Below are 45,114 nucleotides of genomic sequence, written 5' to 3'. Positions count from 1 at the left end.
ACGCCTTATATCCCCAGCCCTAAAGGGCGGGGCTTTACGGCGCATTGGGGTAACCGTCGTTGGCAGTGCCGTTCAGATACTTTACGAAGAACTCCTTGGCTGCCTCCAAATCATTCACATACATAGCAACGTGCTCAATCTTCATCATACAGCCCTCCATTATATCATTTCGTAACCTCATGAAGTGAACAGTTCTCTGCGGTATGGCACTATTCCTGTTTGTCTCAAAAAAATTCGGTGGTTTATTGTAAAATGAAATCGAACGCAAAAAAAAGCAGAATATACACTCCCAATCTGGTAAAATATCTTTGATCAAACACCACACAAACCCATCTAAATTTTTGAACATCTCGAAAGGTAAAAATTTTAACATCAGATATGCTATACTATCATCAGCAAGAGAGGATATGAAGCGATTGCCAAACAGCATGGATTATGTTCAGACTTGGGCGACACTTGAAAAAATCGATGCATACTAAAGATGGTTTTAGGCAATAGAGGAGGATATGACCGATATGATTTTTATAGTACAGTGATATTTGTATAGGGCTTTGAGGAAAATCCGATCTTGACTGAAATGAGGGAGAACAATGTTTGAGGAAATGTTCAAAGAGGAAGAAAATACTTCTTCGGACAATGAGATGGACAGAGGAATCCGACTTACCTGTGCGGATGAGAGCGTGTTTTCTGCACTCGCTCACTATTATTCCCGTACAGAGAAGGGGGAATCCCTATGCGGTATGCCCGTGCATCTCTTTTATCCGAACGAGGAACAGGAGCATGAGGCTTCTGCGTCCATCGATGAGGTGGCTTGGCGGAATACCATGCTGATTTCGGACGTGCAGGCAAAAAGCCTGCCGACTGCGGTGCTAAAAGAGCAGGATGTCCTTTGTGTCTACCGCACGGATTCTGAGGAAAACTTTATCGCTTGCGCAGAGCGGTTGGCTGCCTTGCAGGAGGATGACGGTGACCGATGCGCAAGACCTGCTGTTCTTTGTTTTGTGGATGCCGATTCTGCGAAGGCTTATATTTGTGGGTCGGGCTTGTGGGCGCCGCGTCGATCTCAAGTAGTGGGTGCGACATGGGACGATGTTTTACCGCTTCTTGCATCGACAAAGGGGAATCTGCGATGGATCTCGGGAGCAATTCTCCCGTGGGAGGAGATGCCTGTGCGGAACAGCGCAGCGCGGGGCGTACAGCTGATTTTCAGAGGCTCAAAGGACCTTTCCATGTTCGATGTGATGGAAAAATCGGAAGCCATCGCCGGTCGTTTTGCGGATGGGGTCAATGTTCTATGGCAGATTGAGGTACATGATAAGAACGAAATCCTTGTTTTTGTCGCACAGACCATGTCCTAAAAACCACAGCGCCCGAAGAACAGTGAATTGCGCCCTGTTTGTATGCAGGGAATCAACAGAAAATAAGTTATGTTATAAGGAGAGAACGAGATGCAGCTTACGGAACGAATCAACGCGCACCTGCGCGATCTCAGCGATGCAGATCGGTGCATCTGGCGCTGGATCGACAGCAACCGCACGGCGGCAAGCCGTGTCTCCATCCATGAGCTTGCGCGTGCATGCGCCGTCTCAAGCGCGTCCGTCGTGCGCTTTGCGCAGAAGCTCGGCTTTGACGGGTTCGGCGAGATGAAGGCATTCATGCGCATGGAAAGCACGTCGCAGCCCATTCCCGCAAAGGATATAAGGAGCTCGCTCGGCAGCTTCTACGATCAGACATGGCGCGAGCTGATGCGGCGCGACTACACGCGTGCAAGCCGCCTCATCCACGAGGCGCATCGCATCTTTGCATACGCCTCCGGCTATGTGCAGACGAATGTCATGCAGGAGCTGAAGCGCCTCTTCGTCTACGACAACATCTTCATCTACGAGATCGCAGGCCGCGAGGAATTCTACTCCGTCTATCAAGCGGCGGGTCCCGATGACCTCTTTATCTTCGTCTCCCTCTCAGGCGAAAGCGAGCGCGTCGTGGAGTTCGCCGACCGGCTCAGCCTCAAGGGCGTCCCCATCCTCTCCATCACAGAGATGCGGCACAACACGCTCGCCTCCCGCTCAAGCGAAAACCTCTATGTCACGCCCGCCGCGTTCGATTTGCCCGAGAACGAGCAGCGGCTGCAGTTCAAATCCATGCTCGCCTACTTCCTGCTGCTGGAAATATGGTACGTACATTATCGGCTTTATGTGCAGGAGTTGACAGAAAAATGACGAAAAGAGAGCATGATACCCCATACTCACAAAATCTGCCTGTAACATTTTTCATCCCATGTACCACAGTACAGTCTCCGTACATCTCTCCCAAATGCCGCGAAGCTATTGCGTTCGCGGCATTTTTACGCTATCTTATAGACAACGGATTTCATATTAGTTTCAGTTTCATTCTCGGGAAGCATGGGCTTCCCTGCCGCAGGGGTTTGGTTTTTGGGATAAGGAGGAACGCACATGGCACTCAGCAAGGATGTCATCATGCAGAACATGCAGCGGTTTGGCGGCGCGATGTATACGCCCGTCATTCTGTTTGCATTCTTCGGACTTACGGTGGCGGTGTCCATCGTCTGCAAGAACGAGGGGCTGCTCGGCAGCATCGCCGCACAGGGTACACTCTGGTACGATTTCTGGTTCGTCGTCGAACAGGGTGCGTGGACGGTGTTTGCGCAGATGCCCATTCTCTTCGCCATCGCCGTGCCGATCGGCTTTGCAAAAAAGGAACCCGCGCGCTGTGCGATGGAATCATTTGTCATCTATATGCTGTTCAACTACTTCATCTCCGCGTTCCTCACGCTCCACGGCAGCGCATTTGGCGTGGACTACAGCCAACAGGCGGGGCCCGGCACAGGGCTCGCGATGATCGCGAACATCAAGACGCTCGACATGGGTATGCTCGGCGCGATCTTCATCGCCTGCTGCACGGCATTCCTACACAACCACTTCTATGACACGAACATCCCCGACTGGCTCGGCATCTTCAAAGGTCCCGCGTTCGTCGTGGCGATCGGCTTCGTCGTTATGATCCCGATGGCACTTCTCTTCTGCATCGTCTGGCCGGCGGTACAGCACGCCATCGAGCAGTTCCAGTTCTTCCTCAAGACCAGCGGCATCCTCGGCGTCTGGGCATACACGTTCTCGGAGAAAATGCTCCTGCCGGCAGGTCTGCATCACTTCATCTATCTCCCGTTCATGTTCGGTCCTGCGGTTGTCGACGGCGGCATCCAGGCATACTGGCTCGGACACATCAATGACTTCATGGTCAGCGGTCAGTCCCTGCGCGAACTCTTTCCCGAGGGCGGCTTCGCCCTCCACGGCAGCGGCAAGGTCTTCGGTCTGCCCGGCGCGGCACTCGCGATCTATATGTGTGCGAAGCCCGAAAAGCGCAAGAAGACTGCCGCCCTTCTCATCCCCGCGACCATCACGGCGGTTCTCTGCGGCATCACGGAGCCGATCGAGTTTACCTTCCTCTTCGTTGCACCGCTTCTCTATCTCCTGCACGCCATCCTCTCGGCGACGCTTTCTGCAACGCTCTACGCAATCGGGCTCTCGGGCAACTTCGGCGGCGGTCTGATTGACTGCTTCGTGCAGAACTGGATTCCGCTCTTCCCGTATCACTATGCGACGTATCTCATGCAGATCGGTGTGGGACTGTGCTTCACCGCGATTTACTTCTTCGTCTTCCGCTTTGTCATTCAGCTCAAGGACTACAAGACACCCGGCCGCACGGACGACGGCGTAGAGGACAAGCTCTTCACGAAGGCGGACTACAAGGCAAAACAGGCGGGTGCAGCAGGTGCTACGGCAGCCGCTCCCGGCATGAAGCTCGATGAGCGCGATGTCAAGGCGCGCGCCTTCCTCGACGGTCTCGGCGGCGCGGCAAACATCAAGGACGTGACGAACTGCGCAACGCGTCTGCGCGTCACGGTCAACGATCCCGAACTCGTCGCTCCGACGGGTGCATTCACCGAGGCGGGCGCACATGGTCTTGTCCGCAACGGTCATGCATTCCAAGTCATCGTCGGTCTCTCCGTCCCGCAGATCCGCGAGCGCTTCGAGGCGCTCATGACCGCTCCTGCCTCCGATGTGGACGAGGTCGCGGTCGGCACAGAGAAGTCCTTTGCCATTACGGCTGCTACAACGGGTCATATCATCGATATGAGCGAGGTCAAGGACGAGATGTTCTCGCAGAAGATGATGGGCGACGGCGTTGCGGTCGAGCCGACGGAGGGCGTTGTGGTCGCTCCTGCGGATGCCGAGGTCACGATGGTCATGGAGGACAGCCGCCATGCGGTCGGTCTCCGTATGGACAACGGCGCGGAACTCCTCATCCATATCGGCGTGGACACAGTGAAACTCGAGGGCAAGGGCTTTGAACTGCTTGTCAAGATGGGCGATCGTGTCAAGGCGGGTGCGCCGCTCGTGAAGTTCGACCGCGATGTGATTCATGCGGCGGGCTATCAGGACACGGTCATCATGGCGGTCACGAACTCCGCTGAATATCCGCTCATGAAGAAGATGACGGACATGGACGCCAAGGCGGGCGAAACTCTTGTGCTGACGTTCTAAGAAAGGAACACCGATGAAAGCAACGAAATGGTGGCAGAACACCGCTGTCTATCAGATTTATCCAAAGAGCTTCAACGATACGACGGGAAACGGCACGGGCGACCTGCGCGGCATCACCGAGAAGCTCGACTATCTGAAGGATCTCGGCGCGGGTGCACTCTGGCTCACTCCCGTCTATCCATCGCCCATGGTCGACAACGGCTATGACATCAGCGACTACACGGGCATCAATCCCCAGTTCGGCACGCTTGCCGACATGGAGGAACTGATCGCGGAGGCAAAGCGCCGTGACATCCGCATCGTCATGGATCTCGTCTACAACCACAGCTCCGATCAGCATCCGTGGTTTATCGAGTCGAAATCAAGCCGCAATAACGCAAAGAGCGATTGGTACATCTGGCGCGATGCGAAACCGGACGGCAGTGCGCCGACGAACTGGCGCGGCATCTTCGGCGGCTCTGCGTGGACGTACTGCAAAGAGCGCGGGCAGTACTACCTCCACACCTTTGCCGAGGCGCAGCCCGATCTCAACTGGGAGAACCCGGAGGTACGCGCAGCCCTCTTTGCGGCGGCGAACTTCTGGCTCGACAAGGGAGTCGGCGGCTTCCGCATCGACGCGATCACCTACATCAAGAAGCCCGCTGTCTTTGAGGACGGCACGCCCGATGCGGCAGACGGTATGGTGAGCGTCCACACGATGACGGCGAACACGCCCGGCATCCTCGACTTCCTCCACGAGTTCCGCAGGGAGGTCTTTGACGGGCACGACATCTTCACCGTCGGTGAGGCAAACGGTGTCTCGGTCGCAGAGCTCCCCGACTGGGTCGGCGAGAACGGCGTATTCTCGATGCTGTTCGAGTTCGCGCACGTCCTCGTCCCATACGAGGGTGGCGAATGCTGGTCGAAGATGCTCCCGTGGCCGCTCACAAAGCTCAAGGGCGCACTCTCCGCGAGTCAGGCGGGCGTTGCCAAGGAGGGCTGGTACCCGATCTACTTCGAGAACCATGACCGCGCACGCTCCGTCAACTACTTCTTCCCGCACGGCGGGGATACACGGCTCGCCGCAAAGGCACTCGCAACCATTCTCATGACCCTGCGCGGTACGCCCTTCATCTACGAGGGCGAGGAGCTCGGCATGACCAATGTCAAGTGGGATACGATTGAGGCATACGATGACATCTCCTCCCACGGTCAGTACGAGCTTGCGCTCAAAGAAGGCTTCAGTCCCGCCGAGGCTCTGTCCTTTGTCCACTTCAACAGCCGTGACAACGCACGTACGCCGATGCAGTGGGACACGTCGAAAAATGCGGGCTTTACGACGGGCACGCCGTGGCTGCCTGCAAACGAGAACTACCGCACAATCAATGCGGCGGCAGAGCAAGCGGATGCGGATTCTGTTCTCTCCTACTACAAGCAGATCGTCCGTCTGCGCAAGACGAAGCCTGTACTCCTCGACGGCGTGTATGAGGAATTGCTTGCGGACAACGAGCAGATCTATGCGTTCTCACGCACGGCGGGCAATCGCCGCATCGTAACGGCGGTCAACTTCTCTACAGAGGAGGCGCAGCTTCCCGCAGGATTTTTGAAGGGCGTGCGTCTCATCGGCAGCTATGCAGATGCACCAAAGGCTGCGCTCCGTCCGCTCGAAGCGGTTGTCTATGAGGAGGAAGTAAAATGAAGGTAGCGGCAAGCGATTACGACGGCACGCTCCTCCGGGGCGGCAAAATCGACGAGGAGACGAAGGCGGGCATCGCCCGCTGGCGTGCCGCAGGGCATAAGTTCGGCGTCATCTCGGGACGCGACTATGGGATGCTCGTCCCGCAGCTTGAGGCGTATGGTGTGGAGTTCGACTACACCGTCTGCAACAACGGCGGTATCATACGGGGTGCGGATGCAGCCGTCCGATTTCAGGCGGAGATTGATCCTAGTGCGCTCACGGCGATTGCGTCGGAGTCGAGCGCACAGAAATCTTTCCACTTCGCCTTCTCTGCGGCAGATGTGACCTACCTCTGCCACCATTCCGAGGGTTCGTGGATCGAGCGCGAGGCAAAGGACTGGGATTTCCCCATCGTCTACATCGAGGAGAGTGAGATCGGAGGACTGACGGGGATTCAGCAATTCTCGCTTGGCTTCCACGAGCCCGCGCTGTCCGACGAATGCGCGGCGGTGCTGAACGCAAAACTCGGTGACAAGATTCACGCATTCCCCAATGCGTGCAGTCTCGACATCACGCCCGCCGGCATCAGCAAGGATCAGGGCATCCATACCCTCCTCTCTGTCATGGGATGGGACGGCGCAGAGGTGTTCGCCATCGGTGACGAGACGAATGACCTGCCGATGCTGAAGGCATGGGATGGTTACTCTCTCACCACGGCGCGCCCTGAGATTCAGGCACAGGCAAAGCAGGTGTTTCCGAGCGTCGGGGCGATGCTCGATCACTTCCGTTAAAAGGGAATATAGGAAACAGATTTAGGGCAGTACAAGCCCCGCGCGAACACCTCGTTGCGCAAATGGTCGCGTGCTCGTCCGCCTAAATACCGGCGCACTTCTTAAACGCGCTACGCTTGAACGAAAGAAGTACGCCGGGGGCGGGTCGCACGCTTTCCCCGTTTGCTCCACTAGGGTTCGCTTTGGGGCTTCGCACTGCCAAAGACCGTCACACAGAAACTGTTCCAACTGGGAGGAGTTATCATGGGATTTGATCGTGAAAAATTTGACGAGATAAAGGCAGCCTTTACCTTGGACGACGATGCTCTCCGCAAGATCGCCGATGATTTCCGCGCCGATATGTGCGCGGGGCTCGCCGGCAAAGAGGGCGCAACGCTCCGTATGCTCCGCTCCTATGCAGGGCTTCCGAGCGGCAAGGAGCAAGGTTCCTTCCTCGCGCTCGACTTCGGCGGCACGAACGTTCGCGCCCAGCGCATCCTCCTCAAGGGCAGCGGCGAATACGAGGTGCTGAGCAGGGTCGCAAAGCCGCTCACACTCCCCGGTGTCTATGACTACGTGAGCGCGGATGCGACGGCAGAGGAACTGTTTGACTTCCTCGCTTCCATCATCGACGAAGCAATCGACGGGAATCGGGAGACGAAATATCTCCTCGGACATACCTTCTCCTTCCCCTCACAGCAGACCAACCTCAACAACGCGAAGCTAATCGTCTGGACGAAGGAATTCGCCACGCAGGGGGTCGAGGGCAAGGTTGTCAACGACCTCCTCAAGGAGGCACTCGCACGGCGCGGCATGACCAACGTCACACCTGTCGCCGTCATCAACGATACGGTCGCGGTACTGCTCGCGGCGGCGTACAAGCACGAGCACACCTACATCGGATCGATTTACGCCACGGGGCAGAACACCTGCTACTACGAGGAATTCGCGGACGGCAGTGAGCCGTCGACCGTCATCAACATGGAGTCGGGCGGCTTTGGGAAGCTGCCCTTCTCCAAATACGATGAGATCCTCGATAGGGAATCCGAGCAGCCCGGCGCACAGCGTCTGGAAAAGATGGTGTCGGGACGCTACCTCGGAACGCTCTACGGTGCAGCACTTGCCGATCTCCTCAGTGCGGACGGGATCTATCCATTTTCGAGCATCGAGCTCTCCGAGATCATCACCGATGCCTACCTCGACCGCCATGCGGCAGGTGCGGTCATCGAGGCAAAGACGAGCATGACCTTCACCGCCGCCGAACGCGCCCTGCTGCAGGAGCTCGCAACCGCCGTCATCGTCCGTTCCGCACGCATCGTTGGGGCGACTTTCGTCGCGATCATTCAGCACCGCATGGGCGAAAACGAGCTCGAGAACCAATTCGTCGCCGTTGACGGCTCCGTCTATGAGAAAGTCCCGCTCGTCGCACATCACCTGCGTGGTGTGCTCGACACCCTCCTCTTGGACGAGGCAGTCAACGTCAAGATCATCCTAGAAAACGCCGGCTCCGCCCTCGGCGCAGCACTCGCGGCAGCCATGACAGGACGAAATGAAAGCATAAAATGAAGTGGTTCATTGTAAAATGAAACCGGACACATAAAAAATAGGATAAAATGAAGACTGCCATCTGGACGTATCTTTTTTGCCCGCTCAATGCCTCCTTGTTCGGACGAAAAAATCTACGCCAATCTGGCAGTCTTCATTTTGTCAATGGCTCCTTAAATCATCTCTTTTTCCCATAAACGTATGGTGTTGAAGTCGAGCTTGTCTGCCGTGCTCTCGATCAGCGCGATCTCCTCTGTTGTGAGGGTTATCTTCATTGCCTGCACGGCATCTGTGACATGGCTCTTTTTGGTCACACCGATGATGGGCAGCGTGCCCTTGTTGATTGCCCATGCGAGGGGGATCTGCGCGATGCTGACCTTGTACTTGTCTGCGAGCAGTTTGAGCGAAGTGTTCAGCATCTCGATTTTATCCATGATGGGATTGTAGATTGCTGCACGTTCAGAGTTGTTCGGCATAGGATTCAGCGTGCTGTACTGCCCCGAGAGCGCACCCTGCTCGAGCACCATGTACGAGAAGAATCGGATGTCGTTTGCGCGGCAGTAGTCCAAAATCCCCGACTCCTCGGAGGAACGGTTCATGAGACTGTAGTGGTTCTGTACCGCACCGAGTTTTCGCCCGTGCGCGCGAAGGATTTTGTCCGCCTCCTTGATCTCTGTGAGATTGTGGTTTGAGACACCGATCATCGGCGCATCGGCTTTGCCCTCAAAGAACCTCGCTATGCGTTCAATCCAACGCGGAGCTTCTGTTGTGTTATGCAGCCAGTAGATGTCCATGGTCTCCACGCCGAGCATCTTCCGCTGCATTTCCCACATATCCGCCACGGGGGTGTCCGAGGACGGATCCAAGCACTGTGGCGTGAGCTTGTCCGCGATCAGGTAGGAGTCGCGTGCACGTCCTTTGAGGAATGCACCGAGCATCTGCTCCGATGTGCCCATGCCGTATGCGTACGCCGTATCCCAGAGATTCAGCCCGTGAGCCATCGCATCGTCAAAGACGGGGCGCAGCTGCTCCTCTGTGTAGTTTGTGCCGAATGTGCCATCGTTGCCCCATGCCCATGTACCAAGCGCGATCTTTGGCAGATCTGTCATTGTGGATCCCTCCCATTTTGTAGAAACAATTCTCTTGCTACGAGGTATAATTTACTGCATGAGGTATTCGGTGCATCAGAGGTGTTTTCCTTCTGTCGATAGTTTTTTTCTTGCCTTGCATGGAGAAACAGCGTACAATCAAAGCGGAAGTTGGATGTATTATGGTATAGGAGGGAGACCTATGGAGGTCAATGCAAATCTTGCGCAGGATGTGTTCAAGGATGCGGGGGAGAGCGTCATTTTCGTTATGCTCTCACTGAAACGCGAGGATATTGAGAAGGAGCGGGAGATCATCGCCGATATGGCAGATCGGATGGAGGCGATTCAGCGCTCGATGAACATCCGCGTCGCACCGGAGACGGTGAAGCTCTCGTTTGGGTTCAGCAACCGTGCGTGGGAATATCTCTTTCCAACGGCAAAGAAGCCGAAGGAACTTGAGGATTTCAAGGGGGTAAACGGAGTACATCACACAGCACCTACGACACCTGCCGATCTCTTTCTTCATGTGCGCGCGGGTCAGGCGGCAACCAGCTATCTCGTCGTCGATCAGATCATGGGCTTCCTTCGTCCTGTCGTAAACGTTGTAGATGAGACACATGGCTTTCACTATCTTGAGGGACGTGCAATCATTGACTTCATTGACGGAACGGAGAATCCCGTCGGTGAGGAGGCAAAGGAGTGGGCGATCATCGGTGCGGAGGATCCGGAGTTCATCAACGGTTCCTATGCCTTTGCACAGAAATACATTCACGACCTCGACGCATGGAGGGCACTCCCGACCGAGGTGCAGGAGAAGTACGTCGGTCGCAGGAAATACAGCGATCTCGAACTCTCCGACGAGGAGAAGGATCCGCGTGCGCACAACATCATCTCGCAGGACAACCGCGATGGCGAGGAGCACAAGATCGTGCGTATGAACGTCGTCTTTGCGAATCCGGGCGAGGGGGTGCGCGGCACCTATTTCATCGGCTACGCACGTCACTGGGATGTGACACGGCAGATGGTCACCAATATGTTTACGCAGGATGACCGTTTGCTCGAGTATTCGACCGCCGAAAAGGGGCAGCTCTTCTTCATCCCGTCGAAGGAGCTCCTTGGACGTATCGCCGAGGGAGAATTGTTCTGAATATATCGGTATTCCATCGGTATACATTGGGGAATGTGGTATGCGTCAAGAAATTGTGTGGTACAATATTGAGGGTTGAAGGATCATTGATCTGTTTTGAGGGAGGGGAACACGATATGGAAGAAGTATTGAAAAAAGCAGAAGCTGAGGCGGAGCATCTGGAAGAGAAGGCTGTGCAGATTTGGGAGGAAGCTGGAAAAAAACAAGATGAAAATCGTTGGCGTAATTGCCTCCGGTCTGTCCATCTGTATGTACGTTTCCTATATTCCACAGAATCTTGGAAATCTGTCCGGTCATCAGGGAGACTGGATTCAGCCGTTCGTCGCCTTCATCAACTGCACGATGTGGGTCGGATACGGATTTTTCAAAGAGCATCGCGACTGGCCGCTCGTAATCGCCAATTCTCCGGGCATCATCTTTGGTCTGACGGCTGCGATTACCGCCCGTCTATAAATGTGTATACGAAGCAACAAATACAAATAATGTGAATCTCCATGAATGACCAGCCCATCCGTATGGATGGGCTGTTTTCTATGTATGTCGGTTCCATTCGTCATATTCGACGTTGAGGTGGATGTATCATTCGGGTTGCCGGGATTTGAATTGGTGGGGCTTCTCGATACGTCGGTGAAAGAGTCGAAGTTACCGTATTGCGTGCGAACGCAACACGGACCTTTCCCTCTAGTATCATTTTGATAGCGGCAATGAACGACGTAACGTTGATAACGATATAATGTAATGATGAAATAAGGACGACTTAATTTTCAGCCTTGACAATGTTTGCTGCAGTGCATACTATGATAATAGAACAAGGATGAGGAGGATAGCGAAGGGAAGCTCTACAAGGCAGAAGTAGAGGGGGTAAATGCCATGTGCGAACTGATGGAAAAATTTGGAGAGAAGAAATTGGAAGAGGGGCGTATGGAGGGGCGTGCTGAGGGGCGTGCTGAGGGGCGTGAGGAAGGTCGCATTGAAGGACATCGTGAGGGAATGATCGATATGGCACGTTCCTTACTTACGCTGAATGTTCCTGTCGAAGTGATCGAGAAGTCGAGCGGTTTGACGCGTGCGGAGATTTTGGCGTTGTAAGACACACATTCTGAGTAGATTTGAGATCCGTTGCTCTATTTAAAACTCTACCCGAGGGAAATTTCGCCGTTGACATTCGGTCGGCGGAATCCCTCGGGTTTTTTCATGTCTTATTAGGACATGTTGATTAATGTGAAAACAACGAACCACCAAAATAAAAAGCCGACTCCAGTGAATCGGCTAGAAGAGATCGCTATGCGAGCCCGTGCGGGAAGCGGTCAGAATCAGTTTTCCTTTGTCGATGGCATACACAAGTAACCAGTCCGGCATGATGTGGCATTCACGAAAACCAATGTAGTCACCAACCAGAGCATGATCCCGATACCTTTCGGGCAGTTGTTTTTCCACGCAGAGCATTTGCAGAACATCATCTAGCTTTTGCATATCTGCTCCACGTTTACGTAGCTTCCTTAAATCCTTGCGGAACTGCGTGGTGGTGACGAGATCAAGCATGAGCGTCCTCCGCATCCAGATCATCCATCAGTGCGGACAGCGACGGATAATGCTTCGGCTCGATTTTACCATCCATGATGTCGCGTGCTTCCTGCATAGCAAGAAGCGTTTCTCTGTTGTAACGGGGCTGTTTTGGTTGGAAGGGAAAACCTCCCTCCATGATGGATGCATGCAGAAAGATGTTGATGGCGTCGGTCACGGAGATACCGAAACTGGAAAAAACGGTTTCAGCTTGCGCTTTGATTGTCGGTTCGATGCGCATATTGATTGTTGCGGTCTTGGACATGGTGCATAACCTCCTTTTGTTTATTGTAACGCGAAAGTGAAGCAAATGCAACACGTTCTTGTCCCCAGGGGGCGGTCAAATCTCTAAAACCGCGCCATTACTGGATCGGGGAGGGGGCGCACGCACAAAAACGTCGGTTTGTACTAGTCAACAAAAACTGGACACAAAAATCTAAAAATTATCTATGGAACCTTGAATATCATACAGTTCCATCGAAGATATGGTACTCGGAATACCGATAGAAACCTTTCAAACGTTACCCGCGATGGTCTGGGCAGCATGCTCTCGCTTAGGTGCAAACCGTTCCCGATACTGCTTCGGCGTAAGGTATCCAAGCGTATACGCCGGACGTTCTTTGTTAAAGGAGCGGATGCAAAGAAAAGCAAAAATCAAATGTCCGCCATCGTTCCAATCATAGCTGGTAAAGGCAAATTTCGCGAATAGATTTCCCGATGTTTTCTGCGACGTCGGAAAAGTCATCTGTAGGTTGTGTTTCTCCGATATCTTCAGGCAGAGGCATTTGAGAAAAATGCGCCTGTTCTTTCACTGTTAAATAAGGGATCTGGCTGAGAGCCGTAGCGATCGGGGATTTCCCTTGCTGGATGCAATCAAATCCGATCTGTATTTGCCGATCAATGAGATTACGGCGATACAGAATATGGCGCATTTTGCCAGGAAGCAAGCAAAGAACAGATATGGCGCATATTGCACTAATTAGCGTCGTGCAAATCCATACACCGCAGCGAAGGTCAAAGGCTGCATCGCCACGCAATAAAAGCATACTGCCACAGCCAACACAACTAATAACAGTGACTGCTGCGAGGTATTTTCCCGTTTGTAAGATACGTCCGATCTGCTCACGGTAACGCTGACGTAACGCATAAGAGACAGAAGAAAATTCTTGTTGAACAAATTCCGGCGCAATACCGTCAATCATCATGTTTTTTCCCATGCGGTAAAGACCGTTTTTGTAGTGTGTGTCAAAATTTTTCTCCAACAAGGAAAGGATGCCCTTGCGCCGAGAAATAATACTCATGGCAATAAAGTACCTTGCGAGCAACAAAGGCTCATGTGTCGCTGTCGTATTTTCTGTTTTATAGATATCAAAGTCGCTTGTTCTTAAATGGGAAGGAACGCTCCAAGGGAAGAAAGCAATATAAAAACCAAGGAAAACAACCAGAGGGGAAAGAGGAAAGCCTCCGTTAAGCAGATCAATCATTCCTCCTAGGGAGAGAACGGAGCCTATAAGCAGAAAAATGAATACTCGTTTCATGGCGGTATGCCTCCTTATTGTGTCACAATCATCCGGATAGAAGTTCCCCAATTCTGCACTTAGCCGCTTCTGTTTCGATCCATAGAGAAAGAAACGCTGCGGTTATGGTTCCGATAATTCGTTTATATGCAGACAAATTTGTGGGCTTAATCCGTTTTCCAAAACAGATGCACGTAAATTTAATGGCAAATCGAGATAATATCGATGAAGGGAGCGAAGAGCCTCCGTGTAGCATGGCTGCCATTCGGCAAGCAAACGATAAAAAATTGGCGAAAATACATCTTCTCCCGATTGCTGCAAATTCCATTGACAATAAAAGAAAAGAGCTTCCCAATCGTTAAATAAACATAGCTTATCCTTACGAAATGCAGCCATGGCGGCATCATCTTCAAAAAGTGATTTGTCATAGGATAAGCCATTGTTTTCCCATACATACTCCCCCTCCAATCTTTGATCCATTTCTTTGCCGCAGAACGTTTTTAATCCGTAAAAGGATTCGATGAGACATTCATCTTGAAAGCCCAGCCGTCTCAGACGCAGGTTTAGAATAAACGTATAGGGATTTTTTAGCACCTGAGATAAAAATGCTTCGTTGCTCACGAGCTGAAGAGCTTCGCATATTTTAGAAAAACCTCGCCGATCATCACGGGTGACAATGCGATAATTTTCATTGATATTAAAATAGTTTCGCATCAGCCACAGTATAGGGGAGAAGGGGTAATGGAGCATGGCTTTCAAGCATTCCGGATCGGAATACTGCCCATAAGAAACAATTTTTTCCCAAGAGAATGGCATCTTTTCGCCATAATACTCTTCGGCAATTCCTTGCAGCTTGGTCAAGGCTGTAATAAGTATGGTTGTGGGAATTTTTTGGCAGAGTCCGATTTCTATTATTTTTTCTTTGACATACGCGACGGATATACTATGAAAGGATCGTCCATAGACATGAGGAACAAGTACTCTTCCCAGACGATTGTCGTAGCCATCCCCCAAACCAATGACGACACGGTCAACGGCGATCATCAATCGACCTCGTGACCGTTCTTGGCTGATATGCCAACGAAGATCGAACAAATCGCGCCTTGCATCTTGATCGGCCGTAATATCTATGGCACCAATGGGAATAACCGCCCCGGATAAGATACAGCCGTCTGTTGTACTTACTTTGCTGTGGCTCAATGTTTCCACGGTCTCGTAAGTATGGTGAATAGGACACCAAACCATTTGCTCTTTATTCTCTATCAAGATGATTTGCGGCACGTACTCTGCCAGTGTTCCTGAAAGCCCATGACAATTTGTTTCCTGCCATGTCTTTTGGATAGCGTTGTAGGAAAAAAAGTGATCTTCCATAAGGTTTCCCTCCCATATATCTCATATAAGGTGATCGGGCTGAATTTATCGATGCTCACGTATATTCTACACGCAGAAAAGCTCTTTGAAACTACGGCCGCACCGTGCCCTTTTCGTGATCCGACAATGGTGTCGGCTTCCCAGTGTCCGATTTCCGTACCTTTGTCCGCAACGGCAGGACGCTCCTCTATGCTGCGCCCTTTCAGGCGCCTATTCGTGCGGTTTCGCTTGTGCTTGCGCTTTCGTCCGAGCGCTTGCGGGACATCGAACAGCGTCAGCGGAATCCTGCCCGCCTACAACATAAACTTATAGTCCACCGTCACTCTGCCAGATCCTGCCGGACAACACATCGACACAGGACACAAGACCGTGTGGCATATAAGAGCCGGTATCCATTAAAATCATGTTGTTTCTGATAATGGGCACAGTTTTCCCCTGTTCTATATACTCCACGTTGGTATGACCGGCAATAATGATGTCCTCGCCATCATAATAATCATAGAACTCTTCCCGTATCCACAGAAGTGTTTCCTCGTCCTGTAACTCCAGAGGAATATCGGGATCTACTCCGGCATGGCAAAAGAAGAAGTGTTTGCCATTGGCATTGATACGATACGATAATGGTAGTTCCTTTATGAAGCTCAAAAAATCCCCCTTTAATGTCGAATCTTCCTCGTCCAGTGCGTCGCGCGTTACATCACCACCGTTCCAGAGCCAAAGATTGTTACATCCTCCCTCACGGTAGTAGTCCAGCATCATTTGTTCGTGATTGCCCCGCAATATGATGATATGCTCGTTGTTTTTATGTGCAAACAGCCATTTGAGTACATGAAGGGGAGCAGATCCACGATCAATATAATCCCCAAGAAAAACCAGCAAATCTCGCCCTGGCTGAAAATCAATCTGTCGGTAGAGTGACACGAACTTATCCCACTCACCGTGAATATCTCCGATTGCTAGTATTCTCTTGTACATAAGCGCCTCCTATTCGCTTTACACGGTATCACTTGCGAGTCTCATCTGAAATCCCATTTGAGATTTTGGTTTCACCTGCGAAAGTTTTATCGGCATGAAATCCTCCATTGTAAGACATACGGCTTTCTGACGTGTGATTTCATGCTTTTTGGACATTGCTATCAGTCGTTCAGCTTGGCGCATCATAGCTGCCTCCAAAAGATTTCGCACATAGCGCCCATTGCCAAAATTATCTTCCTTGACAACCTCTTGGAAAAAGCAGCGGCACTTTCTCAAAATACCTGGATTCAATCGAAGTTCCCGCTCCTTTGCCATGAGGCAGAGGATTTTTACCAGCTCCTCCGTATTGTAATCCGGGAAATTAACATAAAAGGCAATACGGCTCTTTAGCCCCTCGTTGCTTTCGATCAACTCTTGCATCTTGCCTGGATAACCGGCAAAAATAACCACCACATCATCTCGATGATTTTCCATTTCCTGCACGATGGTGTTGATGGCTTCTGTGCCGAAGCTGTTGGATCTGTCTACCAAGGCATAGGCCTCATCAATAAACAGCACGCCTCCAGAGGCTTCTTGAAATTTCTGTGCCACAATTTTTGCTGTCCAACCCACGTATTTTCCAACTAAATCACTGCGCCCACATTCGATGAATGCGCCGGTGGAAAGAACCTGTTCTTCCTTCATGATACCGGTGAGCAATCTTGCTGCCGTGGTTTTTGCACTGCCAGGGTTTCCTGTAAATACCATGTGAAGTGCCCCTCTGTTTTCCTTCAAATTTAAGCCTCGCCGAATTTTTTTCATCTTATGGGCAGCAACGATGCGCTCGACCAGCGATTTTATCTCTCTCAATCCTACCATTTGCGATAATTGCAATGTAGGATTGGCATTCTTGCAGGACAATTTGCCAAGGCCGGCAGATCGCGTATGGATGTTTTGGTAAGCGGGATAAAAATCCCTATGGAGACGCATTTTGCAAAGACGATCAAAGATTTCAATGGCATGTGTTGGTGTGTAGATTCCTTTCGGAACGACTTCCCGAAGATCGTCATCCTCGAAAGAGGGGAGGCCTTTGAGTGTCGATAGGTTATTTAAGTAGTTCCGTGTAGCCGTTTCATCCCCGCTTCCCTCATATAAGGGGACGACATCGACGATATTGGCCAAGTCCCGCTCAAAATTCTTTTCCCAATCACATTCTTCCTCGGATATTTGCACGAAAATAAATAATGTATATCGATGGTGTTTCACCGTTTCTTCCAGCCAGAATCGTGAGATGTCCATTTCACTTGCTCCCAACCGAAGCGGTCGCACGGTACGAGCGACAGAGCCAGGGAGTTCTGCTGCGACGGCTGTGTATTTTGCAGAATCTAAGAGGGTTCGGATGGAACGCTCATTGCCACTGGCGCCATCGAAATCACAGAAATAGTTTATGCGTTTTGAAAGGATACGTCCATTCGCATAAAGTCCACCAACCAAAGCATCGATCATTTCTTGTGCGGCAGGACGGCTGGAGGCATGGATACTGTAGTGGACAGGGTGCTCCAAGAAGGTTTTGTGATTGCCGCTGTGATAGATACGTATCATCTCTTCCTTGAGGGAGCGGTGTCCCATGATTTGACGAATATGTAACATCGCCTCGTTCTTTTTTTGCCAAATGGTCGTTGATATATGCTCTTCCATACGCCATCCGTCTTTGCGGCGGGTAAGATCCAACTGATCTTTTACCGTGGACAGTCCTATATCGGAGTAGAAACGAAAACCGCCACGCAACATATCGTTATCCTCACCTTGTAACAGTACGTTACAACAATCTGACATTGTAGTCTCGCGAATCTCTATCACTTGGCATGAAGAAATACAATTTCCCGTCTTGTGTAGAGAATATTTTATCTCATCTTCCGCCAGATCCTGCGTCAAGTATTGATGGCTAATTGCCACCAAATGGGTTGTTTCTCCCGTTTCCTGATAGGCAAAAAAGGCCAAGGATGAACTGAAGAAATCTCGGCTCATCTGCTGATTAAATGACTTCCAGTCTACTTTCGGCGGTTCTTCCTTGCCTTTCATTCGTGGATGCCGCGCTTTGTTGTGCATCACCGTTATCTCTATGGGCGCGTTTTCCAGTGCAAGCTGTAAGGAAATTTGATAGACAAGCATTTGTAATACCTCCCTGCTGTTAAGGTCAAACATATCATAGCACAGGAGTTTTGTAGATGGGGAAGGATAATCCTTAACCACGTCAAATTTGATAGACATAAAGAAATCACTCTGGCAAACGAACCAAGGATGCGATAGACTAAACTCAGGAAAGAGTATAGTTTACTGTTTCTGGACTTCAGTATCGATGTATATGGACGGGAGATAGATATAGATGTCGAAGAATAAATTTTATTCCGAAAAAGTGATCCAGTTGCTTCTTCTGATTGATGCATTAAAACATAGTAGTCACGAAAACACGAAAAAAGTGGTCGAATTGCAAGAGAATCTTGAAGGGGCTTGGCAGGAACTGTTTCCTGGTGTTCCTATGTCTCCTCTTTCGGCGTCTACCATTGGTCGCCATATTTCTGATATGAATGCTACTGGGCTTTATGACATACGAACCTGCAAAAATATGCGAGATGGATACTATTCCAACCGTGTGCTTTTTGATGCCGGAGAATTTTCCATCATAGCTCAGGCGCTCTATCGCAATACTACGCTGACGATCAACGATACCAAGCGTATTGTGGAGAAGTTTCTCAATCAGACCGATGACTTGGGGGAGGGGCATCTTAATATCCTGAGCAAACAACTTTATCGTATGCAGATGCGCCGTAAGACCCAGCGGGATACGTTGCCTACGATTCGGACACTCATGAAGGCGATATGGGAAGGGAAGCAGATTGCCTTTAAATATAGCCACTATAAATTCGAGGGACGAATCGGCATCGAGAAAGTCGAGGTCACTACCGCCATCAAGGACGATGCTACCGGGACAGCCAAGACATTTTTTGTGTCACCGTACTTCCTGGTCTGGGACTCGGAGGCGTGCTATCTGATCGGCTATGTGGAAGATGATCGGCGGAGTGCACAGGTCAAGGACTGCAAAGGAGAAAAGAAAAGGCATCTTACACATTTTAAGATTTCTTTGATCGGGAGCGGCATTCACCTTCTTAGCCGTCCCCGCACTCCCATATTCTATATGAAGGAATATCCCCGCTACAGTATGACAAGAACCCTGCCGGAGCAGAAGGCAATGATAGAGAGAGAAAAAAAGCGCGACCCGAACGATATCGAGCGCGCAGTACTGGACAGCGTTGCCCTGACAAAATTCTCACTGGATCGTTATCTGCGGGAGAATCTCTACATGTACCATGATGATTCCGATGTAGTAGATGTAAAACTCCATTTTTGCGAGGATTTTGTCGGTGAGCTTATGGAAAGATTCAATTTGGATCAACAAATGCTCCAGGCAGTGCGCACAAATCGCTGTGACGCGCACGGCAGACGAATCTGCTCCGCTATTATCACCGTGCAGCCGAATGAAGGGTTTTACCGATGGGTTATGGGGCAGGGGGGGAATGTAACAGTAGTGGAGCCGGCGCACATTCGACGAGAAGTCCGAAACAGGCTATATCATGCTTGGAATACAATCAAGCACTATGAAAAAAGTGATAAGAAAGATCCCATCGACTTTGAGGAATTAAAAAAGAAGAAGAGGGAAGATGCCCAAAATGAAATGATGTACGACGTTGCATTGAGCATAGAAATGGAACAGCGTAGTAAGACCGACAAAGCATCTGTTATAACGGACATTCTAAAAGGGAACAGGAGTGATAAAAATGTTTGAACATGGTTCTACCACGGTACCAGCAGACTTTCCTTGGTGCGGAACCTGCCGCTATTGGAATGGGAAGAAAAAGTGCAGGAGATTATCCCTTGTTTTCCAGCAGCACGACTTATATGGACAGTGAGAGCGGGTAAGAAGTGTGAAGAGGCCGTATTTATTGCAAGGAAGGCGACTTATCAGGTATGTAAGAATCGTTGATAAGATAAAGTCATCTAGACAGACGGATTCCCGTCAATCAAGGGCGGTGCTCTCCTGACAGAGATATGTCAAAAAGGAGGAATACTATATATAAGAGTCGAAATTAGAAATATAGTATTTATCTGTATTGATGGAAAAATGTATGTGAAACGATGAAAGGACTGTCATTATGCTGTATAAACTCTCGACTGGAAAAAATAGAGGAGCAACCACAAAAGCGAAAAGGATTACATTGGCTGATATTCAATGGGCGGAAAAAGATTTGGAGAATTTGATATCCCAAAATATACATGATCTCATTTACTCAAATGATCTCATGACTATTTTTACAGAGCGTCCACGTCAGGAAGAGCCGGATATTCTTGCTTTGGACGCAACGGGAAATCTGTATATATTTGAATTGAAGCGTTGGTCTGGGAAGTCTGAGAATCTTCTTCAAGTATTACGTTATGGGCAGCTTTATGGAAGAAGCGATTATGATACGTTGAATGATTTATATCAGAAACAACATACGGGTAATGGGAGCTTACTTGATGTACACGCAAAATATTTTGATCTTACGGATGGCAATAAAATAAAAGAAGAAGATTTTAATCAAACACAGAAATTCATTATTGTCACAAATGGATTGGATCAGGAAACGATTGAGGCAATCTCCTATTGGCGGGGAAATGGACTAAAGATAGACGCAATTACTTATTGGGTCTATGAAATTAATAATGAGCATTTTATTGAGTTCGATATGTATTCTCCGGTCGAAGGCTTCCTTGCTTATGAAAGCTGTGCCTTTGTACTGAATACAAACAGCAGTAATGATTCTGCTTGCACCCAGGAAATGATACAAGAAAAAAAGGCTGCTGCCTATTATCCCGGTTGGATGGAGAAAATCCAAAAATTACAAAAGGGGGATTGTGTGTTTCTTTATCAGAACGGCATTGGTATCATCGCCTATGGGCTTGCTGATGGAAAGCTAAGAAAGAAGGATTACGATGGGTATACGGATTATGAGTATTATATGAACCTAATGGATTTCCAAACATTGAAGACGCCGATGTCTGCTTCCGATATGAGAAAAATTGCAAACAAGGACTTTCCGTTTCGTATGACAATGTACTCAATTAGTGAGGAGACAAAGGAAGCCTTGATTAAAGATATAAAGGAAAATCGGCTATAGTAGATTGTATTTTTTTCCAAATACATTTTGCTGCTTATACAAAGAAAAGCATTTTTCGTTCTTTAGAGATTCCATTCGCCCTACCTAGCGTTTGGAATCTCTTTTTTGTTGCAAAGAATCATTAGGCAATCCCCTTCATCTTGTGTTATAATTTTCTTATATTTGAAACGTGGGAGGGAAGACCGTTGTTTACAAAGACCTATGGTGCGGCGACCCTCGGGATAGATGGACGGATGTTTCAACGTATGCTTTGATAACTATACCGAGGGAATGCAGCTTCTGTTACGTATCTTTTTTGGACGAGACGATCTCGTTGTGAAGCATGTCGTCACGCAGCAGAGCGCGGACAATCTCTACGGTCGCGGCGTGCGCTTTGACGTGTTGGCAGAAGAAAGCGAGGGGAAGCTCTACGACTGCGAAGTTCAGCGGCGAATGAGGGAGCAACTCCACGTCGGGCACGTTACAACAGTAGCATGATGGATTCACGGGAACTGGCACAAGGAGCAGAGTTCTCGGCACTTCCGGAAACGTGGGTGATCTTCATTACAGAAAACGACATATATGGAGCGGGCTGCCCGCTTTACCATGTCGAGCGAATCATAGAAGAGCTTCAGCGACCATTTGATGATCGGGCGCATATTCTTTACGTCAATGGAGCAAACCGTGAGGACACACCACTCTTTTGACCGCCGTTTTGTCGCGACCGGGTTCGACATCGAAGACACGGCGCTTGTCTGCGTCGATGGCGACGGTGACGTATTTGTGCCCACGCCGAAAGGATGTCTCATCCATGGCGATGGAGCAGGTATCGGAAAGATCCATACGATTTACCGCGTCATGCACCCAATACGTGAGGATAGCGGCGAGCGACTTTTCGTCACAGCGAAGCAGACGGGAGGCTCTGGCACGAGGAACGTCTTGCAAGAGTAGCATGACGTAGCCTTCGAACAGCAGGGTAAAGCGACTGTTCTTGCGCTCAAACGGCGCGCTCACCTGCACGGCGCCGCATTTGTCGCAGAGAACACGGGGACGCTTGCAGTGGACATAACAGGGATAAAACAGGCAGTCCGCATGACGCCAGATACGTTCCTTCGGCTCGTAGCCGTACCGTTTGGTCGGCGCACCGCAGACAGGACAGCACAGCGCAGCCGTCTTGTCTACGCCCACATATATATGGATTGCCGGCTCTTCCTCGTTAAATTCTGCGCCTATGATATACCATGGATCCTCTAGCCGCAGTGATCCTGCGAGCATCTTGTCAAAATTCTCGACCATTTGTCATCACACTAGACGATTATACCATTTCCACTACTTCGGGAGTAGAGCCAAATTATAGTGCCCAAAGGATAGTGAATTGAGCCGGCCCTATTTGTATGCAGGAAATCAACTTGGTGAGGAGAGCGCGAAAATGCGAGTGTACGAGGGCGCACGCGAGCTTAGAATTGCGTGCAAGCATGATGATTTGCTGCCGTCATTGCGGGAATACGATCCTCATCGGGAGACCTGTGAGATCGAATGCGGTATTTCTGTAAAGCAGTTCTGTCGAGGGACAGAAAAAACCGATTTGACACATACCGAAGACGATGTTTGGGTCTGGCGTATTCTCTTGATGGCGGATGTATCCGTGGCAGAGATCCCTGTCGAAATACTCAAGAAGCAGGATATGGTGCTTGTCTATCGGACAAACAGCGAGGAGCAGCTGGCCGAATGCGTGCGACCGCTCTTTTCTCTGCAGAAGAGGGAGCCGAGTGAGGCCGTATGTCATCCTGCAGTCTTTTGTTTTGCCAATGTGGATGCAGCAAAAGAGTTTATTCGCTTCATTGGATGGCAGATGCTCGCTGATGTTCAAGTGATTGATATTGACTTCGATGATGTAATCAAGGCATTCGCATCACAGCGAGGGCATATTCTCTGCATATCCAAGAAAATACTCATTCCGCAGGAAGAACTATCCACAAAAGATGCAGAAGTACAGGGTGTTTTGTTGATCTTTAGAGGGGATGAGCAGCTTTCACTGTACGAAGTATGTGGACAAGCGGAGAAACTATGCAGCTCTTTTCACGAAAGTGCAGATATTATATGGACTGTCGAAATGTGTCCAGAGCGAAGTGTAACCGCACTTCTTGCTAAAAGACTGATCGATTAAGATTTTGCTTGTGCAATGGATTATGATAAAACGAATGGCATAGAGAGGTGCAGCATTCAAAGACTTGTGCGCGGAAAAGGCACATGGTCAATCGAATGATGGAGGGATAAGGAAATGTCATCCTACAAGGAAATTTGGGATCTGCGGATTACCTGTATCGATGAGAATTTGGTCCCTCCTTTGGAGCACAATTATTCCTGCGTTACGGAATGCGATCCCCTATATGGTTTGCCTGTGCGACGGTTTTATAAAGAGCGCAAAAGATACGAAGGGGATGATGAGCCGTACGTGATATGGAAGGGGGCTTTAGACAGAGAAAGCTGCGAGGACGATGTGGACGAGGATGAAGTATGGCTATGGCGCGTCTTGTTGGTCTCGGACACCCGCATCGCAGCGATGCCGCCGGAGATATTTGAACAACAGGATATGCTTCTCATATACCGTACAGCTTCCGTGGGGGAATTTATTGAATCCGTGCAGCCCTTATTGGCGTGGCAAACAGATGAGTTCTATCGACATTTGAATAATCCAGATGTTTTTTGCTTCGCAGATGCGGATTGTGCAAAGGACTTTATGCACTGGTTTGGACTGTGGTGGGGCAAAAGCTGTTATGAGGATATGGGGGACTTGGACTATTCGCATGTCAGTAAAACGCTGGCATCGCGTGATGGGAAAATTCAATGTATCTCGGAGGCAGGAGAATTGCCTGTCCGCGATGAGACAGTAGAGGGCGTGCTGATCTCTTTTAGTGTGGACGAAGAACATTCTCTCATCCCAGATGAAATGCTGGAATGGTGGGATATGTCAGAGCAGGAGGATGTTCTTTTCGATTATATTAGCGAAAAAGTGCAGGAGATGACCCCTTGCTTCCCGGCAGCACGATTGATATGGACAGTGAGAGCGGGTAAGAAGTGTGAGGAGGTTGTATTTATTGCAAGAGAGATTGTACAAGGTCTGAAAATCATGCCTCATATCGCGCTGCAGGTTGCCAGTGTCGACGAGAGTCTGTTTCCTGTGCTGGAGGACTTCCATTCCAGCATGAAGGTATGTGACGCAGTGTGTGGCATACCCGTGCGGAACTTTTACAAAGATGTGGATCTCAAGCACTTCCTATCTATGGAGGATGATGGATGGTATCCGATTATGATTCTGTTGGTTTCGGACGAGCATGCAGTGAATCTCCCAGCCGACATATTATGGAAGCAAGATATGATCTGCATATATCGAACATCCTCTGAGAAAATACTCCATGATTCCATGGAAACCATGCTTGCGCGGCGAAAGAATGAGTGTGATGGGCATGTGGACGGTACGGGAATCTTCTGCTTTGCGGATGTGGCTTGTGCGAAAGATTTTATCCGCTGGGTTTCCATATGGAATATACAAGAGGATTATGTTAGATTAGACTATATGGATTTTTCTAATAGCTTAGGATCGCAGGAAGGAAATATTCGATGCATCTCCGAAGCCTTCCTGCTTCGACAAGGAAAAATGCCAGAAAAAGATATAACCGTCCAGGGCGTATATGTTGGTTTTGGCATAACAAAACAAGATGACATGATTGATGTATTAGAACGGGCAGAGTTAATCAATAAGTCCTTTCCAATGGCTTATATAATTTCGACGGAGACTTTTAGCGAAAAGAAGGAGGAGTCCACATTCATCGCTAGACAGCTGATTTCTACATCAGATACGGAAGCTCAGGTACCGAGGTGGTCTTGCAAAGAGGCACGGCCGAATTGGATGAAATTGCTCTGATGTTTGGAGGATATTTTATATTAACCTAGAATTACGATATTGATATGTTATTCTACGATACAGAAAGTGCATTATGGAAAAGGTAAATCTGTTTCAGTACGCTACGAGTGAGTTGTCACAGGATGCATTCATTTGTTGGCTGCTTGCTCATGGAAAAAAGAAGCATCAGAAAGAAGATTCTCTTCTCTGTGCGTGTGCATTGGACTTTATTCACCAATTACCAGGACTTAGACACGCAACACAAATTGATGAGATCAAGAGACAATATCTTAAGATTGATGTACTTGTCATCGTGGATGGCATCCACATCATCATTGAGGATAAGACCTATACGAACGTTCACGGCGATCAGATCGCCGTCTATAAGGATAAACTGGTCAAAGAAGGTATACCAGCGGATCGGATTCGGACGGTATATTATAAGATTGTAGAGCAGCCATATACAGAGCAGGTTGACTACACGTTCAGCCGCACAGAGATTCTCAAACTTCTACGAAAATACAAGAGCTGTACCAATGATATCTTCCAGGATTATCTTCTCCATTTAGAAGAACTCGAAAGTCGCAGCAATATATTCAACACAGCGCCAATCACTGAATGGGGATTTGATGGCACACGCGGTTTCTTTGCAAATCTGCAAAAGACACGAGCGGACTATTGTATCGAATCATGGGGCTATGTCTCCAATCCCTCCGGCGGATTCATGGGTATGTGGTTTCATGTCCTTGATGACAGAAATGATGAACATGCACTCCGTAAAATGGGAATCTATGAGTATATCGAGTCCATCTATCTGCAGTTTGAAAATGATACTGCATTTTCTGGGGATGAGAGAGGTGCAGAGCAGTCATCTCCGTACATTTTGGCGGTAAAGGTACGTGCAAATTGTGACTACAAAAACACACGGTATCGGGAGGCCTCTAAAATCCGCCGTGCGCTATATGAGGAGTTCAAAAAATGTGTTCCATCCTTCCAAAAGAAGTATTTCCACCCTGGACAATATATGACGGTTGGCTATGTTCCGTACAATGAAAAAAACTATGATGATCAGGTATCTATGGTTAAAAGAGCGCTGGATTCCTTTGTGAAGGAGTGGAGTTATAAGTAAATATAGAAAGATAAAGCACGCGAAGTCGGTCAAGATGTTCGTGTGAAAGACCTATCAGATTCAATCTTCGCTAAAGCAATACCTAACACAACAGAGATTCCATTCGTCTCATCTAGCGTTTGGAATCTCTTTTCTTTTGCAAAGAATCATTAGCCATCTTCCCCTATCCTGTGTTATGATTCTCTTATATTTGAGACGTAGGATGGAAGGCCGTTGTTTGCAAAGACTTATGGTGCGTGCCCCTCGGGATTGACGGACGGATTATCGACGTTGAGGTGGATGTGTCGCCGGGGTTGCCGGGGTTTGAACTGGTAGGGCTTCCCGATACGTCGGTGAAGGAATCGAAGGAGCGGGTACGCACTGCAATTCGGAACACCGGCATTCAGTTGCGGCAGGAGCGGGTGACGGTGAATCTTGCGCCCGCCGATGTGCGAAAGGACAGTTCGGGGCTTGATCTGCCGATTGCCGTCGGTCTCCTTGCATCCTACGGCATGGTTCCGGAGACGGCGGTGCAGAGTGCACTTTTCTCAGCGGAGCTTTCTCTTGACGGGAACTGTCGTCCGATCAGCGGGATTCTCCTGATGGCGATTACGGCGCGGGAGCATGGTTTGACGGAATTCTACGTTGCGCCGTCCAATGCGGTGGAGAATCTCATCTGACAACATTTCTATTTTTGTATACTTCCCTAGACATGACGAATCCCTCCTGTTGTAATTTTTATTTTACAACAGGAGGGATCTTTTTACTGTCCGTTCTCTAGGGAGCAGACCAAACAACTTATTCATCGAATATGTCTGCATGGGTTCCAGTTTCGACCAGAGTCAAGGTTAGGATGTCGTTTTCAACGAGGTATACCAACAACCAATCCGATTGAATATGGCACTCGCGAAATCCAGACCAATTCCCATGGAGTTCGTAGTCACGGTATTTGGCATCCAACTTGTGTCCTTGTCTCAATTCCTCGACAACATCATCCAGAAGATTGAGGTTCAAGCCGCGTTTTTTGGCACGCTTGTAGCTCTTCTTATAAGCAGTGGTGAATTTGATGCGATAGGTCATTCTTCCAATGCCTTCTTTAAATCATCCATGTTATCATAGCCAGGGACATTCGGGTCGCGGGAGATCCTTCTTGCTTCTTCCATTGCCATCAAGGTGGTTTGCTTATAACGGGGGATTTCGATAGAAAACGGAATACCTCCACGAAGAACACACTGATGCAGAAACATATTAACAGCACCGGACATATCTAGACCTAGCTCGGAAAACAAAACGCCAACCTGTTCTTTTATGTTTCGCTCAATTCTTATTTGTGTTGGGACAGTTGACATGATGACCATACTCCTTCCTTTTAGAACCAGTATAGCTTGTTTGGTTTACGATGTAAAGCAAAACGTTTGAGTATAACTAGGGAGAGGCGATCAAAGGTTTTATTTTTACAAAAGTAGAGAGCTGTGTGGGGGGGAAGCAATAATCTCCAAGCCGTGCACCACACGGCATCTGACGGAGGACGAGATCAAACAGATTTTCGTCAAAGCACTGAACTCCTTGGTGGAAGTCAAAGAGAACGTGATTGCGGAACTATGATCTTTGATTGACAGTGTTTGCCAAACGGGGAAGTTGATGGAGGAACACGATAGAGTAGAGCAGGAACTCGGCGTTTTGGCAGAACGGCTTGAAATGCTGATTCGCGAGAATGCACGGGTGGCACAGGATCAGACGGCATATCTAAAACAGGAAAATGAGATTCGTGCACGTTATCTGGAAAAGCAGGGGTATTTGGAGACGTTGGACGAGCAAATTGCCGAGAGGGAGAGTAAGAGAAAGACCTTGGAGGGCATGATTCAAGTGGTATGTGGTATCAACGGGGAACAGGTTAAGTTTGACGAGGAGCTATGGGGCGGACTGCTGTGAATCGGAATCCTGTTCTTCTTCCATTTTCCGGAATGGTGAAATGCGGATGTTGCGGAGGCGGCTTCAGCAGAAGAACTGCAGGGAAGTACAGACGATGGGGCTGCAACACAAGAGAGCGGAAAGGTAGGGAATCCTGTGACAGTCGTCCGATCAAGGAAGAGGAGCTTGTGGCTGCGGTCAGAGCCGTCATGGAGAAGAACAATTTCGATGCCACAGAACTCAGACGCAAAGTCTCAAAAATTGTGATTCACGCTGATTGCGTAGAGTTTCACCTAACAAATGGCCGCATAAAAAAGACTGCCCGCATCTATAACGGGCAGCGTGGCAGCAATCCCTTCACCAACAAAGTGTACTGCGCTTCCTGCGGCAGCAAGTGTGAGCGTGACACTTGGACGAAGGGAACTAAGGTGTGGGCTTGCAGTCAGCCGCGCACGAAATGCCAACTGAGGAGATTGCCAGAATCCAAACTAAAGGAAGCGGCAGAATCCTTGTTCGGTGACTGCTACGAGGGCAAGATCGTACAGAATGTCGAGCGGATCACCATATCCGATGATGAGGTCATATTTCAACTCAAAGAAGGAGGCGCGTACCGATGGCAAAGACAGTAAGAGTCGTCCCAGCAAGCCCTAAAATCTTTCGGTCTGAGGTTACGGCAGAACCAAGGCGGCGCAGGACGGCAGGGTATGCCAGAGTTTCGACCGATTATGAAGAACAGGCTTCCAGTTATGAAATGCAGATGGCGCATTACAAGAACTACATCGAGAGCCGTGCAGACTGGGATTTCGTCGGCATGTATTCGGACGAAGGGATAAGCGGCACGAACACTAAGAAACGCGATGGCTTCAACCAGATGATTGAGGATGCCCTTGCCGGCAAGATCGACCTCATCATCACCAAGTCCGTCAGCCGATTTGCAAGAAACACCGTAGATTCACTCCAAAACGTCCGTAAACTCAAGGAACATGGCGTAGAGATCTATTTTGAAAAAGAGAACATATGGACATTTGATTCGCGCGGAGAACTCCTTATCACGATTATGTCCAGCCTGGCTCAGGAGGAAAGTCGCAGCATCTCGGAGAACACCACATGGGGCAAGCGCAAGCAGTTCGCCGAGGGCAAGACCAGTGTGGGCTACAGTGCATTCCTCGGCTATGACAAGGATTTCAAAATCAACGAGGAACAGGCGAAAGTGGTGAAGCTCATCTACAAGCTCTTCCTTGGCGGGCGATCCTTCTATACCATCACCAAGGAGTTAGAGAAGCGGGGAATCAAATCCCCGTCGGGAAAGGATAAGTGGTACATCTCCACAGTGCGCTCCATCCTTACAAATGAGAAGTACCGTGGCGATGCACTGATCCAGAAGGAGTATACGGCAGACTTCCTCGATAAGACGCGACGGAAGAACACAGGCGAGATTCCGCAGTATTATGTGGAGGAGCATCACGAGGCGATTATTTCGCCGGACTTATTTGACTTTGTGCAATCGGAGATAAAACGCAGAGAGCAGAACGGCAAGCACAGCGGCGTGAGTATCTTCGCGAACAAAATCAAATGTGGCTGCTGCGGCGGTTGGTACGGTGCGAAGGTGTGGCACTCCACGGATAAGTACCGCAGAGTCATCTATCGCTGCAACAAGAAATATGCCCACAAGGGAAAGCCGTGCGGCACGAGGCATCTGATGGAGGATGAGATCAAACAGATTTTCGTTAAAGCACTGAATTCCTTGGTGGAAGTCAAAGAGAACGTGATTGAGGAACTTCGGTCACTGATTGAAGGTGTTTCCCGGACAGGGGAGTTGACTGAGGAACACGATAGAACAGAGCAGGAACTCAGTGTTTTGGCAGAACGCCTTGAAACACTGATTCGCAAGAATGCACGGGTGGCACAGGATCAGACGCCGTATCTGAAACAGGAAAATGAGATTCGTAGACTCTATGTGGAAAAGCAGGGGTATTTGGAAAAGCTGGACGAGCAAATTGCCGAGAGGGAGAGCAAGAGAAAGACCTTGGATGGGATGATACACACGCTCTGTGGTATCAACGGGGAGCAAGTTGAGTTCGACGAGGAGTTATGGGGCGGGCTGCTCGATTACATCGTGGTCAAGAAGGACGGCGCGGTAGTTGTTGTTTTCAAGGGCGAGATTGAGATTGGTGTTGAGGGGTGAGAATATAGGAGAGCTTCCATTCGTCATATTGTATGTTTTCCTAAATTGCAATATCAAGTGGGACAGGCAGAGAAAAAAGTTACGAGACAGCTAACTGGGCAAGATATTTATCGAAGCGTTCTTTTGGCGTATCGTATCCGAGGATTTTTCGCGGCAAGTTATTCATCCAATCCTCCACTCGTTGAATCGTCCCCGGGCTGAGTGAAGCAATATCCGTTCCCTTTGGGATAAAACGCCGCACCATACCGTTTTGGCGTTCATTGGTTCCGCGTTCACTTGGCGCATAAGGATGCGCATAGAATACGGGAATATCACCAAAGACCTCGTGGAGTTTACTGAACTCGCTTCCATTATCCGAAGTAACGCTCTTAAAGATAAGCGAGAACCGCCCTCCCAGACGATTCTTGAGATGCCGTATCGCCTCGTTTACACAGGCGGAGGTCTTTTCTGCCAGAGGGAGAAGAAAGCGTTTTCTTGAGGAACGTTCATCAAGCGCAAGTAGGGCGGAATCGGTTCCTTGCTTTCCAAGGATAGAGTCTATCTCAAAGTGTCCGAATTCTTCGCGGGCGTCTACGTGATCCGGACGCAGCTCTATACTTTACCCAAAGCGAGGCTTCCCGGTCTTTGCTTGCTTAGGTGTATTCTTGCGGCGGACACGTTGGGGCAGATCAATGTTCTTAATAGGGAGCATGCCTTTGGCAATGTAGTTGTAGACGGTCTTTGTGCAAAGTAGGGGATCGAATAATCGGTCTCTTGCGGTTCGAGAACAGATCGCATCAATGGACATGTGTTGCTGAAAGAATTGTTCTTGTAGATAGTGCAGAAAGGCGTGTGCTTTTTGTAGTTTACAATGCTTTCTAGAGGCACGCCGATTTTCCTCATAGTTCTTTTGTGTCGTATCCGGGAAGTAAGATAGGTACGTTGTAAGGTCTGAGCGCATTTGTATTACAGAGCCGCGCGTAAGTTCCCGATACAAGGTGGAGCGGGATATCTTGACATGCTTTGCGATGTCGGTCTTTGACATACCGGTGGATAGGAGGGCAGAAATTTGTCCGCGCCGATACGGGTCTAGGTGTTTATATGAGCGTGTCGTTGTGGTAAAATGGGTATGGGACATGGCAGCACCTTCTGTTCTGTTTTTGTGGTGAAAACATTGTAACACATAGAGTGACCTGACCCCCAAAAGTTAGACTTGAAGAATCTGACTTTTGGGGGTATTGTAATGGCAAAATACAGTATGGCATTTAAACTGAAGATTGTAAGAGAATATCTTGCAGGAAAAGGAGGCTATCGGACATTATCCAAGTGCTGGCAGGTTCCTTCCATACGGCTGCAGGAGTGGGTAAAATCTTATCAGACATTTGGAGAAGCTGGTCTGAAGCGCTCCCGTGTACAGCAAACATACTCTTTCGAGTTTAAGCGTTCTGCGGTAGAATGTTATCTGTCAACAGAGGCATCCTATCAGGAGGCAGCTCTCTCCCTCGGTCTGAACAATCCGTCCCTGCTTGTGCGTTGGACCAAGGATTATCGCAGGGGCGGTGTGGATGCCCTTCGTCCCAAACCGAAAGGAAGAACACCCACTATGCCAAAACAACACAAAGAAAGCATCCAAGACACGCCGCAAGACGAGACCACACAGCAGCTGCGTACACTTCAAGAAGAGAATCTGAGGCTGCGCATCGAGAACGCCTATTTAAAAGAATTGAGGAGGCTGCGCCTGCAGGAAGAGATGCAGAGCAAAAGGCAAGGATCGTCCGCAGCCTCCGAGGAGAATTTCAGCTGAAAGACATCCTTGCGGTTCTTGGTTTTCCCCAAGCGACCTATATGTACTGGCAGAAGAAATTTGCCCGGCCTGAAGTGCCGGATGAGCGGGAGCGGATTATCCTTGCCATCCGCAAAGAACACAAAGATTACGGGTATCGGCGTCTTTGGGCGCACATGCGAAATCTCGGGCATACAATCAACCATAAGGCGGTGCAGCGGATTGTGCAGAAACTGCAGATTCAAGTGCGTTCCTTTACGCGTAAGAGCCGTAAGTACAGTTCCTACAGGGGAACGGTCGGCAATATTGCCGACAATCTCCTGAACCGCAGGTTCAATACCTTCATCCCGCATCAGAAGATCACGACGGATACGAGTGAGTTCAAATACTGGATGCAGGACAGCAATAGAAAGACAGTCGTACATAAGCTGTATTTCAACCCGTATATGGATCTGTTTAACGGCGAGATCATTAGCTTCCATATCGGACAGACACCGTCGGCAGCAGGGATTCAAACAGCACTTGAGGAGGCAATTCGCATCACGGCGGACTGTCCCTACCGCCGCACTTTTCATTCCAATCAGGGGTGGGCGTATCAGATGAAGGCCTACACGAATCGCCTGAAGGAGGAGAGAATCTTTCAGAGTATGTCGCGTAAGGGGAACTGCCTGGATAACAGTGTGATGGAGAACTTCTTTGGTCTGTTGAAGCAAGAGATTTACTATGGGCGTGTTTACCACAGCTACGAGGAACTCAAAATAGCTATTGAGGAATATATCGTCTACTACAACGAGCGTCGCATCAAGAAGTCTCTTGGCTGGATGAGTCCCGCACAGTATCGTCTCAAACACGCTTCTGCATAACAAAAGCGCAGGAAATCTCTTTCCTACGCTTTCATGTCTAACTTTTCGGGGTCACTACAGAGCGCTGCCTGTCTCTTTTTACTGTCCCACTTCATTTTACAATGAACCGTCTTTTTTGTTGTCAGCTTTTCTAAAAATGATTCGTCACCATTTTTTGTGCCTGCTTCAAAAATTCTGTGATACAGTCCAGCTCGTTCGGCGACAACGTGTTCAGATAGCGATGCATCGACGAATCGTTTTTCTCATGGAAAAGACGATGCCGGAGAAATGCCATTCTTCCTTTCTCGGATAAAAAGAGCCGGATTTTTTTCTTGTTGTCCGCATCGGCTTCTTTTTTGATAAATCCTCGTTCTTCCAAGCGGACCGCACTCTTGGAGATCATGGCCCGTGACACGCCAAAATAGTCGGCCAGCTCAGACATATACATGCCCGGATGCTCGCCCAACGCCTGGAGCAGATGAATCTCTCCGCGATACAAAACGATGCCGCCGCCAAAGTCGAGCTGTTTCATTCTCCTGTGCGCAATCGATTCGATCAGGCGCGCCAGCTGCCGTAATATCTCGTTGTTCCTGTCATTCGTACCCATATGATTATTTTATTATCGGTTTTCCGGAAATGCAAGAAAATATATTGTTAACTTGGTTGACAATATATACTCAGATGATTAAAATGAGTATAGTATTTCTCAAAAAAGGAGGGGCTATGAAGTTTCTGGAAAATAGTCCGGCAGCATTTTTTCGGCTGCTGGAACAGCAAAAGGAGACGCAGCTTTTACTCGCAGGCATCCGGTTGGACGTATTCTCCCTGCTGGACGAACCTCAAACCGCGTCGGCAGCCGCCGCGCTGCTGCATACCGATGCCCGCAATACGGAATATTTCCTCAAGGCGCTCACGGCGATCGGGGTGATCACGCTCTCGGCGGGATATTTTTCGAATACAACAGAGACACGGCTCTATCTGTCGAGGAACAGTCGGCTCTACTTGGGAGAATATTTTTTACTGTGGGAGGAAAAGACGCGTTTAGCGTGCGCAGAAGATCTCGTGCGTCATGGCAGCGGCGGCCATGCGGCGCCGCACACATTTTTTGATTTTCACCGATTGGCAGAGTTGTCTGCGGTGGAGATCGGTACAGGCCGTCTGCAGTCGTTCCTGGATGCGTGCGCATCTGTCCTGCAGCCCGATGCGCGTGTTCATCTGCTGGATCTGGGCGGCGGCTCGGGGCGCATGGCGATCGAGTTCTGCCGCCGGTATCCGAATGCGGACGGCGCTGTGTATGAGCATCCGCAGGTGGCGGATGTGCCGCGCGGGCAGATATTGTCGGCAGGTATGGCTGATCGTATAGAGGTTTTGTCCGGCGATTTTATGCGGGAGGATTTCGGTACGGGATATGATCTGATCATTGCGTCCGGCATTCTCGACTTTGCGGGGGACGAGCTGGAGCAGCTTACGCAGCGCGTCGCCGCGGCGACGCATCCAGGCGGATATTTATATGTCGTCGGTCATCATATCAACGACGAGGAGACCGCGCCGAAGACCTCCATTCTAAACTGGCTCTCTGCACGGCTACACGGGATGTCCGCGCTCATCCCCAGGAGCCGTATATGCTGCGCGCTGGCTGATGCCGGCTTCGACCCGCAGGGGGAGGCGCGGCAAGAGGGCGCGATTGCGCACCTGCAGGGCACATGGTACCGGAGGCGCGCCTAGGTATTCTGCATCCATCAGAGGAGGTATTCTATGCATCACGCGAAGGAGTCCATTCTGTTTTTTGTCGCTGCATTTCTGCCTTTGTCCGCCGCTCATGGTGTGCAGGCGGCAGCGTCCGAGCCGTCTGCATCAGCGGATACGCCGGCAGACCCGTCGGCGAAGAACACCTTCATCGTTCTGCCGGACATTGTCGTGACGGCGACGAAGACACCGAATCCGACCGCCGATGTTCCGGCCGATGTATCGATCATCACCGAGGAGGATATCAGGGCGCGGCACGCACAGTATCTGCGCGACGTCATCGATATGCTGCCGGGCGTTTCCATCAATCGCGGCGGCGGTCAGCGCGCGGTCAATATCCGCGGGTTCGACGCGAGATATTCGATGATTCTCATCAACGGCCGTCGCCTGCCGAGCGAGCCAAACGCGCCGTATGAACTCGACCGCATTTCACTCTCCGATGTCAAGCGGATCGAGGTGATCCGCGGCAGTGCCAGCGCGCTGTACGGCTCGGATGCGCTCGGCGGGGTCATCAATATCATTACGAAGCCGCCCGAACGACCGGCATGCACGCTGCAGGCAGACCAATCGCTCTGGCCTGCCGGCGGATCAACGAGCGGCCGCTATACGATTCACTACGATACGGGCAGCAAAGGCAATACGGGTGTCTCCCTGACCGCGGCGCACGCACGCGAAGGGATCCGGCAAAAAGGAGACGGCACGACATATTTGCCGTTTGGCACGCGCGACGATTTCTCGGCACATGTGCGTCACCGCGACGCACACGAAGGCGTTTGGACGTTCGACGCCTCGTATTATGCGGAAAAGCTCACGGAATACGGCACCTTCATCGGGATGCACGGCATCAGGCTGCCGGTTTCCTATCTCGCCGACAACCGACGGCAGCAATATGCGCTGGGCTATCGCCGATACGCCGGCAAGGCGGAGTTTGATGCAAGCCTCCATCATGCCGTTTGGGAGAAACGCGCGGACACGAAGAACCGAAACACGAATCTATACGCCAACAATGCATTCGGCGAAATCAAAACAACGACATTCGAGGCCCGTATGACCTACGATCCGGACATGCGGCACCGCCTGACCTTCGGCGGTGAGTATCGCCCGGAGCTGTTCCGCGGCACTGGCATATCCAGCGGACAAGGGGAATTTACAATGACACTGCACGGCCGCGCTTACCGCGGCTCGGAGGTAAAAACCAACTACTATGCCGCGTATATCCAGGACGAATGGGATATCTCCCCGGCATGGCTGCTGATCTCCTCGCTGCGCTATGACGGCAGCGACCGGTTCTCCGGCCGCGTGAGTCCAAAGATCGGCGCGACGTATAAAGCCGCCCCCGATACGCGGCTGAAGTTCAATCTCGGGACAGGCTTCCGCGTGCCCTATCCGAATCAGCTCTACTTGAACCTCAATCTGATCCGCGGCGGCGCTCTGGTGCATCTGTCGGGAAATCCGGCGCTGCGGCCGGAAACGTCATGGTTTTACGATATCTCCTTGGAGCGGGATTTTGGCGGGGGCACCGCCAAGCTGACCTATTTCCAAAGTACGATCCGCGATATGATCGATGAGACTTGGACGAGTCCGAGCACGCTCCAGTACCGGAATATCGGCCGTGCGGCGCTGCGCGGCATCGAAGCAGATTTTACCCGGCCGCTGCACGGCAAATTCTCGTGGAATCTGAACTATACCTATCTGAATGCGGTCAATACAGAGACGCACGCGCGGCTTTTTGACCGGGCGCGCCATAAAATATCTGCAGCTGTCTCGTACCGTCCGTCGGACCGGTGGGCGATATCTCTATGGAGCGATGCCTATCTCGGCTATGTGCATCAGCCGCGCGCGAATGAGATGCGCAGCTGCAGCTATATGCTGTGGAACATCAGCGCGCAGTGCGGCATCTCCGAACGGGAGCATCTGTCATTAACGGCAGAAAATCTATTCAATCGCCGCGATGCGTATTTATCGATCCCCGGGACGATCCTGCGCCTGGGATATGAGCTGCGCCTATGACCGGCAGATTTTCCTCCTCATGGATCGCAAAAATGGGGATGCTGACGGCCGCGGTCATCGTCGTTCAGTTCGTCGGCTTCGCGCTCCCTCTGCCGCTGCCGGCGGCGATGTTTCTCGTCGGCACGGCGTTCAGTGTACTGCTCCTGTGCGCCATAGATACGGTCAGTTTCGCAGGGGCGCTGCTGCTGGTGATTTTGATGCCGATCACGGCGCTCCTGCACCAGGCGATGACGCATCCGATTTTGCTGCTGCCCGCCATGACGGCCAATCTGGTCTATGTGCTCGCATATACCGTGCTCAAGAGACGCCCCCTATGGATGACTGCCGTTCTCGTTCCGGCGGCACGCGTGACGGGCGCCTATGCGGGCAGCACGCTGCTGCTTCGGCTATTCGATTTCGATGAACAGATTTTTGCCGGCCTGCGCTCCGCTTACGTATTGATCCAATTCTTCACCGGTGCCGTCGGCGTATGCATCTGGTACGATATTCGCCGCAGACTGCCGACCGGTTGAGCTGCGTGCAATTCACCCGCACAAAAAGACCTCCCTTCCATCCGTGGAATGAGAGGTCTTTTGTGTCGTTACACCGCCCTATTGAGCAGTGCGGCCACGCCTCGCGCGCCCTGTGCGGCGCGCGAGGCGAGCAGCGGGGCGCGCCCGAAGGAGGTATCCGGGCGCGGTAGGCCCGCGATGCTGCGCATGAGCCGGCGCTCTGCCACGGCGTTCGCGCCGCGCATGTGGGTCTCTGAGATGAGCCGGCTGCCGCGGTAGACCTGCACGAGGACGGAGCCGTCCGCGAGGAGACGCATGAAGACGGCGTCCCCCTCCGCGGGGATATCGTCACGATCGTCCGCGGTCTTTTTGCGCAGGTCTTCCAAGATGTCCTCGAACGCGTCGGAGGCCTCCTTCTGCGCCGTGCGCTGCACCGGTCTCACTGCCGTCACGGCACGGCCGGCATCAATCTTCTCAACTGCCGTCATGGTCTCCTCCTTTCGCGGATGCGGTAAAGCCTGTACTTCTTATGAATAGTATCGCGGGTAAATGTTAAGGCTTACTTGGAGTTAAATTATTATACTATTTATAATTTAAATGGGTTCGTTGTAAAATGAAGTTGAAGAGCTAAACAAAAACAAAATCCATACTGACGTCCCGTGCTATAATGGTTCTGCTACAAAACATCAGCAAAGGAGCAATCACTATGGATTACCCCCATTCTACCACAACGGAGGCCATTCGTAAATCGGGAAAGCACCTTACCCTTGATGAAAGAGGGCAAATACAGGCACTTCACCGTGAGGGATTCTCGCTTCGCGCCATAGCCGCACGGATTGGATGCTCGCATACAACGATCCACTATGAGATTACACGTGGGACGCCTGAACGCCGATCTGCTCGCGGGCGGTCTCCGCAATATACGGCAAAACGAGGGCAGCAGGCTTACCTCGCGCATAGAAAGAACTCCAAACGACCATACAAGGTTGACGGCGAGGTCTGTGCTCCATTCCTGCGTTGGATGACCGAAAGAATCCGTAAGAACAAGTGGTCGATCGACATGTGCGTCGGGGATGCTAGGGCGAACAAACGGTTCGACGAGGATGGTATCCCATGCACCAAGACGCTTTACAATATGCTGTGGGCGGGTAGGATTCCGCTGACGCTGTTCGATGTCCCGCAAGCGCTCGGACGAAAGTGCAAGCGCAAGCGAAACTGCAAGAACAAGCGCCTGAAAGGGCGTAGCATAGAGGAGCGTCCTGCCCTTGTGGACGAAGGCACGGAAATCGGACACTGGGAAGCCGACACCGTTGTCGGATCGCGAAAAGGGCGTGGCGCAGCCGTATTTACCGCTGTGGAAAAGGTGACGCACGACTACATCGCAATCCGCATCTCGGGTCGCACGTGCGCCGGCATTGAAGAAGCCATCGCCCATTTGAAATCGGAATATGGAGAGGACCGTTTCAGCCAAGTGTTCAAGACGATTACCGTTGACAACGGGACAGAGTTCGAGACGTTCACGCAGCTTGAGAGCCTCGGCACGAAGGTGTACTTCGCCCACCCATACAGCTCATGGGAACGCCCCAAGGAACGGACATCGACGGATACCGTGACGAGGACATCCTGAACATAGCGGATGAGATAAACAGCCGCCCTCGTCGAACTCTCGGCTATCAAACACCGGCAGAACTGTTTAGCACTTTCTTGGATGAAGTATACACTATTGAAAATGTTTCTTAATTAAATCACTGTTCAACTTGCTCTTGCAATTCACGATGAAAAACAAAGTGTACCTTTTTCCGGATAGGTTTCCAAGTTCATAACACACAGCAGAGATTCCATTCGCTCAACTTAGCGCCTGGAATCTCTTTTCTTTTGCAAAGAATCATTAGGCAACCTGCCTCATTCTGTGTTATAATTTTCTTATATTTGAAACGTAGGAGGGAAGGCCGTTGTTTGCAAAGACCTATGGTGCGACGACCCTCGGGATTGATGGACGAATTATCGACGTTGAGGTGGATGTGTCACCGGGGCTGCCGAGTTTTGAACTCGTGGGACTTCCCGATACGTCGGTGAAGGAGTCTAAGGAGCGGGTACGGACGGCGATTCGCAACTCGGGCATTCAGCTGCGGCAGGAACGGGTGACGGTGAATCTTGCGCCCGCCGATGTGCGAAAGGACAGCTCCGGGCTTGATCTGCCGATCGCCGTTGGTCTGCTTGCATCCTACGGTATAGTTCCCGAGGCGGCGGTGCAGAATGCGCTCTTCTCTGCGGAGCTTTCTCTCGATGGGAACTGCCGTCCGATCAGCGGCATTCTCCCGATGGCGATTACGGCGCGGGAACACGGATTAACGGAGTTCTACGTTGCTCCCTCCAATGCAGACGAGGCACTCCTCATTGATGGACTGAAGGTCTATGCGGTCGAGAATCTGGCGCAGCTTGTGCGTCATTTGACGGGCACGGAGACGCTGACTCCTGCCACACCGAATCATATCGAATCACAAAAAGACGCTGCGTTTACCGATGACTTTGCGGATGTGCAGGGACAGTATCAGGCGAAACGTGCGCTTGAAATTGCAGCGGCGGGCGGACACAATGTCCTCATGGTCGGTGTGCCCGGTTCGGGCAAGACGATGCTGGCACGGCGGATGAGTTCGATCCTGCCGGAGCTGACGAAGGAAGAAGCCATCGAGATCACGAAGATTTACAGCATCTCGGGACTGCTCGGCAAGGATACGGGGCTTGTGACGACGCGTCCCTTCCGCAGTCCGCATCACACGTCCTCGACGGTGGCGATGATCGGCGGTGGGAGCATCCCGCGTCCGGGCGAGGTGACGCTTGCGCATCACGGCGTGCTCTTTCTCGACGAACTGCCGGAGTTCAGCAAGAAGACGCTTGAGGTGCTGCGAGAGCCGATCGAGGATCGCCAGATTACGGTATCGCGTGCGAACGCAACGCTGACCTTTCCCTCTAGTATCATTTTGGTAGCGGCAATGAACGAAGTAACGTCAATAACGATACAATGTAATGATGAACGAGAGGCGGCGTGAAAACGTTGATAATCCACGCTTTCACTGATTTCCTGTAGGTGAAGGCAGGGGAAAATATAGCATTAACTACTGAAAGGGACTTCTCTCTCAAGCCTCCGGAAGCCGATGTTTTTATGCACACTTGGGGGCATTTTATTTTTGTAGGTGTGAGCATGAGCAAAGAATTAGCGAATATGAACAGCAACGATCATTTGGTGGAGCAAATCGCTGCTCTTATTGAAAATGCCAAACAGCATGTTGTCACCGTGGTCAACTCCACAATGATCGTTACTTACTATGAAATTGGCCGCATGATCGTGGAGCATGAGCAGAAGGGTGCGTCGCGGGCGGAGTATGGAAAGAGCGTCTTAAAGGAACTCTCGAAAAATCTTACGAATCGCTTTGGCAGAGGATTCTCGGTAGATAATCTCGAGAATATGCGTCGTTTTTACATTACATATAGCAACGAGGTGATTTCCGAAACACCGTCTCGGGAATCGATCGTGCAGAAATCCGAGACAGTGTCTCGGATTTTTGAGCCACCTCCGACCAATTTGCAGACACTATCTGCGCAATTTACTTTGAGCTGGTCACACTATTTGTTTCTCATGCGCATCACAAATGACAAGGAACGCAAATTCTATGAAAATGAGGCTACAAACGAACGATGGAGTCTGCGCGAGTTGAAGCGACAGTTCAACGCTGCTCTCTATGAGCGTCTGGCACTTTCCCGTGATAAGAAAGCTATCGCCGAGATATCCAAACAGGGCATGATTGTGGAACGTCCTGAGGACATCGTGAAAGATCCATACATCTTGGAATTCTTGGGAGTTCCCGAGGATAGCCGTTATTCGGAGTCCGATTTGGAGCAGCGCATCATTGATGAATTGCAGCATTTTCTATTGGAGCTTGGCAAGGGCTATACATTCGTAGGTCGGCAGGAACGACTGACCTTTGATGAACAGCACTTCTATGTGGATCTGGTATTTTTCAATCGTCTGCTTCAATGTTTTGTCCTCATTGATCTCAAGATCGGCAGCATTACACATCAGGATCTGGGGCAAATGCAGATGTATGTGAACTACTATGATCGCAAGGTGAAACTGGCGACAGAGAATCCCACCGTTGGTATTCTGCTCTGCAAGGAGAAAAATAATGCTGTTGTGGAGATGACATTGCCGGAGGACAATACGCAAATTTTTGCCAGCAAGTATGAACTTGTCCTGCCGGACAAGGAGGCTCTTATGCAACTCTTGGAAAATAAGTTCAATGGTGAGGATTGATCGAGGCGGCAGGGGGAGACAACTTTCCAATAGAGGAGACCGATATTTTGCCTTGACCTGTTTTTGCTAAATAAATGCCATTTATATTTTTTGTTGTGTCGATAAAAAATGAGCGTCAAAACTGACGCTCATTTTTCCTTTGATCCATCCACCTCATTACCAGGAAAAGATTATGTTTCCAACAGCTGCGTAAACTCACCACCGAAGTCTGCTAATCTGTTATCCCGATTGAAGAAATGAAATCCCCATATTTTGTAGTTGTTATCATCAGCAAACATTTTCACAGGAACGGCTTCCTTGCGCAGTTGTAAGAGGAAATCTTCTTTCCATGCATCTTTTTCCAATAAATGAGTTCCCTTCGGTTCAATAAATATTTGCATCTGTTCATAGCCGTCTGTCTTATCCTTTTGTAGAAAAAGAACGTAGTCCGGCTCGAAGCGCTCCCCGTCTTTGAAAGAGTATATATGAAATTCACGCTCGTTGCGGACAAGGAAAATACGGCTGTATATCTTCTTGAGTGCATCTACATATCCGCGAAAGTATGCAACGAATGCCTTTTCCTCGGAGGTTCCAAAATTGTCGGTATAGGCGAACCAATCCTCGGCAGAGAGATCAAATTTCCATTCATCTCGCACTGAAGGATCGTTTTGTGAAACGCCAACACCTCCGTCATGGGGACTCGTGTAGTTAACCGTCTTATTTCGGAATACATGATGAATAGGTCTCGCTCTGAACTCCTTTGTTCCCATATAAGTCGTTTCAATCCTAGAAATAGAATCGACAATTTTTCCGAGTACATTGGAAACTGCAGCAAAGAGAATCTCTATTGACGGTTGATCCTCATTGCTTTGAATATCGATTCGTACACCTCCAAGGTAAGCCCTGTCTGTAATGAACTGCCTCGTAGATGTAACATTTGGGAAATATAAGCGCAACATATTGAACTTGAAAATCAGATATTTCATCAAAGCCTTGTTGACGATAGCATAATTTATCGTAGCGATTTGACCAATCGTCATATGTGCTGTTTTCAGATCTGAATGGGTATCGTGTATTCCCGGTTCCTCTGTCATCACTGTATCAGTGCCAGAGTTTCCTATGGTCGCACGGAAGCGGTATATATTATCTCGGATTGTCGGTGGGAGATCTCTTACTTCACTTCGATCTTTTACCTCTCTATCATTGAGGAAAATGAATCCGTTGGTATATATGGCATCCTTTTTGAACTCCTCTTTGAGGATATATTCACGTTGTACGACGTTATCCGGATCTAGACCGATTTCACGAAGTGCCTTGCGCAGCTCTGTAACGTAGCGATGATCATTCTGGCAGTGATAATAGAGTGTTTCGCAAACACGAAGCTCAGAGGTTATATCTTCATCATATTTTCTCTGGAACTTTGGCTGCTCATCATCCAGTTGGAATGGACAGTATCTTGATCCGCGACCAATCAGCTGTGCTTCCGCAATCGTTACAGGGGAGATCCTTTTGCTACCGGATTGCCGCGTCTCATATAGACGAACAATATCGAATAGATTTAGGACATCCCATCCCTCGTCTAATTTCTTGACCTCAAATATCGCACGGTAAGGATTATCTGCATCCTCAAGTGAGTTGAGAAGAATCTGCTTCTGTGCGACATCTTTGTCCTCATTCACAGAAACGCAGTGTTCCTCGGAGAAATCATCCCGCAGCTCGGTTGCCAGCATATCGAGAGAAATGTTGTTGTCCTTAAAATAGCCGAACGCTTTCTCTATGATTTCGTTATTTGCTGATGTAGAAAGGTTGCGTAGTCGCGCTCCTGTCAAGTGCTTTGTTGTCTCGATAAAAGCCGCCATAAAATCCTTGCTGTCGGCAATTTTTGCTGCTTTAAACAAGATGACCGGCTTGATGTTGAGACGATGATCCTGAAAGACTTTCAGTCGGTATTGACTGAGAATAAGCGCCATCAAAGCCCGATCCATCAGCGCAAGATCAGAGCGAAATGTAATGATATCCTTAGAATATCTGTCGTTGTAGAACTTCGTCAAAGCATAGTCAAAAATGATCTTATTCTCATATGCTGCACGAATCGCCTGATTTGATAGATCACATGTAGCGGTGAACTCCAATAAAATATTTTCTGTATTTCTACAGAAGATATTTTTCACGGTTTGTTCCCATGAATGATAGAGTTCATCCTCATCTGTCGTTCTATTTCTTTTCGTATCTACGTTCAGGTGATGCGCTTCATCCGAGATCAGAACCACCTTTTGCTCATCAAAGTCATCAAAAGACATCCCGTTTTCTTTTGCCATCCACATATCCGTGTGAAGTCCCTGTGTGGTGGTGAAACAGATGTTAATTGCATCCTTGTCCGTATATTGGAAGTTGTCGACTTGATGAATGCGAATGCGTTCACCGTCCAGAATAATCTCTTCTGCAAACAGGTACTTCGAAGATATCGGATTACAGAAGTTCTCTCTCGTTTTTTCTACAATTGTTGAGAGATTGACAAAGAAGAGGAAGTTGCGATACCCCTGCTGGTAGAGATACAGCATCAGTCCTGCCATGATCAGCGTCTTGCCGCTACCAGTCGCCATATGGAACAAGACCTGCGCCGGTTTTGGACATTTCGCACTCTCAAAATGCGTGATGAAGTTTTCGAATGCTTGCTTCTGGTATGGACGAAGATCGAATTTTGGGTTTAGGTTTTCTGAGATATATGGTGGTAGTGAGGGAGATCCTCCATACTCGCGTACTGCCTCTATTTTTTCATATAAAAATGCCATCAACTACACCTCTTTGTAAAAACTTCTCGTGAATGTCTTATCCTGTTCGGAAACTCCAAATTCAGCATCATCTATATCGCAGTAGTTTACATACAGTAGATTCTTGTCCAGGAGATCCATGAGGAAGCGTTTCTTGTCCTCCATGGAAAGCGCGGCATAATCAGCAGCAGCCGCATTAATATCTGCCGGATTCACTTTATAGCTGATAAAGCCGGACTTCATCAACTTGTCCCGTATCTCACATAGTGTTGCATCGTCTGTCGCTACCTCGATTTCTTCGACTATTGTCTGATTCAGCTTTGCAAGTTCGCAGTAGACGAAAGACCCGCCACCTTGCCAGCTAACAGCTTTGGAAATGCCTGTTTGATCACCAGAGATAACATTATTTAGACGGACTAGTACGTCGTTTTCACCATAATCCAATTGTTCACACCCAATATATTGAAGGCCCATTTTATGAGCAACGGCACAAGTTGTGCCAGAACCCAAATGGTAATCAAGTACTATGTCGCCCGGATCAGTAGAAATATCAAATATTTGTTTAATTAGACGCTCGGGTTTTTTCCCGTTCTTAAGCTTTACGCCTCCCTCACACGCAATTCCTGCCCATGAAATATGACTCCAGAAATCAGAAAGTAACTCTGTAACGGTCTTTTTACCATCTATTTCTTGCATTTTATTCGAATAAAATGCAAGGGTT

Annotated in this window: 35 protein-coding genes and 8 pseudogenes; 27 read left to right on the top strand and 16 right to left on the bottom strand. The window is 49.8% G+C overall.

Translation table 11 applies throughout. The features are described 5' to 3' along the window. Nucleotides 1-34: 34 nt before the first annotated feature. Nucleotides 35-148 (bottom strand): VOC family protein, encoded by a 114-nt coding sequence (locus HMPREF9081_RS14755; protein WP_342621210.1) that lies wholly within the window; start codon nucleotides 146-148, stop codon nucleotides 35-37. A gap of 442 nt (nucleotides 149-590) precedes the next feature. Between HMPREF9081_RS14755 and HMPREF9081_RS08660 the strand changes: the two genes are divergently transcribed. The 6 genes from HMPREF9081_RS08660 (at nucleotide 591) to HMPREF9081_RS08635 (ending at nucleotide 8,558) form a co-directional block, all read left to right on the top strand. Next, on the top strand, nucleotides 591-1,358 hold the full coding sequence (locus tag HMPREF9081_RS08660) for a hypothetical protein (protein WP_006306798.1): 768 nt from the start codon (nucleotides 591-593) through the stop codon (nucleotides 1,356-1,358). 90 nt (nucleotides 1,359-1,448) lie between these two features. Beyond that, on the top strand, nucleotides 1,449-2,219 hold the full coding sequence (locus HMPREF9081_RS08655) for a MurR/RpiR family transcriptional regulator (RefSeq protein ID WP_006306797.1): 771 nt from the start codon (nucleotides 1,449-1,451) through the stop codon (nucleotides 2,217-2,219). Nucleotides 2,220-2,453: 234 nt separating this feature from the next. Then, entirely contained in the window at nucleotides 2,454-4,565 is a 2,112-nt protein-coding gene (locus HMPREF9081_RS08650; RefSeq protein ID WP_006306796.1) for an alpha-glucoside-specific PTS transporter subunit IIBC, read from the top strand. 13 nt (nucleotides 4,566-4,578) lie between these two features. Beyond that, nucleotides 4,579-6,243, top strand: a complete 1,665-nt coding sequence (locus tag HMPREF9081_RS08645) for a glycoside hydrolase family 13 protein (RefSeq protein ID WP_006306795.1) — start codon at nucleotides 4,579-4,581, stop codon at nucleotides 6,241-6,243. Next, nucleotides 6,240-7,013, top strand: a complete 774-nt coding sequence (locus HMPREF9081_RS08640; protein WP_006306794.1) for an HAD-IIB family hydrolase — start codon at nucleotides 6,240-6,242, stop codon at nucleotides 7,011-7,013. Before HMPREF9081_RS08645 ends, HMPREF9081_RS08640 begins: the two co-directional genes overlap by 4 nt. 243 nt (nucleotides 7,014-7,256) lie before the next feature. Then, nucleotides 7,257-8,558: a hexokinase family protein gene (locus tag HMPREF9081_RS08635; RefSeq protein ID WP_006306793.1), complete on the top strand. Its 1,302-nt coding sequence runs from the start codon at nucleotides 7,257-7,259 to the stop codon at nucleotides 8,556-8,558. Between the two features lie 152 nt (nucleotides 8,559-8,710). On the opposite strand, the gene HMPREF9081_RS08630 is transcribed toward HMPREF9081_RS08635, so the two are convergent. Next, nucleotides 8,711-9,646, bottom strand: coding sequence for an aldo/keto reductase (locus HMPREF9081_RS08630; RefSeq protein ID WP_006306792.1), 936 nt, complete (start codon nucleotides 9,644-9,646; stop codon nucleotides 8,711-8,713). Nucleotides 9,647-9,827: 181 nt separating this feature from the next. On the opposite strand from HMPREF9081_RS08630, the gene HMPREF9081_RS08625 reads away from it, so the two are divergent. The 3 genes and pseudogenes from HMPREF9081_RS08625 to HMPREF9081_RS08615 form a co-directional block, all read left to right on the top strand. Further along, nucleotides 9,828-10,772 (top strand): Dyp-type peroxidase, encoded by a 945-nt coding sequence (locus HMPREF9081_RS08625; protein ID WP_006306791.1) that lies wholly within the window; start codon nucleotides 9,828-9,830, stop codon nucleotides 10,770-10,772. Nucleotides 10,773-10,979: 207 nt separating this feature from the next. Next, nucleotides 10,980-11,225: a membrane protein gene (locus HMPREF9081_RS08620; protein ID WP_006306789.1), complete on the top strand. Its 246-nt coding sequence runs from the start codon at nucleotides 10,980-10,982 to the stop codon at nucleotides 11,223-11,225. A 387-nt stretch (nucleotides 11,226-11,612) separates the two neighbouring features. Next, a pseudogene (locus tag HMPREF9081_RS08615) lies at nucleotides 11,613-11,861 on the top strand (nuclease); the annotation flags it as partial. 180 nt (nucleotides 11,862-12,041) lie between these two features. On the opposite strand, the gene HMPREF9081_RS08610 reads toward HMPREF9081_RS08615, so the two are convergent. From HMPREF9081_RS08610 to HMPREF9081_RS12810, 6 genes are all read right to left on the bottom strand, one after another. Next, nucleotides 12,042-12,314 (bottom strand): type II toxin-antitoxin system RelE/ParE family toxin, encoded by a 273-nt coding sequence (locus HMPREF9081_RS08610; RefSeq protein ID WP_006306787.1) that lies wholly within the window; start codon nucleotides 12,312-12,314, stop codon nucleotides 12,042-12,044. After that, nucleotides 12,307-12,600 (bottom strand): type II toxin-antitoxin system RelB/DinJ family antitoxin, encoded by a 294-nt coding sequence (locus HMPREF9081_RS08605; protein ID WP_006306786.1) that lies wholly within the window; start codon nucleotides 12,598-12,600, stop codon nucleotides 12,307-12,309. The genes HMPREF9081_RS08610 and HMPREF9081_RS08605 overlap by 8 nt, the downstream gene beginning before the upstream one ends. A 412-nt stretch (nucleotides 12,601-13,012) precedes the next feature. Further along, nucleotides 13,013-13,873 (bottom strand): MotA/TolQ/ExbB proton channel family protein, encoded by an 861-nt coding sequence (locus HMPREF9081_RS08600; RefSeq protein WP_006306784.1) that lies wholly within the window; start codon nucleotides 13,871-13,873, stop codon nucleotides 13,013-13,015. A gap of 102 nt (nucleotides 13,874-13,975) precedes the next feature. Next, nucleotides 13,976-15,223: a hypothetical protein gene (locus HMPREF9081_RS13930; RefSeq protein WP_006306783.1), complete on the bottom strand. Its 1,248-nt coding sequence runs from the start codon at nucleotides 15,221-15,223 to the stop codon at nucleotides 13,976-13,978. A gap of 306 nt (nucleotides 15,224-15,529) precedes the next feature. Next, nucleotides 15,530-16,198 carry a metallophosphoesterase family protein gene (locus tag HMPREF9081_RS08590; protein ID WP_006306782.1) on the bottom strand — a complete coding sequence of 223 codons (669 nt, stop codon included), beginning with the start codon at nucleotides 16,196-16,198 and terminating at the stop codon, nucleotides 15,530-15,532. 18 nt (nucleotides 16,199-16,216) lie between these two features. Beyond that, a complete protein-coding gene (locus HMPREF9081_RS12810; protein WP_050795021.1) occupies nucleotides 16,217-18,349 on the bottom strand; it encodes an AAA family ATPase in 2,133 nt (710 codons plus the stop codon). A gap of 214 nt (nucleotides 18,350-18,563) precedes the next feature. Here HMPREF9081_RS12810 and HMPREF9081_RS08580 point away from each other — a divergent pair, with 214 nt between their 5' ends. From HMPREF9081_RS08580 to HMPREF9081_RS08570, 3 genes and pseudogenes are all read left to right on the top strand, one after another. After that, complete coding sequence (locus HMPREF9081_RS08580; RefSeq protein WP_006306780.1) at nucleotides 18,564-20,021, top strand: helix-turn-helix transcriptional regulator; 1,458 nt, start codon at nucleotides 18,564-18,566, stop codon at nucleotides 20,019-20,021. A gap of 367 nt (nucleotides 20,022-20,388) precedes the next feature. After that, nucleotides 20,389-21,393, top strand: coding sequence for a PDDEXK family nuclease (locus HMPREF9081_RS08575; protein ID WP_006306779.1), 1,005 nt, complete (start codon nucleotides 20,389-20,391; stop codon nucleotides 21,391-21,393). A gap of 228 nt (nucleotides 21,394-21,621) precedes the next feature. Beyond that, nucleotides 21,622-22,073, top strand: a pseudogene (locus HMPREF9081_RS08570) (PD-(D/E)XK nuclease family transposase); the annotation flags it as partial. Here HMPREF9081_RS08570 and HMPREF9081_RS08565 read toward each other — a convergent pair. Further along, a complete protein-coding gene (locus HMPREF9081_RS08565) occupies nucleotides 22,042-22,668 on the bottom strand; it encodes a helix-turn-helix domain-containing protein (RefSeq protein ID WP_006306776.1) in 627 nt (208 codons plus the stop codon). The pseudogene HMPREF9081_RS08570 and the gene HMPREF9081_RS08565 overlap by 32 nt on opposite strands. A gap of 133 nt (nucleotides 22,669-22,801) precedes the next feature. Here HMPREF9081_RS08565 and HMPREF9081_RS08560 point away from each other — a divergent pair, with 133 nt between their 5' ends. From HMPREF9081_RS08560 to HMPREF9081_RS08545, 4 genes and pseudogenes are all read left to right on the top strand, one after another. After that, a complete protein-coding gene (locus tag HMPREF9081_RS08560) occupies nucleotides 22,802-23,539 on the top strand; it encodes a hypothetical protein (RefSeq protein ID WP_006306775.1) in 738 nt (245 codons plus the stop codon). A gap of 114 nt (nucleotides 23,540-23,653) precedes the next feature. After that, nucleotides 23,654-25,297: a hypothetical protein gene (locus HMPREF9081_RS14565; RefSeq protein ID WP_006306774.1), complete on the top strand. Its 1,644-nt coding sequence runs from the start codon at nucleotides 23,654-23,656 to the stop codon at nucleotides 25,295-25,297. 73 nt (nucleotides 25,298-25,370) lie between these two features. Continuing rightward, on the top strand, nucleotides 25,371-26,405 hold the full coding sequence (locus tag HMPREF9081_RS08550; RefSeq protein WP_006306773.1) for a PD-(D/E)XK nuclease family protein: 1,035 nt from the start codon (nucleotides 25,371-25,373) through the stop codon (nucleotides 26,403-26,405). A 213-nt stretch (nucleotides 26,406-26,618) separates the two neighbouring features. Then, nucleotides 26,619-27,061 (top strand): annotated as a pseudogene (locus tag HMPREF9081_RS08545) (magnesium chelatase domain-containing protein); the annotation flags it as partial. Between the two features lie 121 nt (nucleotides 27,062-27,182). Here the strand turns inward: HMPREF9081_RS08545 and HMPREF9081_RS08540 are convergent. Together HMPREF9081_RS08540 and HMPREF9081_RS08535 are read right to left on the bottom strand one after the other, a co-directional pair. Then, nucleotides 27,183-27,464, bottom strand: a complete 282-nt coding sequence (locus HMPREF9081_RS08540; RefSeq protein ID WP_006306771.1) for a type II toxin-antitoxin system YafQ family toxin — start codon at nucleotides 27,462-27,464, stop codon at nucleotides 27,183-27,185. Next, nucleotides 27,461-27,733 carry a type II toxin-antitoxin system RelB/DinJ family antitoxin gene (locus HMPREF9081_RS08535; RefSeq protein ID WP_040395565.1) on the bottom strand — a complete coding sequence of 91 codons (273 nt, stop codon included), beginning with the start codon at nucleotides 27,731-27,733 and terminating at the stop codon, nucleotides 27,461-27,463. Before HMPREF9081_RS08535 ends, HMPREF9081_RS08540 begins: the two co-directional genes overlap by 4 nt. A gap of 148 nt (nucleotides 27,734-27,881) precedes the next feature. On the opposite strand from HMPREF9081_RS08535, the pseudogene HMPREF9081_RS08530 reads away from it, so the two are divergent. From HMPREF9081_RS08530 to HMPREF9081_RS08520, 3 genes and pseudogenes are all read left to right on the top strand, one after another. Beyond that, nucleotides 27,882-28,313: pseudogene (locus HMPREF9081_RS08530) on the top strand (LLC1 domain-containing protein); the annotation flags it as partial. A gap of 2 nt (nucleotides 28,314-28,315) precedes the next feature. Beyond that, nucleotides 28,316-28,924 (top strand): annotated as a pseudogene (locus tag HMPREF9081_RS08525) (recombinase zinc ribbon domain-containing protein); the annotation flags it as partial. Further along, nucleotides 28,909-30,480, top strand: a complete 1,572-nt coding sequence (locus tag HMPREF9081_RS08520; RefSeq protein WP_006306767.1) for a recombinase family protein — start codon at nucleotides 28,909-28,911, stop codon at nucleotides 30,478-30,480. The pseudogene HMPREF9081_RS08525 and the gene HMPREF9081_RS08520, both read left to right, overlap by 16 nt. Before the next feature lie 79 nt (nucleotides 30,481-30,559). On the opposite strand, the pseudogene HMPREF9081_RS14845 reads toward HMPREF9081_RS08520, so the two are convergent. Further along, nucleotides 30,560-31,597: pseudogene (locus tag HMPREF9081_RS14845) on the bottom strand (IS30 family transposase). 105 nt (nucleotides 31,598-31,702) lie between these two features. On the opposite strand from HMPREF9081_RS14845, the pseudogene HMPREF9081_RS14555 reads away from it, so the two are divergent. Continuing rightward, a pseudogene (locus tag HMPREF9081_RS14555) lies at nucleotides 31,703-32,110 on the top strand (helix-turn-helix domain-containing protein); the annotation flags it as partial. Next, nucleotides 31,993-33,105: an IS3 family transposase gene (locus tag HMPREF9081_RS13920; protein WP_245529871.1), complete on the top strand. Its 1,113-nt coding sequence runs from the start codon at nucleotides 31,993-31,995 to the stop codon at nucleotides 33,103-33,105. The pseudogene HMPREF9081_RS14555 and the gene HMPREF9081_RS13920, both read left to right, overlap by 118 nt. Before the next feature lie 130 nt (nucleotides 33,106-33,235). Here HMPREF9081_RS13920 and HMPREF9081_RS08500 read toward each other — a convergent pair whose 3' ends face one another. Beyond that, nucleotides 33,236-33,691 carry a MarR family winged helix-turn-helix transcriptional regulator gene (locus HMPREF9081_RS08500; RefSeq protein ID WP_006306761.1) on the bottom strand — a complete coding sequence of 152 codons (456 nt, stop codon included), beginning with the start codon at nucleotides 33,689-33,691 and terminating at the stop codon, nucleotides 33,236-33,238. Nucleotides 33,692-33,807: 116 nt separating this feature from the next. On the opposite strand from HMPREF9081_RS08500, the gene HMPREF9081_RS08495 reads away from it, so the two are divergent. Genes HMPREF9081_RS08495 through HMPREF9081_RS08485 form a run of 3 tightly spaced genes read left to right on the top strand, consistent with a single transcriptional unit; the run spans nucleotide 33,808 to nucleotide 37,352 of the window. Continuing rightward, nucleotides 33,808-34,809, top strand: coding sequence for an SAM-dependent methyltransferase (locus HMPREF9081_RS08495; protein ID WP_040394906.1), 1,002 nt, complete (start codon nucleotides 33,808-33,810; stop codon nucleotides 34,807-34,809). A 30-nt stretch (nucleotides 34,810-34,839) separates the two neighbouring features. Further along, the gene (locus tag HMPREF9081_RS08490) at nucleotides 34,840-36,840 is read left to right on the top strand and encodes a TonB-dependent receptor plug domain-containing protein (RefSeq protein ID WP_006306759.1); all 2,001 of its coding nucleotides are present in this window, start codon (nucleotides 34,840-34,842) and stop codon (nucleotides 36,838-36,840) included. Then, entirely contained in the window at nucleotides 36,837-37,352 is a 516-nt protein-coding gene (locus HMPREF9081_RS08485; RefSeq protein ID WP_006306758.1) for a hypothetical protein, read from the top strand. The genes HMPREF9081_RS08490 and HMPREF9081_RS08485 overlap by 4 nt, the downstream gene beginning before the upstream one ends. 68 nt (nucleotides 37,353-37,420) lie before the next feature. Here HMPREF9081_RS08485 and HMPREF9081_RS08480 read toward each other — a convergent pair whose 3' ends face one another. After that, entirely contained in the window at nucleotides 37,421-37,819 is a 399-nt protein-coding gene (locus HMPREF9081_RS08480; RefSeq protein WP_006306757.1) for a hypothetical protein, read from the bottom strand. A gap of 218 nt (nucleotides 37,820-38,037) precedes the next feature. Here HMPREF9081_RS08480 and HMPREF9081_RS08475 point away from each other — a divergent pair. From HMPREF9081_RS08475 to HMPREF9081_RS08465, 3 genes and pseudogenes are all read left to right on the top strand, one after another. Continuing rightward, a pseudogene (locus tag HMPREF9081_RS08475) lies at nucleotides 38,038-39,071 on the top strand (IS30 family transposase). Between the two features lie 212 nt (nucleotides 39,072-39,283). Next, the gene (locus HMPREF9081_RS08470) at nucleotides 39,284-40,381 is read left to right on the top strand and encodes a YifB family Mg chelatase-like AAA ATPase (protein WP_006306750.1); all 1,098 of its coding nucleotides are present in this window, start codon (nucleotides 39,284-39,286) and stop codon (nucleotides 40,379-40,381) included. A gap of 38 nt (nucleotides 40,382-40,419) precedes the next feature. After that, nucleotides 40,420-41,643 carry a PDDEXK nuclease domain-containing protein gene (locus HMPREF9081_RS08465; protein ID WP_006306748.1) on the top strand — a complete coding sequence of 408 codons (1,224 nt, stop codon included), beginning with the start codon at nucleotides 40,420-40,422 and terminating at the stop codon, nucleotides 41,641-41,643. A 170-nt stretch (nucleotides 41,644-41,813) separates the two neighbouring features. Here HMPREF9081_RS08465 and HMPREF9081_RS08460 read toward each other — a convergent pair whose 3' ends face one another. Both HMPREF9081_RS08460 and HMPREF9081_RS12795 read right to left on the bottom strand, forming a co-directional pair. Next, nucleotides 41,814-44,414 carry a DEAD/DEAH box helicase family protein gene (locus tag HMPREF9081_RS08460; RefSeq protein ID WP_006306746.1) on the bottom strand — a complete coding sequence of 867 codons (2,601 nt, stop codon included), beginning with the start codon at nucleotides 44,412-44,414 and terminating at the stop codon, nucleotides 41,814-41,816. Between the two features lie 3 nt (nucleotides 44,415-44,417). After that, a partial coding sequence (locus HMPREF9081_RS12795; protein WP_167535615.1) for a DNA methyltransferase occupies nucleotides 44,418-45,114 on the bottom strand: 697 nt, incomplete at its 5' end.

Origin of the sequence: Centipeda periodontii DSM 2778, assembly GCF_000213975.1 — a bacterium.
In the GTDB taxonomy this organism is placed as follows: domain Bacteria; phylum Bacillota; class Negativicutes; order Selenomonadales; family Selenomonadaceae; genus Centipeda; species Centipeda periodontii.
The sequence above is the reverse complement of the archived record's forward strand: the minus strand, read 5'-3'. Positions and strand labels throughout refer to the sequence as shown.

Coding starts and splice junctions, on each gene's coding strand:
- HMPREF9081_RS14755 (WP_342621210.1), bottom strand. CDS start 148: ATGATGAAGATTGAGCACGTTGCTATGTATGTGAATGATTTGGAGGCA.
- HMPREF9081_RS08660 (WP_006306798.1), top strand. CDS start 591: ATGTTTGAGGAAATGTTCAAAGAGGAAGAAAATACTTCTTCGGACAAT.
- HMPREF9081_RS08655 (WP_006306797.1), top strand. CDS start 1,449: ATGCAGCTTACGGAACGAATCAACGCGCACCTGCGCGATCTCAGCGAT.
- HMPREF9081_RS08650 (WP_006306796.1), top strand. CDS start 2,454: ATGGCACTCAGCAAGGATGTCATCATGCAGAACATGCAGCGGTTTGGC.
- HMPREF9081_RS08645 (WP_006306795.1), top strand. CDS start 4,579: ATGAAAGCAACGAAATGGTGGCAGAACACCGCTGTCTATCAGATTTAT.
- HMPREF9081_RS08640 (WP_006306794.1), top strand. CDS start 6,240: ATGAAGGTAGCGGCAAGCGATTACGACGGCACGCTCCTCCGGGGCGGC.
- HMPREF9081_RS08635 (WP_006306793.1), top strand. CDS start 7,257: ATGGGATTTGATCGTGAAAAATTTGACGAGATAAAGGCAGCCTTTACC.
- HMPREF9081_RS08630 (WP_006306792.1), bottom strand. CDS start 9,646: ATGACAGATCTGCCAAAGATCGCGCTTGGTACATGGGCATGGGGCAAC.
- HMPREF9081_RS08625 (WP_006306791.1), top strand. CDS start 9,828: ATGGAGGTCAATGCAAATCTTGCGCAGGATGTGTTCAAGGATGCGGGG.
- HMPREF9081_RS08620 (WP_006306789.1), top strand. CDS start 10,980: ATGAAAATCGTTGGCGTAATTGCCTCCGGTCTGTCCATCTGTATGTAC.
- HMPREF9081_RS08610 (WP_006306787.1), bottom strand. CDS start 12,314: ATGCTTGATCTCGTCACCACCACGCAGTTCCGCAAGGATTTAAGGAAG.
- HMPREF9081_RS08605 (WP_006306786.1), bottom strand. CDS start 12,600: ATGTCCAAGACCGCAACAATCAATATGCGCATCGAACCGACAATCAAA.
- HMPREF9081_RS08600 (WP_006306784.1), bottom strand. CDS start 13,873: ATGAAACGAGTATTCATTTTTCTGCTTATAGGCTCCGTTCTCTCCCTA.
- HMPREF9081_RS13930 (WP_006306783.1), bottom strand. CDS start 15,223: ATGGAAGATCACTTTTTTTCCTACAACGCTATCCAAAAGACATGGCAG.
- HMPREF9081_RS08590 (WP_006306782.1), bottom strand. CDS start 16,198: ATGTACAAGAGAATACTAGCAATCGGAGATATTCACGGTGAGTGGGAT.
- HMPREF9081_RS12810 (WP_050795021.1), bottom strand. CDS start 18,349: ATGCTTGTCTATCAAATTTCCTTACAGCTTGCACTGGAAAACGCGCCC.
- HMPREF9081_RS08580 (WP_006306780.1), top strand. CDS start 18,564: ATGTCGAAGAATAAATTTTATTCCGAAAAAGTGATCCAGTTGCTTCTT.
- HMPREF9081_RS08575 (WP_006306779.1), top strand. CDS start 20,389: ATGCTGTATAAACTCTCGACTGGAAAAAATAGAGGAGCAACCACAAAA.
- HMPREF9081_RS08565 (WP_006306776.1), bottom strand. CDS start 22,668: ATGGTCGAGAATTTTGACAAGATGCTCGCAGGATCACTGCGGCTAGAG.
- HMPREF9081_RS08560 (WP_006306775.1), top strand. CDS start 22,802: ATGCGAGTGTACGAGGGCGCACGCGAGCTTAGAATTGCGTGCAAGCAT.
- HMPREF9081_RS14565 (WP_006306774.1), top strand. CDS start 23,654: ATGTCATCCTACAAGGAAATTTGGGATCTGCGGATTACCTGTATCGAT.
- HMPREF9081_RS08550 (WP_006306773.1), top strand. CDS start 25,371: ATGGAAAAGGTAAATCTGTTTCAGTACGCTACGAGTGAGTTGTCACAG.
- HMPREF9081_RS08540 (WP_006306771.1), bottom strand. CDS start 27,464: ATGACCTATCGCATCAAATTCACCACTGCTTATAAGAAGAGCTACAAG.
- HMPREF9081_RS08535 (WP_040395565.1), bottom strand. CDS start 27,733: ATGTCAACTGTCCCAACACAAATAAGAATTGAGCGAAACATAAAAGAA.
- HMPREF9081_RS08520 (WP_006306767.1), top strand. CDS start 28,909: ATGGCAAAGACAGTAAGAGTCGTCCCAGCAAGCCCTAAAATCTTTCGG.
- HMPREF9081_RS08500 (WP_006306761.1), bottom strand. CDS start 33,691: ATGGGTACGAATGACAGGAACAACGAGATATTACGGCAGCTGGCGCGC.
- HMPREF9081_RS08495 (WP_040394906.1), top strand. CDS start 33,808: ATGAAGTTTCTGGAAAATAGTCCGGCAGCATTTTTTCGGCTGCTGGAA.
- HMPREF9081_RS08490 (WP_006306759.1), top strand. CDS start 34,840: ATGCATCACGCGAAGGAGTCCATTCTGTTTTTTGTCGCTGCATTTCTG.
- HMPREF9081_RS08485 (WP_006306758.1), top strand. CDS start 36,837: ATGACCGGCAGATTTTCCTCCTCATGGATCGCAAAAATGGGGATGCTG.
- HMPREF9081_RS08480 (WP_006306757.1), bottom strand. CDS start 37,819: ATGACGGCAGTTGAGAAGATTGATGCCGGCCGTGCCGTGACGGCAGTG.
- HMPREF9081_RS08460 (WP_006306746.1), bottom strand. CDS start 44,414: ATGGCATTTTTATATGAAAAAATAGAGGCAGTACGCGAGTATGGAGGA.